This is a genomic window from Arthrobacter sp. MYb224, assembly GCF_002975455.1.
Taxonomy (GTDB): domain Bacteria; phylum Actinomycetota; class Actinomycetes; order Actinomycetales; family Micrococcaceae; genus Glutamicibacter.
In genome coordinates this window covers 339688-397358 of sequence record NZ_PCPU01000004.1, presented here as the reverse complement: position 1 = coordinate 397358, position 57671 = coordinate 339688, and the positions used below count along the sequence as shown (strand labels likewise).

The 57671-nt window shown below is 62.5% G+C and carries 49 protein-coding genes and 1 pseudogene (2 of these 50 only partly in view); 30 read left to right on the top strand and 20 right to left on the bottom strand.

From position 1 onward, the window contains the following. The 3 genes in view from CQ017_RS10410 to CQ017_RS10400 are tightly spaced (at most 58 nt apart) and all read right to left on the bottom strand, a layout consistent with a single transcriptional unit that may run on beyond the window. Window positions 1-506 carry the 5' portion of a demethylmenaquinone methyltransferase gene (locus CQ017_RS10410; protein WP_105553638.1) on the bottom strand. The gene continues 196 nt to the left of window position 1, outside the view, so only the first 506 of its 702 coding nucleotides appear in the window; the start codon lies at window positions 504-506; the stop codon falls past the left edge of the window. A 58-nt stretch (window positions 507-564) separates the two neighbouring features. Beyond that, complete coding sequence (locus CQ017_RS10405; RefSeq protein WP_105553637.1) at window positions 565-1536, bottom strand: SRPBCC family protein; 972 nt, start codon at window positions 1534-1536, stop codon at window positions 565-567. 11 nt (window positions 1537-1547) lie between these two features. Further along, complete coding sequence (locus CQ017_RS10400) at window positions 1548-1886, bottom strand: helix-turn-helix domain-containing protein (protein WP_105553636.1); 339 nt, start codon at window positions 1884-1886, stop codon at window positions 1548-1550. A 237-nt stretch (window positions 1887-2123) separates the two neighbouring features. Between CQ017_RS10400 and CQ017_RS10395 the strand changes: the two genes are divergently transcribed. Then, window positions 2124-3344, top strand: coding sequence for a GAF domain-containing protein (locus tag CQ017_RS10395; RefSeq protein ID WP_146112471.1), 1221 nt, complete (start codon window positions 2124-2126; stop codon window positions 3342-3344). 9 nt (window positions 3345-3353) lie between these two features. On the opposite strand, the gene CQ017_RS10390 is transcribed toward CQ017_RS10395, so the two are convergent. Further along, window positions 3354-4265: a LysR family transcriptional regulator gene (locus CQ017_RS10390; protein WP_105553634.1), complete on the bottom strand. Its 912-nt coding sequence runs from the start codon at window positions 4263-4265 to the stop codon at window positions 3354-3356. 84 nt (window positions 4266-4349) lie between these two features. On the opposite strand from CQ017_RS10390, the gene CQ017_RS10385 reads away from it, so the two are divergent. The 6 genes from CQ017_RS10385 (at window position 4350) to CQ017_RS18485 (ending at window position 9083) form a co-directional block, all read left to right on the top strand. Further along, window positions 4350-5261 (top strand): DMT family transporter, encoded by a 912-nt coding sequence (locus CQ017_RS10385; protein WP_258133585.1) that lies wholly within the window; start codon window positions 4350-4352, stop codon window positions 5259-5261. Window positions 5262-5388: 127 nt separating this feature from the next. Further along, window positions 5389-6912 carry an aldehyde dehydrogenase gene (gene adh, locus CQ017_RS10380; protein WP_105553633.1) on the top strand — a complete coding sequence of 508 codons (1524 nt, stop codon included), beginning with the start codon at window positions 5389-5391 and terminating at the stop codon, window positions 6910-6912. Window positions 6913-7062: 150 nt separating this feature from the next. Further along, window positions 7063-8091 (top strand): alcohol dehydrogenase AdhP, encoded by a 1029-nt coding sequence (gene adhP / locus CQ017_RS10375; protein ID WP_105553632.1) that lies wholly within the window; start codon window positions 7063-7065, stop codon window positions 8089-8091. A 108-nt stretch (window positions 8092-8199) separates the two neighbouring features. Beyond that, window positions 8200-8613: a DUF779 domain-containing protein gene (locus CQ017_RS10370; RefSeq protein ID WP_105553631.1), complete on the top strand. Its 414-nt coding sequence runs from the start codon at window positions 8200-8202 to the stop codon at window positions 8611-8613. A gap of 9 nt (window positions 8614-8622) precedes the next feature. Continuing rightward, a complete protein-coding gene (locus CQ017_RS18490; protein WP_308727259.1) occupies window positions 8623-8826 on the top strand; it encodes a pyrimidine dimer DNA glycosylase/endonuclease V in 204 nt (67 codons plus the stop codon). A 41-nt stretch (window positions 8827-8867) separates the two neighbouring features. Beyond that, a complete protein-coding gene (locus tag CQ017_RS18485) occupies window positions 8868-9083 on the top strand; it encodes a hypothetical protein (protein ID WP_308727258.1) in 216 nt (71 codons plus the stop codon). A gap of 840 nt (window positions 9084-9923) precedes the next feature. Here CQ017_RS18485 and CQ017_RS10355 read toward each other — a convergent pair. Beyond that, window positions 9924-11501 (bottom strand): BCCT family transporter, encoded by a 1578-nt coding sequence (locus tag CQ017_RS10355; RefSeq protein ID WP_105553688.1) that lies wholly within the window; start codon window positions 11499-11501, stop codon window positions 9924-9926. Window positions 11502-12005: 504 nt separating this feature from the next. Here CQ017_RS10355 and CQ017_RS10350 point away from each other — a divergent pair. The 8 genes and pseudogenes from CQ017_RS10350 (at window position 12006) to CQ017_RS10315 (ending at window position 18313) form a co-directional block, all read left to right on the top strand. Beyond that, window positions 12006-12497: an LLM class flavin-dependent oxidoreductase gene (locus CQ017_RS10350; RefSeq protein WP_258133584.1), complete on the top strand. Its 492-nt coding sequence runs from the start codon at window positions 12006-12008 to the stop codon at window positions 12495-12497. 504 nt (window positions 12498-13001) lie between these two features. Further along, window positions 13002-13304 carry an urease subunit gamma gene (locus CQ017_RS10345; protein WP_105553629.1) on the top strand — a complete coding sequence of 101 codons (303 nt, stop codon included), beginning with the start codon at window positions 13002-13004 and terminating at the stop codon, window positions 13302-13304. A gap of 14 nt (window positions 13305-13318) precedes the next feature. Continuing rightward, window positions 13319-13621, top strand: a pseudogene (locus CQ017_RS18390) (urease subunit beta); the annotation flags it as partial. Window positions 13622-13869: 248 nt separating this feature from the next. After that, entirely contained in the window at window positions 13870-15582 is a 1713-nt protein-coding gene (gene ureC / locus CQ017_RS10335; protein WP_105553627.1) for an urease subunit alpha, read from the top strand. Between the two features lie 35 nt (window positions 15583-15617). Next, on the top strand, window positions 15618-16091 hold the full coding sequence (ureE, locus tag CQ017_RS10330; protein ID WP_105553626.1) for an urease accessory protein UreE: 474 nt from the start codon (window positions 15618-15620) through the stop codon (window positions 16089-16091). Further along, window positions 16072-16767, top strand: coding sequence for an urease accessory protein UreF (locus CQ017_RS10325; protein ID WP_105553625.1), 696 nt, complete (start codon window positions 16072-16074; stop codon window positions 16765-16767). Before ureE ends, CQ017_RS10325 begins: the two co-directional genes overlap by 20 nt. A 47-nt stretch (window positions 16768-16814) precedes the next feature. Next, window positions 16815-17426 (top strand): urease accessory protein UreG, encoded by a 612-nt coding sequence (gene ureG / locus CQ017_RS10320; protein WP_105553624.1) that lies wholly within the window; start codon window positions 16815-16817, stop codon window positions 17424-17426. Then, window positions 17426-18313, top strand: a complete 888-nt coding sequence (locus CQ017_RS10315; RefSeq protein WP_258133583.1) for an urease accessory protein UreD — start codon at window positions 17426-17428, stop codon at window positions 18311-18313. The genes ureG and CQ017_RS10315 overlap by 1 nt, the downstream gene beginning before the upstream one ends. A gap of 12 nt (window positions 18314-18325) precedes the next feature. Here CQ017_RS10315 and CQ017_RS10310 read toward each other — a convergent pair whose 3' ends face one another. The 5 genes from CQ017_RS10310 to CQ017_RS10290 all read right to left on the bottom strand — a co-directional run bounded on the left by CQ017_RS10310 (window position 18326) and on the right by CQ017_RS10290 (window position 24355). After that, window positions 18326-19309 (bottom strand): diaminopimelate dehydrogenase, encoded by a 984-nt coding sequence (locus CQ017_RS10310; RefSeq protein WP_105553623.1) that lies wholly within the window; start codon window positions 19307-19309, stop codon window positions 18326-18328. A gap of 199 nt (window positions 19310-19508) precedes the next feature. Continuing rightward, window positions 19509-20225: an ATP-binding cassette domain-containing protein gene (locus CQ017_RS10305; RefSeq protein ID WP_105553622.1), complete on the bottom strand. Its 717-nt coding sequence runs from the start codon at window positions 20223-20225 to the stop codon at window positions 19509-19511. Beyond that, complete coding sequence (locus tag CQ017_RS10300; RefSeq protein WP_105553621.1) at window positions 20222-21775, bottom strand: ABC transporter permease subunit; 1554 nt, start codon at window positions 21773-21775, stop codon at window positions 20222-20224. Before CQ017_RS10300 ends, CQ017_RS10305 begins: the two co-directional genes overlap by 4 nt. Further along, window positions 21768-22790: an ABC transporter permease gene (locus CQ017_RS10295; RefSeq protein WP_258133582.1), complete on the bottom strand. Its 1023-nt coding sequence runs from the start codon at window positions 22788-22790 to the stop codon at window positions 21768-21770. Before CQ017_RS10295 ends, CQ017_RS10300 begins: the two co-directional genes overlap by 8 nt. Continuing rightward, window positions 22772-24355: an ABC transporter substrate-binding protein gene (locus CQ017_RS10290; RefSeq protein WP_258133581.1), complete on the bottom strand. Its 1584-nt coding sequence runs from the start codon at window positions 24353-24355 to the stop codon at window positions 22772-22774. Before CQ017_RS10290 ends, CQ017_RS10295 begins: the two co-directional genes overlap by 19 nt. Window positions 24356-24507: 152 nt before the next feature. Between CQ017_RS10290 and CQ017_RS10285 the strand changes: the two genes are divergently transcribed. Further along, window positions 24508-24867: a helix-turn-helix transcriptional regulator gene (locus CQ017_RS10285; protein ID WP_105553619.1), complete on the top strand. Its 360-nt coding sequence runs from the start codon at window positions 24508-24510 to the stop codon at window positions 24865-24867. A gap of 52 nt (window positions 24868-24919) precedes the next feature. Here CQ017_RS10285 and CQ017_RS10280 read toward each other — a convergent pair whose 3' ends face one another. After that, window positions 24920-25585, bottom strand: a complete 666-nt coding sequence (locus CQ017_RS10280; RefSeq protein WP_105553618.1) for a GntR family transcriptional regulator — start codon at window positions 25583-25585, stop codon at window positions 24920-24922. Between the two features lie 127 nt (window positions 25586-25712). Between CQ017_RS10280 and CQ017_RS10275 the strand changes: the two genes are divergently transcribed. Next, entirely contained in the window at window positions 25713-28547 is a 2835-nt protein-coding gene (locus CQ017_RS10275) for an FAD-binding and (Fe-S)-binding domain-containing protein (RefSeq protein ID WP_105553617.1), read from the top strand. On the opposite strand, the gene CQ017_RS10270 is transcribed toward CQ017_RS10275, so the two are convergent. Beyond that, a complete protein-coding gene (locus tag CQ017_RS10270; protein ID WP_105553616.1) occupies window positions 28544-29740 on the bottom strand; it encodes a CynX/NimT family MFS transporter in 1197 nt (398 codons plus the stop codon). The genes CQ017_RS10275 and CQ017_RS10270 overlap by 4 nt on opposite strands. A 1077-nt stretch (window positions 29741-30817) precedes the next feature. On the opposite strand from CQ017_RS10270, the gene CQ017_RS10265 reads away from it, so the two are divergent. Then, on the top strand, window positions 30818-31618 hold the full coding sequence (locus tag CQ017_RS10265) for a carbon-nitrogen hydrolase family protein (RefSeq protein WP_105553615.1): 801 nt from the start codon (window positions 30818-30820) through the stop codon (window positions 31616-31618). Here the strand turns inward: CQ017_RS10265 and CQ017_RS10260 are convergent. Beyond that, complete coding sequence (locus CQ017_RS10260) at window positions 31615-33225, bottom strand: PucR family transcriptional regulator (RefSeq protein ID WP_181150532.1); 1611 nt, start codon at window positions 33223-33225, stop codon at window positions 31615-31617. The genes CQ017_RS10265 and CQ017_RS10260 overlap by 4 nt on opposite strands. 97 nt (window positions 33226-33322) lie before the next feature. Between CQ017_RS10260 and CQ017_RS10255 the strand changes: the two genes are divergently transcribed. The 4 genes from CQ017_RS10255 (at window position 33323) to CQ017_RS10240 (ending at window position 39611) form a co-directional block, all read left to right on the top strand. Beyond that, complete coding sequence (locus CQ017_RS10255) at window positions 33323-34804, top strand: amino acid permease (protein WP_105553613.1); 1482 nt, start codon at window positions 33323-33325, stop codon at window positions 34802-34804. A gap of 126 nt (window positions 34805-34930) precedes the next feature. Further along, the gene (locus CQ017_RS10250; protein WP_105553685.1) at window positions 34931-36601 is read left to right on the top strand and encodes an NAD(P)/FAD-dependent oxidoreductase; all 1671 of its coding nucleotides are present in this window, start codon (window positions 34931-34933) and stop codon (window positions 36599-36601) included. A gap of 230 nt (window positions 36602-36831) precedes the next feature. Next, window positions 36832-38484, top strand: coding sequence for a thiamine pyrophosphate-binding protein (locus CQ017_RS10245; RefSeq protein WP_105553612.1), 1653 nt, complete (start codon window positions 36832-36834; stop codon window positions 38482-38484). A 92-nt stretch (window positions 38485-38576) separates the two neighbouring features. Continuing rightward, window positions 38577-39611, top strand: coding sequence for an endonuclease/exonuclease/phosphatase family protein (locus tag CQ017_RS10240; protein WP_105553611.1), 1035 nt, complete (start codon window positions 38577-38579; stop codon window positions 39609-39611). Here the strand turns inward: CQ017_RS10240 and CQ017_RS10235 are convergent. Next, window positions 39608-40918: a D-arabinono-1,4-lactone oxidase gene (locus CQ017_RS10235; protein ID WP_105553610.1), complete on the bottom strand. Its 1311-nt coding sequence runs from the start codon at window positions 40916-40918 to the stop codon at window positions 39608-39610. The genes CQ017_RS10240 and CQ017_RS10235 overlap by 4 nt on opposite strands. After that, the gene (locus CQ017_RS10230; RefSeq protein ID WP_105553609.1) at window positions 40915-42105 is read right to left on the bottom strand and encodes an alanine racemase; all 1191 of its coding nucleotides are present in this window, start codon (window positions 42103-42105) and stop codon (window positions 40915-40917) included. The genes CQ017_RS10235 and CQ017_RS10230 overlap by 4 nt, the downstream gene beginning before the upstream one ends. 132 nt (window positions 42106-42237) lie before the next feature. Here CQ017_RS10230 and CQ017_RS10225 point away from each other — a divergent pair, with 132 nt between their 5' ends. After that, a complete protein-coding gene (locus tag CQ017_RS10225) occupies window positions 42238-43017 on the top strand; it encodes a hypothetical protein (RefSeq protein WP_105553608.1) in 780 nt (259 codons plus the stop codon). A gap of 88 nt (window positions 43018-43105) precedes the next feature. On the opposite strand, the gene CQ017_RS10220 is transcribed toward CQ017_RS10225, so the two are convergent. The 4 genes from CQ017_RS10220 to CQ017_RS10205 all read right to left on the bottom strand — a co-directional run bounded on the left by CQ017_RS10220 (window position 43106) and on the right by CQ017_RS10205 (window position 47968). Next, entirely contained in the window at window positions 43106-44320 is a 1215-nt protein-coding gene (locus CQ017_RS10220) for an MFS transporter (protein WP_181150531.1), read from the bottom strand. Between the two features lie 46 nt (window positions 44321-44366). Beyond that, window positions 44367-44963, bottom strand: a complete 597-nt coding sequence (locus CQ017_RS10215; RefSeq protein WP_105553606.1) for a TetR/AcrR family transcriptional regulator — start codon at window positions 44961-44963, stop codon at window positions 44367-44369. A 132-nt stretch (window positions 44964-45095) separates the two neighbouring features. Further along, window positions 45096-46580, bottom strand: a complete 1485-nt coding sequence (locus CQ017_RS10210) for a mannitol dehydrogenase family protein (protein WP_105553605.1) — start codon at window positions 46578-46580, stop codon at window positions 45096-45098. A 50-nt stretch (window positions 46581-46630) separates the two neighbouring features. Further along, window positions 46631-47968, bottom strand: coding sequence for an MFS transporter (locus CQ017_RS10205; RefSeq protein ID WP_105553604.1), 1338 nt, complete (start codon window positions 47966-47968; stop codon window positions 46631-46633). Window positions 47969-48150: 182 nt separating this feature from the next. On the opposite strand from CQ017_RS10205, the gene CQ017_RS10200 reads away from it, so the two are divergent. Both CQ017_RS10200 and xylB read left to right on the top strand, forming a co-directional pair. After that, entirely contained in the window at window positions 48151-48942 is a 792-nt protein-coding gene (locus tag CQ017_RS10200) for a DeoR/GlpR family DNA-binding transcription regulator (protein WP_105553603.1), read from the top strand. A gap of 2 nt (window positions 48943-48944) precedes the next feature. Then, window positions 48945-50333, top strand: coding sequence for a xylulokinase (gene xylB, locus CQ017_RS10195; RefSeq protein ID WP_105553602.1), 1389 nt, complete (start codon window positions 48945-48947; stop codon window positions 50331-50333). Here the strand turns inward: xylB and CQ017_RS10190 are convergent. Further along, a complete protein-coding gene (locus CQ017_RS10190; protein ID WP_105553601.1) occupies window positions 50330-51580 on the bottom strand; it encodes a benzoate/H(+) symporter BenE family transporter in 1251 nt (416 codons plus the stop codon). The genes xylB and CQ017_RS10190 overlap by 4 nt on opposite strands. A gap of 242 nt (window positions 51581-51822) precedes the next feature. Here CQ017_RS10190 and benA point away from each other — a divergent pair, with 242 nt between their 5' ends. From benA to CQ017_RS10165, 5 genes are all read left to right on the top strand, one after another. After that, window positions 51823-53181 (top strand): benzoate 1,2-dioxygenase large subunit, encoded by a 1359-nt coding sequence (gene benA / locus CQ017_RS10185; RefSeq protein WP_105553600.1) that lies wholly within the window; start codon window positions 51823-51825, stop codon window positions 53179-53181. 18 nt (window positions 53182-53199) lie between these two features. Then, entirely contained in the window at window positions 53200-53730 is a 531-nt protein-coding gene (gene benB / locus CQ017_RS10180; RefSeq protein WP_105553599.1) for a benzoate 1,2-dioxygenase small subunit, read from the top strand. 98 nt (window positions 53731-53828) lie between these two features. Then, window positions 53829-55376: a benzoate 1,2-dioxygenase electron transfer component BenC gene (benC, locus tag CQ017_RS10175; protein ID WP_258133580.1), complete on the top strand. Its 1548-nt coding sequence runs from the start codon at window positions 53829-53831 to the stop codon at window positions 55374-55376. Beyond that, complete coding sequence (locus CQ017_RS10170) at window positions 55376-56215, top strand: 1,6-dihydroxycyclohexa-2,4-diene-1-carboxylate dehydrogenase (protein ID WP_105553597.1); 840 nt, start codon at window positions 55376-55378, stop codon at window positions 56213-56215. Before benC ends, CQ017_RS10170 begins: the two co-directional genes overlap by 1 nt. Before the next feature lie 190 nt (window positions 56216-56405). Continuing rightward, window positions 56406-57671, top strand: the 5' portion of a protein-coding gene (locus CQ017_RS10165) for an aromatic acid/H+ symport family MFS transporter (protein ID WP_258133579.1). 102 nt of this gene lie beyond the right edge of the window; only the first 1266 of its 1368 coding nucleotides appear in the window; the start codon lies at window positions 56406-56408; its stop codon lies off the right edge, out of view.

Sequence of the window (57671 nt, the reverse complement as noted above, 5' to 3'; positions counted from 1 at the left end):
AACTGCTGGTAGGCCACCTTGATCGGAGTGACGGTGGGGGTGGAGAACTCGGCCACCACGATGCGCCCGCCGGGCTTGGTTACGCGGTGCATCTCGGACAGGGCCTTCTCGGTGTCCGAGATATTGCGCAGACCGTAGGAGATGGTCACCGCGTCGAAGGAGTTGTCCTCGAATGGCAGGTCGGTGCCGTCGCCGTAGACGAACTCAAGCTCCGGGTAGCGCTTGCGCCCCTCGGCCAGCATGCCCTCGGACATGTCGCAGGCGGTCACCGTGGCTCCGGCCTTGGCCAGCGGCATCGACGAGGTGCCGGTGCCGGCTGCCAGGTCCAGGATGCGCTCGCCGGATTTGGGCGCGATCGCCTCGGTGGTGATCTTGCGCCAGTAATTCACGATGCCGCCGGTCATCAGGGTATTGAGTAGATCGTAGCGAGGGGCTACATTATCGAACATCTCCTGGACCTGGTTGGCCTGCTTATCCAGGCCCGCGCGCACATTGTGGGAAGTCATGCTTCCAAGTGTTTCATATTCGAGGATGCCCGAGCGCCGGATGTGGGGCGAATCGCGTTCAGAGCAGAGATTCTAGCCGCGCGTAGCTTGCCTCCATCCCGTCGGTCATTCCGGTAGCCAGCACCATGTCACGCGTCTGGGCATCGGGATAGGTGATCACAATCGACAGCAGTGTCCCCTCGCTGCTTTCGGCGAATGTCGACTCGTTGATAGTCGGCGGATAGTCGGTGTCGATCATTTGTTCGGTGGTCCGCTCGTACGACTTGGGAAGTAGTTCGAGCAGCTCGCCGGTGAATCCAAAGCCCTGTCCCTCGGTGCCGGTCTCCGGCTCCCACCGGTAGCGGTAGGTTCCGCCAACGGACTCGGGCAGCACGCATTCGGTCATCTTCCAGCCGTCGGGACCAAGCAGCCAGCGCTTCATAAGCGCCGCGTCATGGTGTGCCTGCCAAACCTGATCGCGGGTTCCGCGAATGATGCGGCTAACGCGAATTTGGGTATCCGAAAGAATCTGGGCTTCGGTGGTGAACGTTCGGGCATAGTTGCGCAGATCTATCAGCACCTGTTCGATCTGGCTCATGGCCGAACGGGTCCCGTCGATCATGCCCATGTCGACTTCTTGTTCCAGGTCTGCCGCGGAATCGAAATTCGCCGTAATGGTCAGCTTGGTGCCGTCTGGCTGCGGATCAAAGCTGAAGACCATACGGGTGGTCGGTAGCTCGGCGTTGGGCGTGCCGTCGGCATTTGCAAAACCGTCGGTGACTTCGAAGAACTTCTGGTCGACGATTTCATTCCATTCCCAGTAGCCGTGGAACTCCTCTCCTTCGGGCGAGGTCATGTGGTAGTGGGTGCGGCCGCCTGGTGCGGCATCGTGACGGGTGAAAGTTGCCGGGTATTCGACCGGTCCCCAGAACTTCTCGATCTGGCGCGGATCGAGGTAGGCATCCCAGAGCCGGGATACCTTGACCGGGAATTCGGCGTGGACCGTGAGAGTGAGGGATTCTGCGTCTTTGACAACTGATGTGACGGGCATGAGATTACTCCTTAGGGAGTCTCGTCGGCGAGGAAGTCATCGAGCCGGCTTATGCGCTGGCGCCAGATGTCCTCGAGGGATGAGAGTAGTTCCTGCGCGTGCCGGATGGTGTCCGGCTGCCCGCGAACTATGCGCTCGCGGCCACGTGCGATCTTGCTGACCAGACCGGCGGCTTCCAGCGCGGCCACGTGCTTTTGCACGGCGGCAAAAGACATGTCGTAGCTGGCAGCCAGTTCGGAGATGCTGACCTCGGCGTGCAGGGTTCGCCTCACGATGTCTCTTCGTGTGGCATCTGCCAAGGCGCGGAAAACCTTGTTTGACTGCTCTTCGCTCAACTCATATACAACCATTTGGTTGTACGATACTCGGATGCTCGGGGAAGGTAAAGAGCGGCGGGCAAAAAAGTGGAAATTCAACCAAAATTCAGGGTACTTATCGACTATGGATAACGTTATTTCTAGATGATTTGTCGCCTTGATTTTACGTCCCTCGATGCAATAAGCGGCAGGCTCTACTAAAGCTTTCGGAGTTCGCCTAAACTGGTTGGAATTGCAAAAGCGATCCATTCATCCGGGTAGGGGAGGCATATGAGCGGGCCCGCCATAAATTGGACTGACGCGTCGCGCCAGGCCTTGCAAGCCCGCGAACTCCTAGGCGCCCCCGACACTGGCTTGGGTGATCTTCCGTTGCGGCACGATGTGCGCGAATCCTGGAAGAGGTCATTGGCCCACGCCTCGGCCGTCGAACAGCCCGCCGTGCTGAGCAACGAGCGGTTGCGCCTGGAACGCGAGCGGAGCGAACTGCAGCGCATCTGGCCGGTGTTTGAAAAGCTGCTCGTGCCCGCGGCTACGGACGCCAATCTGCTGGTCGCCTTGGCCGATGCTGGTGGGACCTTGCTGTGGGTTGCCGGCAGCAATGGTGCACTGAGCCAGGCCGAAGGGGTCGGTTTCATGGCGGGTGCCGACTGGGCCGAGAGGTCTGTGGGGACTTCCGCCCCCGGAATGGCGCTGGCCACCGGGTCCGGGTCGCAGGTATCGGGCGCTGAGCACCTGTATGAGCGGGCGCAGCAGTACAGCTGCTCGGCGGTCCCGATTCGGAACCCGCGCACCGGACAGGTAATTGGCGCGATCGACCTGACCGGCGGCCCGGATGCGATCGCCACGCATTCGATGCCGTTGCTGCAAGCGGCCGTCATGGCCGCCGAAACCCAGCTGCTCCTGCCGGGAGTCGGGGTCGTGGCGGACCCCGACTATCTGGATCTGGGCCGCTGCGATGGGGTGTATCTGGGATCGTTGCCCATTTCACTGCGGCATGCCGAAATTCTGACGCTGCTGGCTCAGCACCGTGATGGCATGAATACCGCCCGGCTGGTGGAGGAGCTTTTCGAGCGGCCCGATGCGGCGGCCGAAGGCACGGTGCGCGCCGAAATGGTCAGGTTGCGCAAGGTCCTGGCCGAACTTCCCGGACGGACGCTGACCTCCCGGCCCTACCGGCTGCAGTGGGCTCTGCAAACGACCTTGGGCCGCCTGTGGGATGCGCTGGAGCTAGGGGACCTGGAAGCGGCGTTGCAATTGTATTCGCCCGGACTATTGGTTCGCTCGCAGGCCCCGGGGGTCCTGATGCTGCGTCATCGGACCGAGGCGGCGTTGCGGGAAATGGCGCTGGACCGGGGTCGGCCGCAGCAGCTGTTGAATCTTGGCCGGCAATTGGCCGATGCCGACCTTTTGCGTGCGGCCTTGCGCGAATTGCCAGCCGATTCGCCGGCGCGTTCGCTGATTGTTGCAGAGGTCCAAGAGCTGGAGGCGTAGGCGCTTCCATTATCCGTGCTGCCGTCCCTGGCGAATCTTCTCCAGCACCAGCGCGAGGGCCGGCCAGGCGCCACGCCCGGTGCGAGTCCGGGCGAAGGCGCGCAGTCGCAGGTCGGGGTTCTGCAGCGGCAGAATCGTGATCCCATCCCGCCCTGGCCGGTTTTCCGGTAGCAGTCCCACGCCTAGCCCGGCCAGGATCAGGTCTTCGACCAGATCCAGGCTGTCGGCCTGGTGGCGCATGGCCGGGGTGAATCCGGCCATCGAGGACAGTAGCCGCAGGACCGACTCGTCGGCGACGTTGCGCGAATTCCCGATCCAGTCGCGGTCGCGGAAAGCTGCCAGCACCGCGGGGGCATCAGGGGCCCCGCCGCCGGTGGCCAGCCGCACGGCGTCGGCGGTGGGCACTCCCAGCCCCCAGGGAGTGCTCCACAGCTGAAGCGTGTCCACCCCGGGTCCGGCATCGTCCGGGGCCAGATTGTAGTCGTAGGTCAGGGCCAGGTCGATCTCGTCCACCGCCAGCCGGGCCAGGGCCTCGGCGGGCTCGTGCTCCAGCACCACGATCCTCACCGCGGGGTGCTCTAGCGCCAGCTCCTCGAAAATGGGCATCAGCGTGGTGCGGATCGCGGTGGCGAATCCCGCGACCCGCAGGGTGCCCGAGGGAGCGGCTTCCGGATCCAGATCCAGTTTCGCTGCGTCGACCGCGCCAAGGATGCTCTGCGCGTGCTCGGCCAGCCGGCGGCCGGCGGGGGTGAGCCGGACGCCGCGCCCGTCGGGTTCCAGCAACCTGGCGCCGGTCTCCTTGGACAGCTGCGCGATCTGCTGGGAGACGGTCGAGGTGGTGGTTCCGAGCACATCGGCGACGGCCCGCATCGAGCCCATACGGGCCAGCTCGTACAGGTATTGCAGGCGGCGGGTATCCATAGGTTCCATTGTGCAGGATTCATTGACAATATGTTGATGATTCTCGCGTGGACATGGATGACTTTTCTCGGCTCTACTGGAGCCATGAACTCAACTGCCGCGAACACTTCCAACTCCGCCGGGGCCGGCTCGCTGATGGCCTTTGCCGCGATGGGCTGCGTGCAGCTAGGCCTTGCCGCATCGATTGGACTTGCTGGAACTCTGGGCTCCGAGGGCGTCGCCTGGCTGCGCCTAGCCTGGGCCGCCGTCATCCTGGTGGCCATTGCCCGTCCCTGGCGCCTGCGCTACTCCCGAGCAACACTGGGGATTTGCGCCCTGCTGGGGTTGGCCACCGCGGGTATGACGCTGGCGTTCATGAAGGCGGTGGAGACGATCCCGCTGGGTACCGCTAGCGCGCTGGAGTTCATGGGTCCGCTGTCTGTCGCCATCATCCAGGGCCGGGGCCGCGGACGCTGGTGGGCGCTAGTCGCGGCCGCCGGAGTGCTCGGGCTGACCGAACCGTGGCAGGGGTCCGCGGATCTGGCGGGCGTGCTTTTCGCGCTGGTCGGCGCAGCTTGCTGGGCCCTCTACGTCCTGCTCACGCAGCGCGCCGGGGATGCGGTGGACGGCATTGGCGCCCTGGCCATCTCGATGCCCATCGCGGCCATTGCCGCCACGGTGGTGGTGGGCCCGGAGGTGATCGGCCGGATGGACCTGCCGGTGCTGGCCATCGGGCTTGGGCTCGGGCTGCTGCTGCCGGTCATCCCTTTCAGCCTCGAGCTGCTGGCACTGCGCCGACTGACTGCCTCGGCGTTCGGGACCCTGATGTGCCTTGAACCTGCCATCGCCATGGTCGTCGGGTTGCTCTTCTTGCAGCAGATCCCGAGTCCGGCGGCCATTGCGGGCATCGTGCTGGTCATCTTGGCCGGCGTCGGCGCCACGCGCACCGGGCGGCGCGATCCGACTGCAGGCCCGCCAGCGGCGGTGGACTCCCCGTCTCCGGTCATGCCGCACTGAACTTCCTCAGCGACGGCGTGGGGCATGCAACCTAACCGCAACCTTTGAGTGACTAGAGTCACATTCATGGCCAGATGGCGGAAACATTCCGCCACCGCACGGATGATGACGAAGGAGTCGTGAAGCAATGAGCGTCTACGCAAACCCGAACACCGATGGGGCACTAGTCAATTTCAAATCGCGCTACGAGAACTATATTGGTGGTGAGTGGGTTGCCCCGGTCAAGGGCATGTATTTCGAAAACGTCACCCCCATTACCGGAAAGTCCTTCTGCGAAGTTGCCCGTTCAACCGCCGAGGACATCGAACTAGCACTGGACGCCGCCCATGCGGCCGCACCAGCCTGGGGAAAGAGCAGCCCGGCGGCCCGCGCGGTCATTCTGAATAAGATTGCGGATCGCATCGAGGACAACCTCGAGATGCTTGCCGTCGCCGAGACCTGGGATAACGGCAAGGCGGTGCGTGAAACCCTGAATGCAGACCTCCCGCTGGCGGTAGACCACTTCCGCTACTTCGCCGGTGCGATCCGCGCCCAAGAGGGTTCGCTGTCGCAGCTGGATGAGGACACCACCGCCTATCACTTCCATGAACCGCTGGGCGTGGTCGGTCAGATCATCCCGTGGAACTTCCCAATTCTGATGGCGGTCTGGAAGCTGGCTCCAGCGCTAGCCGCCGGCAACGCGGTAGTCCTCAAGCCCGCCGAACAAACCCCCGCCTCGATTCTGGTGCTCGCCGAACTCATCGGTGACCTGCTGCCTGCCGGTGTGCTGAACATCGTCAACGGTTTCGGCGTAGAGTGCGGCAAGCCGTTGGCGAGCAACAAGCGCATTCGCAAGATCGCGTTCACCGGCGAAACCACCACCGGCCGGCTGATCATGCAGTATGCCTCCGAGAACCTGATCCCGGTCACCTTGGAGCTCGGCGGAAAGTCCCCGAACATCTTCTTCGAGGACGTCGCGGCCAAGGATGATGCGTTCTACGACAAGGCGCAAGAAGGGTTCACGCTTTTCGCGTTGAACCAGGGCGAGGTCTGCACCTCCCCATCGCGAGCACTCGTCCAGGAAAGCATCTACGGCGAGTTCATGGAAAAGGTCATCGCCCGCACCGAAGCCATCAAGCAGGGCAACCCGCTGGACACCGAGGTCATGATGGGGGCGCAGGCCTCCAACGACCAGCTGGAGAAGATCCTCTCCTACCTGGATATTGGCAAGGCCGAAGGCGCGAAGCTGCTGACCGGTGGTGCCCGGGCGGAACTCGGCGGTGACCTGGAAGGCGGCTACTACGTGCAGCCGACCATCTTCGAGGGCCAGAACAAGATGCGCATCTTCCAGGAAGAGATCTTCGGGCCGGTCGTAGCGGTGACGAAATTCAGCGACTACGACGACGCGCTGAGCATCGCCAACGACACCCTCTACGGTCTGGGCTCCGGCGTCTGGAGCCGCAACGGCAACACCGCCTACCGTGCGGGCCGCGATATCCAAGCGGGACGTGTCTGGGTAAACCAGTACCACGCCTACCCGGCGCACTCGGCCTTCGGTGGCTACAAATCCTCCGGTATCGGTCGAGAGAACCACCTGATGATGCTGGACCACTACCAGCAGACCAAGAACCTGCTCGTCTCCTACTCGGAGAACAAGCTCGGCTTCTTCTAAGCCGGCAAACCGCCGCCGGCTACGCTAGAAAATTCAAGAGACCCCGAAGGCGTGGGGTCACCTAGGTGCTCGCCCGGGGCACGATTGGACTCATTCCCGGACATGCACGTGTGCTCCCACGCCTCCAAAGCCATGCAAAGGAAAAATTACATGACTACGATGAAAGCCGCAACCGTTGAAGGCTTCGGAGAAGAGCTCCTGATCAAGGACGCGCCGATTCCCGAGCCCGGCCCAGGGCAGGCCCTGGTGAAGCTTATTGCCTCCGGTGTTTGCCACACTGACCTGCACGCGGCGGAAGGCGATTGGCCGGTCAAGCCGAAGCTTCCGCTGATCCCCGGCCACGAAGGTGTGGGAACAGTTGAAAAGATCGGCGAAGGCGTCACCGAGGTAGCGGTTGGAGACCTGGTTGGAAATGCCTGGCTGGCCAGCGCTTGCGGTAGCTGCGAGTTCTGCCGTACCGGCTGGGAGACCCTGTGCGAGTCCCAAGTCAACGGAGGCTACTCGCTGGATGGTTCCTTTGGCCAGTACATGCTAGTCGACGCTAAATTCGCCGCGCAGATTCCGGAAGGATCCGACCCGCATGAGATCGCACCGGTGCTATGCGCTGGAGTGACCGTGTACAAAGGGCTGAAGATGACCGGGGTGCGCCCGGGCCAATGGGTCGCAATTTCCGGCATCGGAGGCTTGGGCCACATCGCCGTGCAGTACGCGGTTGCCATGGGAATGCGTGTGGTTGCCATTGATGTGGCAGACGAGAAACTCGCGCTGGCGACCAAGCATGGCGCGGAAATCACGGTCAACGCGTTCGCGCAGGAACCTGCCGACGTCATCCAGGAAAAGATCGGTGGAACTCACGGTGTGCTGGTTACCGCAGTGCACCCGGCAGCCTTTGGGCAGGCTATCGGCATGACCAGGCGCGGTGGAACGATCGTATTCAACGGTTTGCCTGCCGGTGATTTTCCCGCACCAATCTTCGACATTGTGCTCAAAGGCTTGACCATCCGTGGATCAATTGTTGGCACCCGCCAGGACATGATCGAGGCTCTGGAATTCTATGCGGATGGCAAAATCAAACCGACATTCCACACCCGGAAACTCGATGATATCAATGCGGTCTTTGACGAGATGCGTCACGCCAAAATCGATGGACGAGTGGTCATAGACTACCTGGAGAAATAGTAGGACACTGGCCCTAACGGGTTTGCCGCAAGGACCGTTGCCCGGGTTCAACGAACCATCGTTGCATCCGGGCAGCGGTAATTAACCGCTATCGCAAAGGAGCACTCCATGAGCACCGTCACCGAATCCCGGGCTGCGATCATTGGGGAAGAATTTTCCCGCGTCGCCTTTACCGACGAGACCCTGGAATTGCTGCGCAAACTCTGGAATATCCATGGACCATTGATGTTCCACCAATCTGGTGGTTGCTGCGACGGTTCATCGCCTATGTGCTATCCGGCAGGCGATTTCAAAACCGGCAATGCGGACATCCTGCTCGGGGTGCTGGAGCTAAAGGACGCGACGGGAGAAGAATTGGGGCAGATCGACTTTTGGATGTCCAAGGAACAATTCGAATACTGGAAGCACACCAAGCTCACCGTGGATGTGGTCGACGGGCGGGGATCGGGCTTTTCCGTGGAGGCTCCGGAAGGCAAACGTTTCCTCATCCGCAGCGAAATCATCGAGTTCCCCACGGCGTAGGATCATTGAATGCGCCTCTGGTCCCTACATCCCGAACTGCTCGATGCCAAGGGCCTTGTCGCATGCTGGCGTGAAACACTGCTGGCCCAGAAAACTCTCGCCGGGCAGACCGCCGGCTATGTAAATCACCCGCAATTGGTCCGCTTCCGGGCGTCGGGCGCCCCGTTGCGGATGGTGGGGCATACCTGCAGGGGCTCCACGATGAATCGTTGAAGCGCGGGTACCGGTTTGACCAGACGAAAATTCTGCACTCCGTGCCAGCAGGGAGCAGCGGTCAACTGGCTGTCACCAGCGGCCAATTGAATTTCGAGTACTGCCACCTGCTGCGCAAGCTGGAGATTCGTGCCCCAGAAAGCGCCAGCGCACTGATGGCGCGGGAGGTCGGCGGGCTGCCGCCTCATCCGCTATTTCGTGTGGTGCCCGGTCCGGTCGAAGCGTGGGAAAAAGACGTTCACGCCGCAGACGAGTAGACCGTTCAAGATTCGGTGCCCGGCCTCGATAGGCAATTGCGTGAATACTGAATCTTCAGGGCCTGCTTGGTGCAGGGCACGATCCAACGGACCGTTACTGTGCGGTACCGCTAGATCTTGGGCAAGGCTTGCAGCCAAACCGAGATGCGCTCCAACTGCGCTGAGTCAAGCAGCAGCACGATCTCTAACCCGTCGTTTGCCGGCCGAAGCAGGACTGCGGAACCGGCGGGGAGCCCGGCTTGGGCCGATAGCGCTTTATCGGCTATGGAGCCTTTGGCGACGCCTGAGACCATGCAGAGGAAAAGTTCGGTATCGCTGCCATTCCAGGATTCAGCAATTGAATTTTTCCTATCGAAAAACCGTTGCAGATCATCTCGGTGGAACCACCCGGCGCCCAATTCGAATCTAATTTCCGCAACAGTAGCCAAGGAGCGGGACTTGAATCCTGCAGGCGCACTCGTAGCGCGCAGGACGAATCCCGGCCCTTCCAGCTGCGGGACTAGGGCTAAGCCAGGCTGAATTTTCTCCGGATCAACGGATTTCTTACGTCCAAACCAAGCCAAGCGGAATTCCTTTACCTCAGGTGCCGGGCCAGGTAGCCGACCTTTGAACCCAACCTTTGAACCCAACCTTTGAACCCAACCTTTGAACCCAACCTTAGTTCAGTCCTTCGGCAGGTCCGCAAAAACACTTGAATCTGATTAGTGGCAGCATAAAGCAAGGCCGCCACAGCAGCGTCGCGCATTTCTGCGTGAGCCACTGTGGCGTAGATGCCTAAGGATTGGGCCGTTGGGCTGCGGCGCGAGTATTAGTTCGTGCGCAACTCGGCGACTATCGATCCTATGATTTAACCAAAACCGGGAGACCTGAATCTCTGCGCAGTTCCATCGTGAGCGATATTCCCAGTAGCGCCACGATGATCGTAAATGGCAGCGCCGAAAGCATTGCTGCCTGTTGGAGGGCGGAGAGCCCGCCAACTAGCAACAGCAGCACTGCGCTCAGGCCGGTGAGGATGCCCCAGATGCCCAGAACCGGACGCGTTGGGTTCAAATGCCCATTGCTGGACATCATGCTCAAAACAAATGTGTTTGCGTCTGCGCCGGAGACGAAGAACAGCACGACCAAGATCATGGTCACCACGGAGGTGAGCTCTACCAGTGGAAGCTCGGCGAGCATCGCGAAGAACGCGGAGTTGAGATTCTCCGAGGTTTGCGCCGCGATCGGAGCACCATCCATCTCGAACTTGATTGCGCTTGCGCCGAAGATGGTGAACCATGCAAAGAACACCAAACTTGGAATGCCCAGAACGCCTGCGACGAACTGACGAATGGTGCGGCCCTTGGATATCTTGGCAAGGAATACTCCGACAAATGCGCCCCAGCTAAGCCACCAGGCCATCATGAAGTACGTCCACCACTGCATCCACTGAAGGTCATCAGGCGTAGTCGGAGTGATTAGTGAAACCTGGAAGAAATCATTGAAGTACTGGCCTACGGAGCGGAAGAAAATATTTCCGATAAAGCTGGTGGGGCCGAAGATCAAGACGAATAGTGCCAGCAGTACCGACAATGACATCGTGATCTGGCTGATGTACTTGATGCCGCGATTGACCCCGGAAAGTGCAGACAAGGTGAACAGGACGGTGATGACCGCGATAATGACAATTTGCACGCCGACACCTGTGGCAAGACCGAATACTCGGTTCAGGCCCTCTTCGATTTGCGCAGCGCCCAGACCCAATGAAGTCGTGGTGCCGAACAGCGTCGCCAGAATGGCAAACACGTCAATCAGCTTGCCGAACCAGCCGTCCACGAGGCGTCCGAGAACCGGTCGCAACATCGGTGAGACGAGCCCCGGGCGGCCCTTCCGGTGCGTGGAGTAGCCGATTGCCAAGCCGAAGACGCCGAAGACCGCCCAAGCATGCGGGCCCCAGTCAAAGAAGCTGAACTGCAGTGCGCGAACTGCCGCGTTCAGGGTGCCAGGGTCTTCCAGACCGTGTGGCGGGGCCATGAAGTGCGAGATCGGTTCTGCTACGCCGTAGCTGATCAGACCGATGCCCATCACGGCGGACAAGATCATTGCCAGCCAAGCCCAGGTGGAGTATTCGGGGCGTGAATCCTCGCTGCCCAGCCGGATGCCGCCGTAGCGGCTCGTTCCTAGGAAGATCATGAGTCCGATGCATCCTAGGGTCACCACCAGGTAGCTCCAACCGACGGTGCGCGTGACCCAGTCCATGCTGGAGGTCATCAGCGCGCCAAGGCTTTCCGGTGAAAGGCTAGCCCAAAGCAGGATCCCCACCAGCAGAATCATGGCGGTATAGAAAACGCTGCCTACACGCGGTTTCTCGCCGAGGGCGTTGTCTAGGTTCTTGGCCGAGGAGACATTGCTGGACTCCTCCGCCAGGGTTTTTTCGACCATGTTTTTCTCCGCTTCGATGTTCTGGCATCGCATGACACGGTGCCTAGGAGGTCGGCTGATTGACGGGTGCTAGAGCGTCTCTAGATTTGCGCCGTCGTAGAATCGACCGGCCTAGTAGGCCATCGGTTCGATGTTGGAAACTTCTGCGTGACGAACGCGGCGCACGAAAATGGTGAGAGTTCTGATCTGGAAGAGTTCGCGATTTTCCGCCACAATCATTGCGATTGGGGAGTTGTTCAACGGGCTTCAGCCAGAATCTTCTTGCCAAACGATATCAGCGAAGTTGTCAACCGAATTAGAAAAGAAGGATGAAACAGGTGTCTATCTGCTCACGTGAAGGGGCACAGTTGGCTAAGTGAACAGAGGCGAACTACGCAGAGCAGGTAGAAGAAATCTGATGTACTCACACCATAGCCAGCGGGGCTCAAAGGGATTGAAGAGTAATCAGAGATGGCCAAAGCCTTAGGTTTTCCGCTTTCAGCTCTAGTTCCCAGGAATAAGCCGGTGCAGCGCGACCTGCCTGTATGGGTTGCCGCGCGCAGCCCGGAATCCCATGACTTTGCCGTGGCCAACGGCTGCAACGTGATGGTCACTCCGCTGATGAAGGGCGACGAAGAAGTCCAGTCCCTGGTGGAGAAGTACGAAACCGCGATTGCCGACCACCCGGAAATTGCACAGCGTCCGGAGATCATGGTCCTGCGCCACACCTATGTTCACGCCGAAGACGAGCCGGAGGGCCGGCGTGCGGACACCGAAGGCGTGCAGAAGTTCTACCGCACCTTCGACGCGTGGTTTGGAAACAAGCAGGAACCGGTAGATGGGTTCATGGAGCCAAGCCCCATCACAAGTCCGCAACGATCGGCACCCCTGCCGAAGTTGTCGAGCGCTTGCGCCGCTATGAGGTGCTGGGAGTCACCGAGTTCAGCTTCTGGAACGACAACACGCTCAGCCATGCCGAAAAGAAGCGCTCGCTCGAGTTGTTCATCGAGCAGGTAATGCCGCACTTTGCGCAGGTTGAGGCGTTGCAAAAGTAGCAAGTGATCCGCGCCCGAGCCGGGAATCGACATCAACAGTCGAATCCCGGCTTTTGGCGCGCCGCAGGCAAATGCATCCATCCAAAAAGAATGCGGTACCACCCCGCGCCTCGGTTGCCCATACCACCAGCAAATCTGGACTGCAGCTGAATAACCATGCTTATTCACCTTCCCACGGCCAGAATTATTTATACCCGCGCCCGATACCCCAAAGGACGGCAAAGATCTGGCGCTGAAATGGTGTTGATTTTTCACTCTAATTGAAACTTGACATGGCGGTTAGTGCTGATTGCGACAAACGTTGGTGCAATCTAGGCAGGGCGACATCTTTCCCGAATTCTGGTGCTCCGAGCGCTTCGAGTTTGCTCTGCTATCCTTGCCTTAAATGCAGGTCGCAAACCTGGCCTAGAACAAATCCGACGGCATGAAATTAACGTCAATTTGTTAATTATTTGGAAGGGAACTGATGCATTTAACTCCCCGCGAGCAAGAGAAACTAATGATCGTCGTCGCGGCCGATCTGGCCCGCCGCCGGCAAGAACGCGGTTTGAAGCTCAACCACCCCGAAGCGGTGGCCATCATTACCTACGAACTTATCGAGGGAGCGCGCGACGGACGAACCGTTGCCGATCTGATGAGCTACGGTACAACGATCCTGACCCGCGAAGATGTCATGGACGGAATCTCAGAGATGATCCACGACGTCCAGGTCGAGGCAACGTTCCCCGACGGGACCAAGCTGGTCACCGTCCACAATCCGATTCGTTAAGTACAGGAGTAGAGATGAAACCGGGAGAGTACATACTTGCCGATGACCCAATCGTCTGTAATGCGAGTCAACAGACCCGAATCCTGAACCTGGTCAATCGCGGGGACCGGCCGGTCCAGGTCGGCTCGCACTTCCACTTTGCAGAAGCCAACCCGCGGCTGGATTTTGACCGAGTCGCGGCCCGCGGATTCCGCCTGGACATCCCTGCGGGAACCGCCGTGCGCTTTGAACCAGGGGATGCACGCACCGTGCACCTGGTGGAATACGCCGGCGCACGCGAAGTCCACGGCTTCCAGGACCGGGTGAACGGACCGCTGGGACGCACCGTCCCGGTTGTCGAAACCGACGCTATTGGTGGTTCCGCGGGTATCGACCCGATCGTCGAGGCCGATCTGGTCGAGGATTACGATATCGATCTGCCCAACAAGAGCGAAGAAACAATTGGTTTCCACACCACCTTCGGCGTGGACCCGGTGGACGAGAGCTTGCCGCCCAAGCCGCATAAGGTCCGGCAGGCCGAGAAATCGCAGACGCCAGGCCCGGACGAAGAGCAGGAGAGCTAAAGATGAGCTTCGAACTCAGCCGCAAGCAATATGCGGAAATGTACGGGCCTACCACCGGCGACGCCATCCGCCTGGCAGACACCGAACTTATCCTTGAAATTGAAAAGGACTACACCACCTACGGCGAGGAAGTCGTCTTCGGCGGCGGCAAGGTCATCCGCGACGGCATGGGTCAAAACGGACGGTTGACCCGTGACCAGGATGTGCCCGATACGGTGATCACCAACGTCGTTGTGCTGGACTACACCGGCATCTACAAGGCGGATGTGGCCCTGCGCGATGGGCATATCTTCAAGATCGGCAAGGCCGGCAACCCGGATATTTCCGATGGCGTGGACATCGTCATCGGCGCGGCCACCGACATCATCGCCGGCGAGCACAAGATCCTCACCGCCGGGGCCATCGATACCCATATCCACTTCGTCTCCCCGGACCAGGTTCCGGTGGCCTTATCCGCCGGCACCACCACGCTCATCGGTGGCGGAGCGGGCCCCTCGGACGCTTCCAAGGCCACCACGGTTACCCCCGGACCTTGGCATATCTCCCGGATGCTGCAGGCGGTGGAGAACCTGCCGATCAACATCGGTTTGCTCGGCAAGGGCCACGCCAGCGACCGTGCGCCGCTCGCCGAACAGGTACGCGCCGGGGTGATCGGGTTGAAGATCCACGAGGACTGGGGCGCCACCACCTCATCCATCGACAACTCGCTGAAGGTTGCCGACGAATTCGACGTGCAGGTGGCCATCCATGCCGATACGCTCAACGAATGCGGCTTCGTGGAAGACACCATCGCGGCCATTGCCGGACGGGTGATCCACACCTTCCACACCGAAGGCGCCGGCGGCGGCCACGCCCCGGACATCATCCGCATGGCGGGGCTGCCCAACGTGCTTCCGGCATCCACCAACCCGACGCTTCCCTACACCAACAACACGGTGGACGAGCACCTGGACATGCTGATGGTCGCGCACCACCTGAATGCCGATATTCCCGAGGATGTGGCCTTCGCCGACTCGCGGATCCGCCCGGAGACCATCGCCGCCGAAGACGTGCTGCACGATATGGGCGTTTTCTCGATTACCTCCTCGGATTCCCAGGCCATGGGCCGGGTGGGAGAGGTCGTCTTGCGCACCTGGCAGGTAGCCGACGCGATGAAACGCCAGCGCGGCAAGCTGGAGGGCGACGGCGTGGTGGGGGACAACTTCCGGCTCAAGCGCTACGTCGCGAAGTACACGATCAACCCGGCCATTGCCCACGGCATTGCAGATTCCATCGGCAGCGTCGAGGAAGGCAAATTCGCCGACCTGGTCCTCTGGGATCCGGCATTTTTCGGGGTCAAGCCGGAGATGATCATCAAGGGCGGACAGATCATCCAGTCGGTGATGGGAGATGCGAACGGGTCCATCCCCACCCCGCAGCCGCGCACCATGCGGATGAACTTCGGTGCCTTGGGCACCGCGGTGCAGGCATCATCGATCACCTTCCTGTCCAAGGCGGCCATCGACGAGGGCGTGCCCGAGCGGTTGCGCCTGCGCAAGGTGATCCGCGCCTGCCAAGGAATCCGCGAGCTGTCCAAGTCGGATCTGAAATATAACAGCGGGACCCCGGAGATCCTGGTTGACCCGCAGACCTACCAGGTCACCGTGGACGGTGAGCTGGCCACCTGCGAACCTTCAGAGGTTCTGCCGATGGCTCAGCGCTATTTCCTGTTCTAGGCCGTTTGCGGCCCGGCAAATTCTAGAGGAGAACTATGATCATTGAACAACTTGTGGGCAATGTCCACGAGCTGCCGGCCGAGCGGTACGCCGGCCGGCACCACGAAAAGGTGGTGCTGCCCAGCTCCGCGCTGGTCAAGAGGATTCAACGCGTCACCAGCGACCACAACCGGGAACTGGGGATCCGGCTGGCCCCCGGCCCGGACCTGCGGGACGGGGACATCCTGTACCTTTCGGATACCGAAATGATCACCGTGTCGGTGTTGCCCACCGACGTGCTGGTGATCGCCCCGCGCAGCATCCTGGAAATGGGGCAGGTCGCCCACGCGCTGGGCAACCGCCACCTGCAGGCGCAGTTCTTCGGCGAAGAATCCGAATACGCGGCGCAGGTGATGGTGGTCCAGTACGACCACACCGTGTCCGACTTCCTGGAGCACCAGCAAACCCCGTACAACCGGCAAGAACGCGTGATGCCGGTACCGTTCCGCCATGCCGAACACACCCACTAGCGCATCGCACCTGCTGACCCTGATGCAGCTTTCCGACTCGGCATTGCCCACCGGGGCATTCAGCCACTCCTTCGGGATGGAAAGCTATCTGGCGGACGGAGGGGTGCATGACGAGGAGAGCTTCGCCAAGTGGGTGGAGCTGTTCCTCACCCAATCGCTGAGCTACACCGACGGGCTGGTGGTGCGCCTGGCCCACGAGGCGATGAGCCCGGAGCGGATCATGGAGTTGGACGCGATGATCCACGCCGCGGCATTGCCGCGGCAGCTGCGCGAAGCCGCCGTCAAAATGGGCAAGCGGATGCTCGCGGTGGCCAGCGTCGTCTCTCCGAGCGAGGAACTCGAAGGCTATGTGCAGGCGGTTGAATCCGGGCGCTGCGCCGGGCATCCGGGGATCGCCTTCGCGCTCGGTGCCCGCGCGGCCGGAGCCCCGGTGGCGGACACCGTGAACAGCTATCTGTTCTCCACCGTCACGAGCCTGACGCAGAACGCCATCCGCGCGATCCCGCTGGGCCAGAATGCGGGCCAACGGGTACTGCGCGCCATGCACGAACCGGTGACGCGCTCCGTGGCGAAGATCTTCAGCCTTGATGACGGAGACCTGGGCGCCGCGATCCCTGGCCTGGAGATCGCGCAAATGCGACATGAGCACCTGCGCGCCCGCATGTTCATGTCTTAGTACACCGGCCGCCGATTGGCGGCCCCAATAATTTGAGGAGCACAACAATGGAACCAATCCGCATTGGCGTCGGAGGCCCGGTCGGGGCCGGCAAAACCCAGCTCATCGAGCGCATCACCCGCGCGCTGGATGGCGAGATCTCCATGGCCGCCATCACCAACGACATCTACACCATCGAGGACGCCAAGATCCTGGCCGCCAACGGGGTGCTGCCGCTGGATCGGATCGTCGGGATCGAGACCGGAGGCTGCCCGCACACCGCCATCCGCGAGGATACCTCGATGAACTCTGCGGCCATCGAGGAGCTGAAGGCCAAGCACCCCGATCTGCAGATCATCTTCGTGGAATCCGGGGGAGACAACCTCTCGGCCACATTCTCTCCGGAGCTGGTGGATTTCTCCATCTACATCATCGACGTGGCCCAGGGCGAGAAGATCCCGCGCAAGGCCGGGCAGGGCATGATCAAATCCGACCTGTTCATCATCAACAAGACCGATCTGGCCCCATACGTCGGAGCCGATTTGTCGGTGATGGAGTCGGACTCCAAGCAGTTCCGCGCGGACAAGCCATTTTGCTTCACGAACCTGAAAACCGATGAAGGCCTGGAGCAGGTTATTGGCTGGTTGCGCCGCGACGTGCTGATGACGGATCTGGGCTAGTGGCCGCTCCCACCGCGCGCCGCGCGTCGGCGCTGGCTCCCACTCCGTTCACCGGCCGGCTGGTCGGGGAGCTGCGGCTGCGCATCGGCCGGCGTTCGGGCAAGGACATCGCCACCGCGCAGTACCATCAGGGTGCCTTGCGGGTGCTGCGTCCGCACTACCTGGATGACAGCGCGCAGGTCTGCTACACCATCGTGAACCCCGGCGGCGGGTACCTGGGGGCCGATCGCTACGGCATCGAGGTGGAGGTGGAAGCCGGCAGCAGCCTGCTGCTGACCACGCAGTCGGCCACCAAGGTCTACCGCACCCCGCAGGGCGAGGCCAGCCAGGAGATGCTGGTGCGCTTGGGATCCGGTGCGGTACTTGAATACCTGCCCGACCAGCTGATCGCCTACCGGGATGCCAGCTACCGCCAGGAACTGGTGGTGGATATGGCGGCCGATGCCTCGTTGGTGCAGTTCGAGATCCTCACCCCGGGGTGGAGCCCGGACGGCACGCTCTTCCGCTATGACCAGTTGCGGCTTCGCACGCAGGTGCGGGTGGAGGGGAAGCTGGCGGTGCTGGACAACCTCTGGGTGCAGCCGGGGGAACAGTCGCTCGACTCGCAGCTCTACCTCCAGCAAGCTACCCACGTGGGCATGCTGTTGGCGGTGGATGCGCGCATCGACGCGGCGCTGGTGGAGCAACTGCGCGAGGTCGCCTACCGGATTGCCGGGCAGCAGCGCCAAGCGGTGCACGTGGGCGTCTCGCAGACGCCCACCGCCGGGGTGGCCGTGCGCACGCTTGGCACCTCGACCGAGTCCGCCACCGCGGTGATGCTGGGCATCGTCAACGAGCTGCGTGCGCGCTTGCGCGGCCAGGGGCCGGTGAACCTGCGCAAGTACTAGCGCAGGTTGGGTTTAGAGCATGTCCGCGCGCAGCTGTGCCGCGGAGCGTGGCGAAAGCAGCCCCGGGGCCACATCGAAGACGGTCTGCGCGCCGGTGGTACCGGCGCGGTTCATGCGGTGCACCGCGCGGGCATAGGCCACCAGCACGCTGGAGGTGAACTCCGGGTTGGAGCCGAGCGCCAGCGAGTACTCGATAACCTGCTTCTGCGCGTCGCTGGTAGTGCCCGAACGGATCACGAATCCGCCGTGCGGCATGTCCGAGTGCTCGGCCGCCAGCTGCTGCGCGTCGATGAAGTGCACGGTGGTGTCATACTGGTCGAAATAGTGCTCCATGCTCACGATTGCCTGGCGCACGGTGTTCTCATCTGCGCCGTCTTCAAGGACCACGAAGCATTCGCGCTGGTGCTTCTCGCGGGTGCTCAGGCTCGGGCGCAGCCCGGCGCGCACCTGCTCGATCGCCTCGGGGCTGGGGATGGTGTACTGCACGCCGGCGGCGACTCCGGGCACGCGGCGCACCGCGTCGGAATGTCCCTGGCTCAGCCCGCGGCCCCAGAAGGTGTAGGTTTCCCCGTCCGGCAGCAGGGCTTCGCCATAGACCCGGTTGATGGAGAACATGCCCGGATCCCAACCGGCGGAGATGAGCGCGGTCTTGCCCGCGGCCTTCGCCGGAGCGTCCACGGACTCGTAGTACTCCGGGATGCGCGCGTGGGTGTCGAAGCTGTCCACGGTGTTGAACAGCGCCGCCAGCCGCGGGCCCTGTTCGGGCAAGTCGGATTTGGAACCGCCGCAGAGGATCAGCACGTCGATATCGTCGACGTGCTCGGCCAAGACGTCAACCGAGTAGCGCGCGGCTGGCTGGGCCAGTTCGAGGCTCTGCGGGTCGCGGCGGCTGTAGACACCGACCAGTTCCATATCCTGGTTCTTGGAAATTGCGGCCTGCACGCCGCGGCCGAGGTTGCCATAGCCGGCTATGCCAATACGGATTTTCGAAGACATTAGAATCACAGTCCCTTGATCTGGCTTGAGAGCCGCGGTCATTGGCCGGCAGGAGGTGGCTCACTGGCCGGAGAAGAAGTGGCGAAAGGCGCCGGTGGCCAAGCGCCACCACTTGGGATTATTCCAAAGAAGCAAGCGGAACCCTAAACACCGGACTCGCAGGCTAAATAGTGGGTCAAAGAGACCGATTGGCGCCGCTTCACACGAGGTCTGGTGCTCCCGGTGCTTTCCGGGCAGCGGCTAAAGGTGGCATAAATGAGCCGGGGAAGTCCAGTACCCGGTCGCAAATCGCGTGCAGGCCGACGGCGTCGTGCGAGGCCAGCAGCACCGCCGAACCTGCCGCCGCCTGCGCCGTGAGCAGCCGCAAGATCGTTGCCTTGGTCTGCTCATCGAGTTGCGCGGTCGGTTCGTCGCACACCAGGACCCAAGGGTCCAGGCTCAGCGCGCGCGCCAGCAGCACCCGCTGGAGCTGGCCATCGGAAACCTCCGCCGCGCGGCGTTGCAGCAATCCCGGGTCGAGCTCGACGCGCAGGCATAGCCGGTGCAATTGGTCGCGGTAGCGTTCGGGGCGGACCTTGATCGCGCCGTCGGCGAAGGCCAGCGGGGCCGCCAACAGGGCACCTAGACGTTGTCGGGGATCGGTGGCCGCGCGCGGGGACTGGGGCACGATGCCAATTTTGGTGCGGATTTCCAGCGGCGCCGGGCGGCGCGGGTCCACCGGTTGCCCGGCGACCACTACCCGCCCGCTGGCGGGGGACTTCAGCAACGCCGCAATGTTGAGCATGGTGCTTTTCCCGGCCCCGGAGTCCCCTCGGATACCCACTACTTCGCCCCGCTCGATTCGCAGATTCACCCCGCGAAGCAGCTGCGGCGCACTCGGATATCCAGAGCAGACGTCGACTAATTCCAGGCTCATTGGATCTTCTCCTGCCGCGTTTCTATGCTGCGCGCCACGCGGCCGTCTTGCACCACGCTCACCTCGTCCGCCAGCTCGGCGGCAAGTTCCAGATCATGGGTGACCATGACAACGGTGCGGCCCGCACGGGCCAGACCCTGCAGCACCTCGCCAAGCTGCTGCCGGCTCGCCGGGTCCAAGGCCGAGGTCGGTTCGTCGAGGAGAATCAGTTGCGCGTCGCCGAGCAATGCCAAGCCAAGCAGCACGCGTTGGGCCTGGCCGCCGGAGAGCTCATGCGGAAAGCGCATGCGCAATTGCGCATCCAGTCCGACCCGTTCCAAGGCCTGGCCCACCGCCTTGGCGGAGCTGCCGCGGCGCTGCCGGCGCAATTCGCGTCGCATCGTGGCGCCCACGGTGCGCACCGGATTGAGCGCGGTGGCCGCGGACCCCGGAACGAAGGCCAACCGCCCGCCGGTGGCATGAGGCGTGGTTCCCAACTGCAGCCGTGCCCCATGCAGAAACAGGGAACCGGTGGCCTGCAGCGCAGGCGGAAGCACCCCTGCCATGGCTCGCAGCAGCATGGTTTTGCCGACGCCGGAAGGCCCGAGGATGACGTTGACGCGTCCGGTTTTTGCCTGGTAGTTCAGCTCGTGCAGGATCTCGGTGCGCACCCCGGCCTTGGACTCGGACCAGAGCCGCAGGTCCCGGACCTCAATGGCGGGCTGGTTCGCTGCGGTGGGTGCGGATCCCCCGGAAGCGTTCTGCGGTGCCGGCCGCCGAGTCCGGGATCGCGAAACCGATTCGTGGGCCAGTGCGGAGAGCGCCGCGCTGAGCAGCACCAGCAAGCCCGCGGGGATCACCAGCAGCCACCAGGCTCCGGAGAGCACCCCGCCGCGGGCGTCTTCCAGGATGAGCCCCAAGGACGCCGCCTGCGGGGGCAGTCCCACGCCCAGGAAGGACAATGCCGATTCATGCCAGATGGCATGGGGCAGCTGCAGCACCAAGGCGATGGCAGCCTGGGGAGCTACCGCGGGGATCAGGTGATTTACCCAGATCGCCAGGGGCCGCGCGCCAGCCGCCCGGGACAGCGCCACATACTGTGATTCGCGTTCGCTGATTAAACGCGAACGGACAATGCGCGCGACCTGCGTCCAGTGCGTCAGCGCGATCGCGGCGACGATAGCCCACCACCGCCCGGGCCACATGGACAACACCACCACGCTCAGCAGCAGGTGCGGCACCGCGTTCAAGGTGTCCACCAGACGCATGGCGATCCGGTCGACGATTCCCCCTGCGTAGGCGGCCAGCACGCCGACTCCCACACCGATGAGCGTGGATGCGGCAGCGGAGGCCGCTGCCAGCAGCAGTGAGAGCCGCAGCGCCTGCGCCGAACGCACCCACAGGTCCCGTCCCAGCTGATCGGTGCCGAACAGGTGATCGAGGCCTGGCGGATGAAAGACGGCGCTGAGGTCTGCGCGGTGAACCGCCTGCGGGTTCAGCCACGGCACGCACACCGCATAGAGCACCAGCGCGCCAACTATGAGTCCGGCGGAAAGCTGTCGTCTAGACATCGCGCACCCGCGGATCCGCCAGGACGTAACCGGCGTCGGCCAACGCGTTGCCGGCAAAAACCATCAGGCAGGAACAAGCGGTGACGGCCGCGAGCAGGGCAAAATCTCCCGCCACCGCTGCATCGATGACGGCCGAGGCGATGCCCGGCCAGGCGAATACGCTCTCCACGAGGAGCGCCCCGGTGACTAGCTCGCCCAACCTGCTGCCCACCACGGTCAAAAAAGGCAGGGCCGCAACCGGCAATACCTCGTGGCGCAGGATCTGCGCTTCGGATACCCCGCGCCCACGCGCGGCGAGTATCGCATCCGATTCGAGGACCTCGAACATTGAGCTGCGCAGGTTCAGCAGCAGCCAGGGCAGGAGGCTCACGGCCAGGACCATCGCCGGAAGGATCAGATGCACCAGCATGGTGCCGGCGGTCGGGGCCGCTCCGGCCGAGGAGACCCCGCCGGCGGGCATGCCCAATCCCAACGCAAAGATTGCGATGGCGATCAAGGCCAGGACGAAGGGTGGCAGCGCCTGGGCAGACTGCGCGAAGAGCACCACCGCCCGGTCCAGGACGCCCGCTCGGTGCCGTGCGGCCAGCCAGGCCAGCAGCAGAGAAGCCACGACCGCGAGCAGCAAACCGGTCAGGGTTAGCAGCGCGGTATAGGGCAACCGTTCAAGCAGTACCTCGCGCACCGGTTGCGCATAGAGCCGGGAGAATCCCCAGTCGCCGTGCACGGCGTCTACTGCCCAGCGCCACCACATGAGGAACCAAGGGGTGTCCAGCCCCAGCTGTTCGTTCAGCGCTTCGCGCTGGGTGGCATCGGTGCGTACGTAGCGCGAGCCGAGATAGTTGGCTAACGGGTTGAAAGGAGCAACAGAGGCCAGCCAGAACACCAGGGCGGTGATGCCCGCGGTGACCGGCAGGGCCAGGAGCAACCGGCGCACGAGGATGCCTGAGGCGGTGCGCACCCGTAGCCGTTGGCCACCTGGCTGCCCGCGGCGCCGTGTCATTGCTTGCGGGTCCATTCATGGATTTTTGCCCAAGGGCCCCAGGTGGTTCCGTGGTCGTGGGGTTCCAGGAGCAGCGAGGAGGTATTCCAGTGTTCGCTGACGTCGCTGCGCTGCACGTAGGTGTGGTCCAGGAAGGCGAGCAGGAGCATGGAAGGCTGCTGAACGTAGCGCTGCTGAACCTTCCGGTAGGCCGCGGACCGCGCGTCCGGGTCCAGATTGGTGCGTCCGATATGCAGCTGTTCGTCCATCTCCGAGTCGGCATACCGGCTGGGGTTGTCATAGTAGGCCCCGGCTTCCGGGTAGGAGGAATGGAGCATTTTATAGAGTTGGGTATCAACGTCGTAGGGGTCGTCGCCACCGCCGAGCATGATGGCATCTTGGGTGCTGCGTGGCTCGGCCTCGTCAAAGGTCGCTGCCCGAACATCCACCGTGATGCCGAATTCGGCTAGTTGCGCTGCCACAGCCAGGGAGAGGTCGCGGCGCAAGGTGTCTCCCGGGTTGTACAGCACGGTGAATGCCGCCTCGGCCCCGTCCTTGCTGCGAACCCCGTGCTCCGACTCGACCCAACCGGACTTGTCGAGCAAGGCGGCGGCGCGTTCCGGGTCATGCGCGAAGGTCGCCTTCGCCGCATAATTCCGGCCGTATTCGGGGGAAACGAAGGTATATGCCGGCCGGCCGCTGCCATCGAGCACGGCGTCGATCAGCTGCTCGCGGTCGACCGCGAGGTTCAGCGCCAGCCGTACCTCGGGCTCTGAGGTGAACGGATGCTCCGCGGGCAGGGAGATGCCGCGCCAGTCCGCCGAGGTAGCGGTGAGCACCTCGTAGCCTGCGCGGCCGGCAAAGCTGTGGGCCAGCCGCGGAGGCAGCACCGTGCCGGTGAATCCTCCCGTGGCCAATCGTTGGCTCCGGGCGTTGTCATCGGGCGCCGCCTCGTAGATCACCGGGGAGGCCTGGACCGGACCGGTGCGGTAATTCGGATTGGCGGTGAGCACCAGCTGCGCAGAGGAGAAATTCTCCACGACATACGGCCCGGTGCCAACCGGCGTGCGGCTGAGTGCCGATTCGGCGACCGGTTTTGCCGGGTCGACGAGATCTGCCGGGGCGATGCCGATCAGCAGCGAGGTCTTGAAGGACACCTGCGCTTCCTTGAGCTTAAAGCGCACGGTATGTTCGTTGGGCGCGGAGACGGACTCCAGATTCTCCAAGCTGCCGGCAAGGGGCGAGGCGGTTCGCGGATCGAGGATCGCCTTGTAGCTGGCCACGACGTCTTGGGCGTCGAAGGTGGTGCCGTCGCTGAACTTGATGTCTTGGCTTAGCGAGATATCCCAAACCAGAGAGTCGGCGGAAATTTTTGGTTCTTTGGCCGCCAAGAGGGGCACGAGATTCGGAAGCTGATCCTGTTCGCCTTCGAGGGTGAACAGCGACTCGTTGATTTTCCCTAGGCCGTAGCTGTCGAAGCCGGCCAGCGGATTCAGGGTTTCTGGCAGCGCCGCGGTGAGCAGGGAGATGGGTTGCTCATCAGCAGCCTGTCCGCTGGCAGGCTGGCAGCCGGCGGTGAATAAGATCAGCGGAAGCGTCAAGAAGGCGATAACGCGGCTGCGGCTGTTTGGCGTACGCAGGGAGGATCCTTTCGCTACTCTAGGGTTGGGGGGGATATGTTCACAGGATACATGTGTCCAGCCGAACAGGTGTCACGCCGCGGGGACCGAAATTCGGGGGAGGAAGCGAATAGATGGAAAGCAAGCGCAGCCAGATCGCTGCCGATGCGGTCAACGATGCCCAACGACGCATTTCCCAGTGGGCAGAGGTGTTTTCCCTCTGCGCCGATCCGACCCGAATAAAAATACTCTTCGCCATTCATGCAGCCCCGGATTCCTCGGTGAGTCAGCTCGCTGCGGCGGCGGGGCTCAGCGCGAATACCGTCACCCAGGCCTTGGCGACACTGCAGCGGGCGCAGGTAGTTCAATCCACGCCTGACGGGCGTTTCCGGCGCTGGCGGCTAGTTCACGCAGGAGTTCACCAACTCCTGCACCAGATGGATGCGCCGCATTCCGAATTGCACCCCGAACACCTGCCGCCGCAAGCCGAATAAGCACTCGCATCGGCGTCCTCCGGCGGCGCTCGCCGGAAAGGCGGCCAGGCACTTACTTGGCGGTCTGCTGGATATGGTCCAGATGCGCCTCGAGCTTGTTGCTGGCGCGGCTGAGGTGATCGGCCAAGGTGCTGGCGGCCCCCTGCGCGTCATGGGCCTCGATCTGCTTCAGGAGCTTTTGATGCTCCGCGGCTATATCTTTGGTGCTTAGCAGCGTGGCATCCTGCACGTGCGTCATGCACAACCGAATCTCGTCACTGAGCTGGGCATAGCTTGCGCTGGTGCGTTGTGAGCCCAAGGCATTGACCAGCGCAGAATGGAATCTGACATCGGGTTCCACGATCTGCACCGGTGAGGCATTGGATAGCGCGGTGATTTGCGCGTTGGCCTCATATGCTGCCGGTGGAACATGCCCGGTAGTTGCAAGCAGTCGCACCGCTTCGGCTTCGATGATTGCGCGCGTCCGGTAGATGTCTCGGGCGTCGGCCGAATTCAGCACGGTGACCCGGGCGCTCTGATGCGCGTTGCGGGTCAAGAGCCCGCTGGCCACCAAGTTTTCGAGTGCCGCCTTCGCGGTGGGTCTCGCCACGGTGTAATGCGCGGCGACGTCCACCTCGCTCAGCGCAGTGCCGGGGGTCAGTTCGCCAGCGAAAATTCTGCTCCGCAGATCATTGATGATCGCCTGGACTACCGAGACGACACCGAGCCTTGCGGGCATGGAATTCCTTTCAAGAAACTTGCTGACCCCTCGAGTATCCCACGAAAGGCACTAACATAGCATGTGTACTTGTTAGACAATTTTCTTATTCGGTAGGCTGGGCCTACCAACCGCACAGGAGCGCATCATGGCATTGAGCACGCCGGCACTCGGCGAAACCAAGGTTTCGCCGAGCATCCTTGACTTGGTCGCCGAGCCCGACCGCGTCAAAACCACGTCAATCGACCGGGTGGCATACGCCTCCGACGCTTCGCACTACCTCTACACCCCGCAGGCGGTGATCATCGCCAAGGACGCAGTCGAGGTTTCGCAGCTTCTTGCGGCCAGCATGCGCGCCGGTCAGCCGGTAACGCTTCGCTCCGGCGGCACCTCGCTCGCCGGCCAGGCGAGCGGTGACGGGTTGATGCTCGACGTGCGTCGAAACTTCCGCGGCATCACGGTGCTTGATCAGGGCAAGCGCGTGCGTGTGCAGCCCGGCGCGACGGTGCGTCAGGTCAATGCGCGGCTCTCGGCATACGGCTTCAAGCTTGGGCCAGACCCGGCCAGCGAGGCGGCCTGCACCATTGGCGGCGTGATCGCCAACAACTCGTCGGGCATGGCATGCGGTACCGAGTTCAACACCTACCGCACGCTGGAATCGATGACCTTTGTGCTTCCCAGCGGCACCATGATCGACACCGCTGCCCCGGATGCCGATGCCAAACTGGCCGCTGCCGAGCCGGAACTTGTCGCCACCCTCGAGCGCTTGCGGGACCGCGTGCGCGGAAATAAGGATTCCGTGGCGCTGATCGAAAAGCACTTTGCCCTGAAGAACACCATGGGCTACGGCATCAATTCCTTCTTGGACCACCAGACGCCGGCGGATCTGCTCGCGCACCTGATTATCGGCTCCGAGGGCACCTTGGCTTTTGTCGCCGAGGCGGTCTTCCGGACCGTGCCGATTCGCAAGCTCGCGATCGCCACCCTGGCGGTCTTTGATTCCTTGGATCTGGCAACTCGCGCGCTACCGGATTTGCTGGACTCGGGCGCGGCGACTCTGGAGCTCATGGACTCCACCTCGCTGCGCGTGGGCCAGAGCCTGCCCGGGGTGCCCGAGGCAATTATGGGCTTCGAAGTCAACGCCCAAGCAGCCCTGCTCGTGGAGTACCATGCGGACTCGGACGAGGAGCTTGCCGGGCTGCAAGGTGATGGGCAGCGCCTGCTGGACGCGGCGTCGCTTCGCGCCCCGGCCATGCTTTCGGCCGACGCGGTGAACCGCCAGGCCGCGTGGAAGTTCCGCAAGGGACTCTATGCGTCGGTGGCTGGCGCACGCGTTTCGGGAACAACCGCGTTGCTCGAAGATGTTGCGGTGCCCGTTGCCTCGTTGGCCGAAACCTGCGGAAGCCTGCAGGAGCTCTTCGACGAGTACGAGTATGAAGATTCGGTGATCTTCGGCCACGCCAAGGATGGAAATATCCACTTCATGCTCACCGACCGCTTCGAGGGCGAGAGCGCGTTGAACCGCTACAACGCCTTTAACGACAAGATGGTCGACCTGGTGCTCTCCAAGGGCGGCAACCTGAAGGCCGAGCACGGCACCGGGCGCGCCATGGCACCCTTCGTCCGACGCCAGTACGGCGATGAGCTCTACGAAGTCATGGTTCAGCTCAAGGCTGCCTGCGACCCACGGCTGATGCTCAACCCGGGGGTCATCATCGATGAAGACCACGCAGCCCACATCCGCAACATCAAGCTGAACGAGACCATCGAGGTTGAAGCCGACCGCTGCGTTGAGTGCGGTTACTGCGAGCCCGTCTGCCCATCCAAGGACCTGACGCTGACCCCACGCCAGCGCATCGCAGTGCGCCGCGCGATCGCCAAGGCCGAGGCCGAAGGCAACCAGGAGCTCGCCGCAGAGCTCGAGCGCGACTTCGCATACTCCGCGGTGGAGACCTGCGCGGTGGACGGCATGTGCGTCACCGCCTGCCCGGTGCAGATCAATACCGGCCTGCTGGTCAAGCGTCTGCGCCGCGAGGATGCGAACCCGGCGATGGCGGCCGGGTTCAAGGCCTCGGCCAAGGGCTGGGGCGCGGCAACTCGCGTCGGCTCGGTGGCGTTGAGCGTCGCAGACAAGTTCCCGGCGTCGCTGGTCCGTGGCGCCACCGACGTGGCCCGCAAGGTCGTGGGCAACGACACCATGCCGCGCTATGACGCAGATCTGCCGGCCGGCGGCAAGGCGCGCAAGCCGCTGACGGGAAATCTTGGTGCCGCGGGTACCGAGCCAAGCGCCATCTACCTGCCTGCCTGCGTGAACTCGATGTTCGGCCCTGGCGGCGAAGGGCAGGGGGTGGCTCCGGCCTTCGAACAGCTGCTGCAGCAGGCAGGCATTTCGGTGCTGGTTCCGGAAGGCATCGAATCGATGTGCTGCGGTACCCCATGGAGCTCGAAGGGCTACGAGGACGGGCATGCGGTGATGGCCCAACGCGTGCTCGATCAAGTCCACGCCGCCCAGCCGGCGTTTAGGCTACCGGTAATTTCCGATGCAACCAGCTGCACCGAGGGCTTCGCGCATACCTTGGAAGAGCACGGCTTTGAGGTAGTCGACCTGCTGGCCTTCACCTCGCGGCACCTGCTGGACAAGCTCCCGCAAGCCAAGCGGATCGATTCGCTGACCCTGCACCCCACCTGTTCGTCAACGCAGATGGGCCTGAACGGTGATCTGCAGCAGGTCGCCGAAGCGGTCGCGGAAACCGTGCACGTTCCGGTGAATTGGGGTTGCTGCGCCTTTGCCGGAGACCGCGGCATGCTGCACCCGGAGCTAACCGCCTCGGCCACCGCACGCGAAGCCGCCGAGGTGCGCGAGCTGGACGCCAGCGCCCACGCCTCGTGCAACCGCACCTGCGAGCTGGGCATGAGCCGGGCTACCGGCAAGGACTACCGCCATGTAATTGAACTGCTGGCGCAAGGCACCGGGACCGCTTAGCCGCGCGCGACGAGGCGGACCGCGGACAAGGTGCCGATGGCGAAGACCAGGGTTGCGGCCAGCACCAGAGCCAGCGGTGCGTCCCAGCCCCCGGTGGTGGTATTGAGCCACCCGGCCAACGGCGGAGCGATGGTAGCCGCGACATAGCCTCCGCCCTGGATTCGAGCGGAGGCGGAGGCCGCCTGCGCATTTGTGCTGGTTATCCGCGGGATAAGCGAGAAGATCGCGGTGAACCCTCCACCCTGGGCGACTCCGCCGATCACCGAGAATGCAATGTAGGCCTCTGGTGCGGCCAGCAATCCCAAGGGCAGTGCAATCCAGCAGATGGCTACGACGAGCGCCGGAACCCAGGGGCCGGTGCGGGCGGCCAGCAGCGGAACGCCCAAGGCGCCCACCACCGCGGCGATCTGGAACAGCGAAGCGCTAGCGGCCGAGGAAGCAAGGGAAAGCCCCGCGGTTTCGGCCAGCAGCAACGGAAGCCAGGTGGTGGTCGCGTAGTAGGCGGCGGATTGGCCGCAGAAACCGAAGACCAGCAGGGCGGTCACCTTGCGGTTGCGGGATCTCGCGGCAACCAGCATCGCGGCGTCGGCTTCGGTCGTGGGCCGTTTGGGAGCAGGCTCGTCCGGCAACTCGGCGGACGTGGCGCCCGCGCGGCGCATCCGGAGAAGCAGCAGCCAGAAAACCAGCCCCAAGGCGGTGACAACCGTCCATCCGGCGATCGCGATGCGCCAGCCGAAAGCGGCCGCGAGCGGGGCGGTCCCGAGCAAGGTCACCATGGAACCGACATTCATGGCCGCGGAATACACGCCCGTCGCCACCGGGGCCCGCCGCCACGGCACGTCGCGGCGAATGATGACCGGAACTACGATGTTTCCCAAGGTTATCGCCGCGCCGATCAGCACCGTGCCAGCCAGCAGGAGCGGGGCAGAGCCCAGCGAGCGGATTATCGTCCCGACCAGCACGCCGACCAAGCACAAGATGACGGTGGCCTCGGCGCCGAAACGGCGTATGGTGCCGGTTGCCAGAGGCGTCGCGATGGCGAAAAGTAAAACCGGCAGACCCGTGAGCAATCCGGCTCCGGCGGCGCTGAGCCCGGTGTCGGATTGGATGTCGGCCATGACCGCGGTGGGTGAGATGATCGGCGCACGCAGGCTCAGCGCCAAAATGGCGATTCCGGCGATGACCCAGAGCAAGGCCCAATTCTTCTTGGCTGGGTTGCGATGCGTGGCGATCTCCTTAAGTACACGAGTCGGGGCTCACCTCAAACCCTAGAGCAGAAACGCTAGTGGGTCGGTTATTCCTAAATATGACGCAACAACACGAGGCCCCTTCTGCCCGCAGAGATCGCCCTCTGCCATCCGTGGTAACACAAGAGTTCGGCGCCAGCGGCAAATAGGTCGAGCGCCTTCGCAGATTTCGAAGGCGCTCGAGTATTCGACCCTCGCGGGAGGAAACAGAAAGCTTCTGTGGCTACCCAGCATTTGCCCCCAAAATAATGCAGATGCTGGGGCGCTGGCCACCTATGCGAGAATGGGCTGGAGACGACGTTAATCGATCTACCAGAACTAACGACACCGCAACAACTTGAAACTTCTAGCTACAACGATTTTAGCCAGCTAGCCGCTGCATCGGCAAGCGAAATGGTGGCGTTCGTACGAATCTGAGCAAGGTGAACAAGTGTGAAAAACCTGTATGATCAGGTCAAATAACACATTCTTGTTTTGGAATATATATAGAGGCATATCGGCCCGGGCTCACTCAGGGTGAAATGTCTTCCACGAAATGATCAAAGCTGACGGCCGGCTCCTACAATTAATTCACTAGGCGGAACAAATTACCGTGCGAAAACGAGGACCGTCGATGCGCCGGATTTCAAGGGGAAGCCCTGAAATCTGCGTTCGCCCTTGGCTGGCGTCGCAGGCGACTTGCGGCAATTGCGTCCTGACCGCAATGCGGGCCGGTCGGAGCAATCCGGCGCTGGTTCGATACGCGGCACGAGTCCCGGTCATTTGCTTGCCGGGTGCCACGAAATACTGCTCTGGCTGCATGTAAATTCGGGTTGCCATTTGCGGCAAACCGCCTGAAGCGGTGGGCAATCTTGGAAAATTCCCTGGTTCGAAAGGCTCCCCAAGTGGCATCAGCCCGCTCCATGGGCATGAATGGCGGTTCAAATTATCCTGAATACCACCTTCTCGGTGCTATTCACCCCTGCGATTCCTCGGTGGCCAGCACGTAGTCTGTAATCACATACGGAGACTAGGGAGAATCGAATGCGGATCGCGGTACTGCAAGCCGAGGCAACGGTGCTGAATATTGAGTCCAACCTCGCCTTGCTTGAGGATGCCGCGGCCCGCGCCTCCTCCGGAGGAGCAAGTATCCTGCTAACCCCGGAGCTTTTCACCGTGGGCTATGCACCCAAGTTGCTCCGTGCCGGCCTTGAAGAATCGGTGCTTCCTTCGGTGGTTGAACGGCTTGCGCAGATCGCGGCGAAGCACAAGATTGCGCTGCTTTATTCGTTGCCGCAGCGCGGCGACACCGGATGGCACATCACCTCGACCTTCGTTGATGATTCCGGGAAGATGCTGGCGAACTACGTGAAGGTGCACTTATTCGGCACTGAAGAACTGCAAGCTTTTGTTCCGGGATCTTTGGCAGCCACGGTGCTCGACTACCGCGGGATACGGCTTGGGCTGGCCATCTGCTTCGACATCGAGTTCCCGGAAGTGGTCCGCGAAGCAGCCGTCCGCGGCGTTCAGCTCTTGCTGGTGCCCACTGCCTTGGGGGTGGGCTATGAGCGGGTGTGCACCACCTTGGTGCCCGCAAGGGCCATGGAAAACCAGTTGTATGTGGCTTACGCAAACCACACCGGAACGCAGAATGGATTTGCCCTGGCCGGGACCAGCGTCATTGCAGGACCGGACGGTGAGCTGCTGGCCGGTGGCGGGACCGAACCGGAGCTGCTCTTTGCTGATATCAAGCCGCGGCATATTGCCGAGGCGCAAGCCCGGGTCCCGTATTTGAACGCCTCGAGACCTGACCTGTACCGACAGTGGGCTCAGGAGCGCCCCTAACTGGTCTTGATAAACGACAACGCCAGCAGCAGCTCCATCCGAATCGTGGCCTCGGTGAGGTCCACGTGCAGCAGTTCGCCAATCGTGCCGATATGCCGACGCACCGAGTTCCGGTGCAAGCTGACGGTGCTGGCCGTCAGATCCCACGAGCCATTGGCGCCCAACCACGCCCGCAGTACCGCCAAATACAGATCTCGACGCGCAGCCGGGAGGGCCAAGACCCCGGCAAGCCGCTGCTCTGCCAACTGCATGCTCGCTTCCTGCGGAAGCAGCGACGCGAAGGTGCGCGGCAATTGTGCCGCGTCCAGGCTCCGGCGTTCTTCGAGAATTCGAGGGAGCAGGGCCTTGGCCTGGATCGCCAGATCCCCAAGTGAAGAACCAGCTCGCTCGTCCACCGCTGCTGGGTGGCTGAATGCGGCCAGGTAACCTGCGTCTTCGAGCCGTTTGAACAGGTGCGGGTTCGGGGCCGCTTGCGTAAGTGCCAGGAGCTGTTCGCCGGAGGAGGACACCAGCCTTGTTTCCAGCAAGGAACGCAATGTGGTGATGTGGTGGGCGAAATTGGATTCGGGATCCGGACTCTGCTGGGCGATGGCGGCCACACGGATCTGGCGTTGCGCACCACCGGTGCTCTGGATCAGCAGTCGCAGCTGCTGCTCATCGAGTGCGCTACGCGATCCCAGCAGCAGGCTGCTTGCAAGCTGCGTCGGGGCGAACGAACCTGAGACCTTCTGCCTAGCCACGACTTCCAGCAATCCGAGCGCGGTAGCCACCAGATTATGCTCCACGGCCGTGGGGGTCTGCGCAAAGCTTGCCTGCAGGACGCCCAGCAACGCCGCCTGGCGGCGCCCGGGGGCCACCGCGCGAATCGGGAATCCAAGATGCGTGCCCGTCGAGTCCTGAAGCAGCGCAAATTGTTGGCTGCCGTCGGACTGTGTGGCCTGCTCGTACAGCAGTTCAGTTACTTCGGAGGAGAGCGTGGGGCCGTCCGGAGCGCAGGCAGAATAGCGCAGCCGCAGGGTGCTGCCGAAGAGGCGGACCGTGCACTGGGCACGCTGCGAAAGCGTCGCCACGAGCTGCTGTTCGGGGTTTCGATCCGAGACGCAGCGGATGAGCGCACGGTTCGCTTCCGCATTATTGCGCAGCAGGGCCGCACCGTCGGCTTCCAGGAGCTTGGAAAAGGCGATGCCCACCGCGGCGAAGGGAAGGCTGGCCGGTATCTCCCACAGCGTCAGATTAAAGCGCTTGCAGGCTCGAATTACCGTTTTCGGGATCTCGGTGAAATAGGGTTCCAATCCGAAACCCAGGGCGCTGACCTTCGCTTCGGAAAGCCGGTGAATGAACTCATCCACCTTCTGCTGGTCTTCTTCGACGCCGACTAGGGGAAATCCGCTGGTGAGAATCAATTCGTTATCCAGCAGATAATCGGTTGGGTCATCCATATCGCTGGGTTCGACCCAGCGCAGGGGGAGATCCCCGGAATCGTGGACCACTCTCACCTCGCCCGGCAGCTGGCGGAGGAAACGGCCCATGCTCATCGTATTTCCGGGGAGCGCCGTGAAGTTTCGAGTCGATCCAGGCGCTTGCCCATTAGGTGCATTTTGTCCCATGTTCAATAATATTAGTTCAAAAACGCCTCCCCTGAGATGTGACTCACAGCCATAGGGTTGAGTTCGACAGAAAATTTCTCCCCAGTGAGGTTTCAGCATGAACAGCACCCTCGAAACGATTGATCGGCCAAGCACTGCCCTCGGGCCGCAGCTGCGCCGACGCAAGTCGATCAGCAGCATGCTTCGGGAAGCGGAGACGAATTCGGGACATGGCCAGCTGCGCCGTTCGCTCGGCGTGGTCCAACTGACCATGATCAGCATCGGTGCGACCATGGGTACCGGCATACTGGTGATCCTCGGTGCCACCGTGCCGATCGCCGGCCCGGCCATCTGGATCTCCTTCGTGATTGCCGGCGTGACGGCTCTGCTCTCGGCGGTCTCCTACGCCGAGATGGCGGGCATGGTCCCGGTGGCCGGATCGAGCTATTCGTATTCCTATGCGACCATGGGCGAAGGCATCGCCTGGATCTGCGGATGGTGCCTCGTGCTCGAATACGCGGTCTCGGTAGCCGCGGTGGCAGTCGGCGCCGGTGAATACGTGAACGAGACGCTGCGGGCCTTCGGCCTGGAACTGCCCACCGCGCTGGCTGGCGGACCGGCCGAGGGCGGCGTGGCAAACCTGCCTGCACTGATCGTCGTGGTGCTGGCGACGCTGCTGCTGGTGCGCGGCGCCAAGGAATCCGCCTGGGTCAACACGGTGGTTGTCATCATCAAGGCCAGCATCCTGCTGCTCTTCTGCGCGGTGGCATTCAGTGCGTTCAACGCAGGAAATTTCGAACCGCTCCTGCCGATGGGCGCCGCCGGAGTGACCGCGGCCGCTTCGACGGTGTTCTTCTCCTACATCGGATTCGATGCGGCGTCCACGGCCGGAGAGGAAGCGGTAAATCCCAAACGCGACATGCCGCGCGCCATCCTGTGGTCCATGCTGATCGTCACCATCACCTATGTGCTGGTAGCCGTCTCCGCTATTGGCGCACGCGAATGGAACTGGTTCGAGGGAACCGAAGCGGCGCTCGTGCAGATCATCGGTGAAGTAACCGGCCAGCCTTGGCTAGTGCTGCTCTTCGCGGTCGCCGCGGTGCTGGCCATAGCCTCCGTGGTGCTCACGGTGCTCTACGGGCAAACCAGGATTCTGCTGTCGATGTCCCGTGACGGACTGATTCCCAAGACCTTCGGCGAGATCTCTTCGCGTACCGGAACGCCGGTCCGCGGAACCCTCATTACCGGCTTCCTGGTCGCGGCCACCGCCGGCTTCATTCCCCTCGGTGCGCTGGCGGATGCCACCAGTATCGGTACGCTCTTCGCCTTTGCGCTGGTGGGCGTCTCGGTGATGTATCTGCGTCGCAGGCAGCCGCTGGCGCCGCGGACCTTCCGGGTGCCCTTCTACCCGCTAACCCCGATCCTCGGCGTTGCCGCCTGCGTGTTCCTGATGAGCCAGCTCGGACCTGACACCTGGTTCGTCTTCGGCATCTGGATGCTTGCAGGCATCGGCATCTACCTGGGCTACGGGCGCAGCCGCTCCCGGCTGGGCCAATTATCCAAGAAAGAATACATCGCCAGCCACATCGGCGAACAGTAGCAATTTTCCCTATACTCCAACTAATGGCACGAACCAAAGGAAACGCAGGACACTCCCATGAGCACTTTTGAGACCGCAGCTACCTCATCTTCCGGCACCGCGCCACAGACCGATGGCAGCATCAATATGCTCAATCCGGACTTTCCGTTCGGCTACGACCTCTTTCTGGCGCACCCCGACGGCCTGGGAAGCGTGCCGGCGGAGCTCTACGGCACCGAGGTGGCCGTCATTGGCGCCGGATTGTCGGGTTTGGTCACCGCGTATGAGCTGATGAAGATGGAGCTCAAGCCAGTGATCTTCGAAGCGGACGAAATTGGAGGCCGGCTGCGCACCGCCAGTTTCCAGGCAGCACCGCAGATCACCTGCGACCTTGGAGGGATGCGCTTCCCGGTGTCCAGCAAGGCGCTGTTCCACTACATCGACGAGCTGGGTCTGGAAACCTTCGATTTCCCGAACCCGCTGGCGGAGCCAACCGGTTCAACCGTCATAGAGCTCAAGGGCCAGAAGATCTATGTGGAAGACCCGGACGACCTGCCGGTCTTCTACCGTGAAGTGGCCGAGGCGTGGAAGCGTGCCCTGCAGGATGATGCCCAGTTCGAGCAGATGCAGCAGGCCATCAAAGCCCGCGATACCGCAAAGATCAAAAGCATCTGGAATGATCTGCTCGACGAATATGACGAGGAAAGCTTCTATGGATTCATCGCGAATTCCCGGGCCTTCAAGGAAGCCGGCTTTGAGCACCGCGAGGCCTTCGGCCAAGTCGGCTTCGGCTCCGGTGGCTGGGATACCGACTTTCCGAACTCCATCCTGGAAATTCTTCGTGTGGTGTACACGGATGCCGATGACAACCACCGGGGTCTGAGCGGCGGCGCCGCGAAACTCCCGCATGCCCTGTGGAACCACGGGCCACAGGAGCTGGCCCACTGGCCTGCGGGCACCTCGCTGGCCTCGCTGCATGGTGGCGCGCCGCGCGGGGCCGTGGCCGAGATTCGGCGCTCGCAACGGAAGGGTTTCGGCGGCGCCCAAGCGATCGAGGTGACCGAGCGCTTCGGCAGCAGCCGCACCTTCGGCGCGGTGGTCTCCACGGTGCAGTCCTGGCTGCTGTCCACCGGTATCAAAACCGAAGAGGGGCTATTCCCGGCAGAACTGTGGACCGCTATCGAGCGGAGCCATTATATGCAGTCATCCAAGACCTTCGTCATGGTAGATCGTCCGTTCTGGAAGGACCGCGATCCAGTCACCGGCGAGTACCTGATGTCCATGACGCTCACCGACCGGTTGAATCGTGCCACCTACCTCTTGGATAACGGCGAGGGCCAGCCGGCGGTCATTTTGCTCTCCTACACCTGGAATGACGACGCGCTGAAGTGGCTGTCGCTGCCTGCCGAACGCCGCATGGAACTCATGCTTCATTCGCTGGAGAAGATCTACCCGAAGCTGGACATCCGAAGCCACATCGTGGGTCAACCGATTACGGTTTCATGGGAGGCAGACCCGAACTTCATGGGTGCATTCAAGGCAAACCTGCCCGGGCACTACCGGTACCAGGAACGCCTGTATACGCACTTCGACCAGCGGGAGCTGCCCGCCGAACACCGCGGGATCTTCCTGGCTGGTGATGACGTGTCGTGGACTGCGGGGTGGGCCGAGGGCGCGGTGACCACAGGGCTGAACGCCGTTTGGGGTGTGCTCCAGCACCTCGGCGGCCAGGATGCCGCGCAAAATCCTGGCCCGGGCCAGTTCCTTGACGAGCTGGGGCCGATGAAGCTGAAAGACGCGGACGAACTGGTTTCCTGATTCGAGCGCCCGGGGATGAATCGTCCCCGGGCGCTCGGTGTCCCACCTCGTGGCAACGCCCGGCTCCAGCTAGCGCAATCGGTGTGGCATGGCCTATGCTGATTCCTGTCAGGAGCCGCCTCATAAGGCTCCGGCGCTCTCAAAAGGGGCGATACCCGTTGCCGAAAGCAACTGGTAACGGCAGACATATATGGAATTTTCTTTAGTTTTCTTCAGGAAAAGAGTCCATTATGTCCAGCGTTTCAGCTGCCATCGCCCATGCCCTTAAGCCGATTGCTCCACAGATCTTTGGTCTGATGGGCAACGGCAACGCACACTTCCTCGATGCCGCCGTTCGCGCAGGCTTTAGCTACACCGCCGTGCGCCACGAGTCCGCAACGGTGTCCGCCGCCGATGCCTACTTCAGGATTTCAAACCGCCTCGCTATCGCCTCGACCACGTACGGCGCAGGTTATACCAACGCCGTCACCGCCTTGGCCGAGGCTGCGGCGGCGCGCACTCCATTGCTGCTAGTCACCGGCGATGCGCCGACGACCGGTTTGCGCGGTTGGGACGTTGACCAGGCCGCCATCGACTCCGGTGTGCGGGCCGTGCGCTACGAGGTGGACCGGCACACCCCGGGCGCAACGGCTCTCGCCGCGGCCGCCCACGCGCTGCGCGAACAGATCCCGGTGGTTCTGTCCATCCCCTACGACCTCGCTGCGGCCCCAAGCCTCGAAGTTGAACTGCCCGAGTTCAACAGCTTCCGCAGTGTTCCTCCGGCGCCTGAACTCAATGCAACTCAACTACGGGCCATCACCGACCTGCTTTTGGCCGCCAAACGCCCGCACATCCTCTATGGTCGTGGAGCCATCGACGCGGCAGCGGGTATTGCCGAACTTGCCGAACGGCTAGGAGCCACCACCTCGGGAACCCTGCTGGCCCGCGACCTGTTGGACTACCCGTACGATCTGGGAATCACCGGTGGCTTCGCCACCGAACGAAACGCCGAAATCATCGAACAGGCCGATACCGTGCTGGTGCTCGGGGCCGGACTTAATCAGTTCACCATGCGCTTCGGGGAGCTGGTCAACGTCGGAGCACAGGTAGTGCAGATCGATCTTGCGGCCAGCGCCACGAGTCCGCGAGTGGATTACTTCGCCACCGGAGACGTCGCCGCCGCGGTTAAAGGTCTCCTGGGCACCGTGGGCGCCCAAGATTCGGGATGGGCCGGCTCGATAAACCTGGGCTCGGTCCGCGACCGCCCGCGGGGGGAGGAGCGCGCCGCGGACGGTCTGCTCGATCCGCGTCGAGTGGCCAGCGAACTGGAAGAGATCTTGCCCCAGAACCGGGTGCTGGTTCAGGACGGCGGGCACTTCATCGGTTGGGGGCCCATGTACTGGTCAACCTCCGGGGCGCGATCGCTGACCTGCGTAGGCACCGCTTATCAGTCCATTGGCTTAGGCATTGCATCCATGGTCGGCGCGGGGGCAGCGGCCGAAGGCCGCACCGTAGTGCTAGCCGCCGGAGACGGCGGATTCCTGATGGGCCTAGCCGATCTCGAATCGATCGTGCGCACCATCAGCAGCGGAGTCATCGTGATCTACAACGACTCAGCCTACGGAGCGGAGGTCCACCAATACGGATCCATTGGCCTGCACGAGGATCCAATGCTCATCCCAACGGTCGACTTCGCGGCACTCGCCACCGCGGTGGGCGCAACGGGCATTCGCATCGACTCGCTGGCCGATTTTTCCAAGGTTCGGCAGTGGGTAGATCAAGGGGCGAAGGGAATATGTCTGGTGGATGCGCGGATCTCACCGAACGTTCGGGCACCATATATGGAAGAAATACTGGTCGCGAACGCGCGGGCCGCCGCGGCGCAGGCATCACAATCCGATTAAGATGCTGGATTATGAGTGCTGATTCGGCGTAGGGTTGCAGAGTGCGCAAAGTCTTAGTAGGAACGGCAAGCCTAGGTTTGGGAGCACTATTAATGTTCCCCGCCACGGGCGCCATCGCCGCCCCTTGGGACGCGCAAGACCCCAACCCCGCGCCGAGCCAGGGGCTGTCTGAAACATCGTTGCGTGTCGCCACGCTAGCCACCGAGATGACCCGGGATGTTCCGGGGCAGCTCTCCGCAGACCTCATGCAGGGAGACGACCGCGAAGCCGCGCAGGCAGCGGACAGCATCACCGCAGCCAATGCCGACTTCGTGGTGCTTACCGGGATGGATGCGGATGAACAAGCCGTGCAGGCGTTCCAGGACCATTACCTGAATAATCCAGAGGACTCCCGGCGGGACGTTGAATACGACTACGTTTACCTAGGCACGGGCAACAAAGGTAAACCAAGCGGCGCGGATCTCAACGGGGACCGGATTGTCGGCGGCCCCGAAGACGCTTGGGGGCAGGGCAACTTCGAAGGCCAAGGCGCCGTCGTTGTCCTTTCCAAATATCAGATAGACCAAGAATCAGTCACCGGAATTTCGGAGCTGAAATGGTCAGCCGTGCCGGGGAGCAGGCTCGATGATTCTGGATTGAGCGGCGCACTGGCGGCTTCAATTCCCGTGATGAGCAGCGGACTTTGGGATATTCCGATCGAGTACCGCGGCAAGCACGTACATGTGCTCGCCGTGCAAACGGACGACGCTTCCGGTGGCTATTCCTTTGCCGAAGCTCGCCAACTCGACCAGTTGCGGGTTATCTCCGATTACCTCGACGGCGAAAAATACCTGCAGGGTGACCAGGGGGTAAAAACCCGTGGAGTCGGAAAAAGCCCATATGTCTTAGCCGGTTCCCTGGGCCAGCAGCCATCCTCGTTGGCCGCGCGGGATGCGCTGCTGCATCAAGCCGACCATCCCGAGGCGCTCAGCGATTCGGGAAATTATCTCCTCCCAAGTAGTGCCTGGCAGGTCCTTGGCCAAGGGCATATCGGCGACCGAGCACCGCTCCAGGCGCAAACCATCGACGGCCCGCCCCAAATCAACGATCCGGCTCCCGCCCTGATCTGGACCGATATTCAGTTCTAAACTTCTTCCACCAACAGCCGCCGCAGGTGCTCGTTGAGGAACAACCCCTGCGGGTCCACCGTGGACCGCATCGCCTGGAAATCGGCGAAACGCGGGTATAGCGCGGACAGCTGCGAAGCACCCAAGGAATGCTCTTTGCCCCAGTGCGGCCGCCCTCCATGCCTGCGCAGAATTCGTTCGGCCGCAGGGAAGTATTCAGGCACGTTATCGCGGACGTAGCGATGCACCGCGAGATAGACAGTCGGCCGCCCGCTGGCGATTCCCAGCCAGGTGTCATCGGCCGCCGCGGTGCGAACTTCTATCGGGAACACCACTGGTGCCGGGGCCTTGGCCAAATAGGCTCGGAACTCGGCGAACGCGGTGCCGAAGCTTTCCAGGGGCAGGGCATATTCCATTTCGGTGAAGCGCACACGTCGCGGCGAGGTGAAAACTCGATACCATTGACCGGTGTGCTTGCGCTCGGAGAGCGCCGCGGCAGCCAGCCGATTTAATCGCGGAATCAACTGCGGACGCAGCGCGCCGAGGGTACAGATCGCCTGGAGCGCACCGTTCGATAGCAATTCGTCATTGAGCCACGTCGATACCTTGCCCGGCGCGTTCGGTGCGCTGATGCCTGCCGGCAGGCGAGTATTGGCTTTGACAAGAGCCCTGCTAGTGCCGGAGAACCAGAAGAACTCCAGATGATCTGTTGACCTTGACCGTTCGATAAAACTCTTCGAGATCTGGTCAATGTCTTCCACGCGCTCCACCGCGCTGAGCATGAATTCCGGGACGCAGCGGAGTCTGACATGGGTGATCACCCCGAGCGCACCGAGACTTACCCGGGCAGCCTGAAAAAGATCCGCATTCTCGGTGGGAGAGGCGCGCATCTCGGTTCCGTCGGCCAGCGTGATGCGTAGCCCGCTGACCATTCCGCTAAATCCGGTGAACGCCAGCCCGGTCCCGTGAGTCGAGGTGCTGATCGCACCGGCAAGCGATTGCCGATCGATGTCTCCCATATTGGCCAGTGCCAAATTGTAGGGTCTAAGCAGCCTGGGAATCTGCCACAACCGAGTGCCCGACCGGAAGGTCACCTCGTGGGTGAGCGCATCGACCTCTTCGATTCCTTGGAAGCCATCGAGATTTAGCAGTACGCCCGAAGTCTGGACCAGCGGAGTGAATGAATGCCCAGCGCCCATGGCGCGCACCGTGTGCCCCTCTTTCGCGGCCTTCGCGAAGACCCCGGGAAGCTGGGCGGGGTCGGTGATGCTCTGCCACCGTGCCGGTGTTGCGCTGACGGTCCGCGAAAAATTGGCGAAACGCTTCACAAAAATGCCTTGCCCTCACCACGATAGGTCGGCCAATCTTCGACGATCTGCCCGTTTGAGTACACGGCCAGACGATTGAGCCGTTCGGCCGGCTCACCTGCCTTGGCGTGGCGCAGCCATACGGTGTCGCCGATTTTGAGCTTGCTTGCTGTGGCGCCGCGCAGCGGGGTTTGCACCTCGCCGGCTGCTTCCAAGGGAAGGTACTTGAGTCGTTTTGGCCAGGCGATCTGTGGCAGGCGGCTCTTTCCCGACGGACCCGAAGCGATCCAGCCGCCGCCGAGGATGGTGACGATGTCGGGTTCGGGACGGCGGACCACGCTGAATCCGAGGAATAGAGCTGGGGTAGGGCGGAAAGATTTGTAGGCATCGAACAATGCCGGGGCGAAGAGTCCTGATCCGGCCGAAACTTCGCTCACCCCAGACTCCTGCACGCTGGTCTCGATAGAACCGGTGCCGCCGGCGTTGACAAATCTCAACGGGGCCACCGCGTTGACTAGCTGAACAGTTTCGTTGCGACGCTCGGCTAGCTCGGCGGCACTGCGTTTGCGCATGGTCCGCGCGAGCAGCGCCTTCAGCCCGAATCCTCCGTCCGGCACCGAGGCGATCTGAGACTCGTAGCCCATCAGCCCCTCAACCTTGAAGCCGCCGCGTCTGAGCACTAGGCGTGCCAGCTCGGCCACGTCTTCCGGATCATGCAGTGGCGAACGGGCGGCGCCCAACCGCAATGATGGAGAGGGGTAGTAGGCCGCATCAAGTTCCAGTGCAACTTTCAATTCCAGATGCCCCGGCGCAACCTTGTCGATGAGGTCCAATTGCGCCACGTCATCGATCATCACCGTGATCTGGTCGCGCGCCTGCTCGCTGCTGGCCCACCGGCTGATTGCGCCCGGGTCTGTTTGCGGGTAGGCGACTACTAGGTCTTTTAGCCCGTGGCTCGCCAGCCACAGCGCCTCGGCGAGGGTGAAGCACAGGACGCCGCTAAACCCAGGTTGCGCTAAGACTCGTTCAAGCGCCCAACGTACTCGTAGGGACTTGGATGCCACCCGAATGGGAATGTTCCCGGCTCTTTCGCGCAGAGCGATCGCATTCCGGTCGAAGGCTTCTAAATCGAGTAAACCGACCGGGCGTTCACGCATTCCGGCCTTTTCCAGTGCCTGGTTATAGCGCTTGGCCTGTGCATTCTTCATAGGCCAACTCTTGCACCGCGGGACGGGCGTTTCAAGGAAAAGTTCGATTCTGGTGGGGTATTGATAATTCGCGGCAAGAATCCGGCATTTTCCCGGGAACTATCAGGCTGGAGCTACTAGTCTGGGAATATCATGAGCAAAGATCCCATTTCGATGACATTCATAGACTCGAGCGGCAAACCTCGTTCGGCCGTCCAAGACGCCATCATGCGGGGCGTCGGTGTGCAGCGGCCGCTAGTCCTTGCATATCTCAAGCGATTGCGCGCGAAACATCCCCAGGCATCTGCGGCCGAACTGGCCAAGATCGTTGAACGCGATTATTTGGTCGTGGTCACCGGCTCTGGAGCGGCCGTCGGAGGTACCGCAGCGGTACCGGCGGTAGGTACCGCCGTAGCGCTGGGGCTCTCATTGGCCGCCACGATCGGGTTCCTGGAAGCCTCTGCGCTTTATGCGCAGTCCTTGGCCGAGCTTCATGGCATTGCCATTGACGACCCGGACCGATCGCGCCTGCTGGTTATGGGTGTGTTGATGGGCGAAGAAGGCAGCTCGATGATTTCGGCACTGACCAGTCAGGCGGCCGGCCGCGGCTCCGGACCGGTGAAGGGCTGGGCAAGATCCTTTGGCTCGAACAAGTCAACGAGCCTGATGGCCACGGCGCAGAAGAGCTTGCAGAAGAAGTTCATTCGCAAGATCGTTGGCACCCAAGGAGCCAGCATGCTTGGCCGGCTGGTGCCTTTCGGCATCGGAGCAGTCATTGGCGGGGCCGGCAACCGCTACCTGGCCAAGCGGGTTATCGAAAACGCGGCCGTGGCCTTCGAGGGAATCGACACCGTGGCGCCAAGCCAGCTTGAGCTGGATGACCCGGATATTATCGACACCGATATTGTGGAGAAACCGCGGAAGCGTAAATAGTCCGAAACTGAAAAACAACCGCAGGATGTTTCACATGAAACATCCTGCGGTTGTTTTTCTTTCTGCGGCGGAAGCTGCTGGGCGGCGGCTATTGCGAGGTAGCTGCCGGTTTGCCCTTCCGGGAAGTTCCGGCGATCAATGCCAGGGCAATGACAGAGAGCAGGACAACAAGTCCGGCGTAGCCGTAGGTGACGTTCTTCAATCCGTGGATTGGGATCAGCAGTCCACCGATCAATGTTGGCAGGCCGAAGGCTAGGTAGCTCACCAGATATACCGAGGAGAGCGTGCCGCCGCGTTGCAGCGCGGGAACGTGCTCCACGATGGTCCGAAGCCCACCTTGGAAGGCGCCGCCCAAGCCGATGCCGCCGATGATGCTGGAAATGAAATAGATCGCCGTGTTTTCCGTGTAAACAGCTAGTACGAGCCCGCCCGATCCAACGATCAGCGAGATGCATCCAAGGGTCATGACCTTCAAGGCGTCGAACCGGAAGGTGACGGCGCCGAGCACCGCACTCGCGCCGGTCAGCGCAAAGATGGCTAAACCGCTCAGGGTTGGTGCTTGAATATTCATCAGCGTTTTGGTGATGCTCGCGCCCAATCCCAGATACATTCCAACCAGCGCCCAGCTGGCGAGCAATGCGCCGACTGCGACGAGGAATTCGCGGCGCACCTCCTTGGGGATCATCACCGAGGGGATGAGCGAACGCAATACACCGTGACGGCGTGGGTGGCGCTCCTTGAGCAAGCTCGCCGGAATCAGCGCCAGGATCAACAATGCGGCGACCGCCAGATAAGGGATCTGGAAGGGGTATGGTGCGAACTGCACGAGAATGCCACTGAGCAGGGCGCCGAGGCCGATTGCCGCAGGTGGCACGGAGCCGTTGAGCATGGCGACGGTCCGGTGGCGCGAGGCGGGGGAGTAATCGAGCAAGGCTGCGCCCAGGGTGCCGAACCCGAGGCCCGAGGCAATGCCCTGCAAGATCCGGGCGATCAGCAGTGCATTCAGCGAATCAGCGAATGCCATGACGAGCATCGAAGCCGCGGCGATCAGCAACGCGCTAAAGGCGACGGGACGGCGTCCAATATGATCGGACAGTGCCCCGCAGGTCAGCAGGGTGATCAGCAAACCGCAGATATATACGGCGAAGACGCTGCTGACTTCAAGGGAAGAAAGTCCCCATTGCTCGGAGTACAGCGGGAAGATCGGTGACGGCGTGCCGGAGTGCGCTGCGATGAGGCAAAGGCCAATGAGTGCGGTGCTGAAGCCGAGCTTGTCGGCGACGTAATTGTTGGCGTGTGCCACGAGATCTCTTCTGTGTTGTAGCGAATGGGGCGTGTTCGTGATGCATCTAGGGCTGGTCAGCCAATAATCCGCGCACGGACCAGCGGACGGTTTCTTCAATGGAGGCCAGATCAACGCTTTCACTCTCGCGCATCAGCCGGAACACCGCTGCGCCGAAGGCCACGTCCATGGCAACGTCGATATCCAGGCCTTCGGCCAACTGGCCCGAAGCGAGTGCGCGCGCAAAGAGGGGTTTGAGAGTTTTGCGCCGCGGAGCTAGATAAAACTGCTCGAAATACGCGGCACCGTGCGGTTCCAGGGAGCAGGCGGCCAGCAGCTGAAAGAATACGCGCCCGCTTTGCACGCTGTGGAAGGTCAGCGATTCGACCGTGCAGTCGATGAGATTCGCCAAGGGGTCTCCATCGGTGGGGATCTTCAGCGCTTGGGCGGCAACACGTCCGAAAGCTTCGGCAACGATTGCATTCTTGGTGGGCCAGTGCTTGTACAGCGTCGCGGTGCTGACACCTGAATGCTCGGCGATGCGCTCAATCGAAATCCCGCGGAAGCCCGCGTCGCGGAGTAGTTCATTGGTGGAGTCCAAGACCTTATGATGGGTTGCCACGCTGCGTGGGCGGGTACTAACCGGCAAAATTCCATCATTCATGGCGATTCCTAAACTAAAGTGTCACTTTACTTTAGCAACGTTCATTTGGTTTCAAGGATCGCAGGTACAAAAAGTCCGAGCGGCTCCTTGCAAAAGGAGCCGCTCGGCAAGGCGGGATTCTGTCCAGGCGATCTAACGGGCGGCGCTCTGCGCCATAACCCGTTCCAGGGTGGCAATCGATCCCTGGGAATGCAGGGATTCGAGGGTCTCCAGATATGGCTTGGTGAACCGTTCATCGTTGATGATGTCGCCAAACAGGTCCCGCTGGCGCAGGAATGCCAAGGGGTCTTCGCTGTGCTTCGCCGCGGCGGCGGAGACTTCCTGAGCCAGACGGTCAACGATCTGGATCGGCTCGCCCATTTCATCGGTGCCCTCGGCATAGCGTGCCCAGCTGGCCACGATGGCGGCCGAAAGGCGCACGTCGCGATCGGCGGCGAGGTTTTCGCGGACCACCGGCATGAGCCACTTGGGGATGCGATCCGAGGAGTCCGCGCAAAGCCGCGCAATCGTGTCGGCCACGTGCTCGTTGCGGTACCGCTCGATCAGCTTGTCCTGATAGGCGGCCAGGTCCACGCCGGGCAAGGCCGCCAGCGTAGGCTGCGCCTCGGTGCGCATGTAGCGCAGCAAGAATTGGGCGAAGAGCTCATTGCGTGCCGCATCATGCACCGCGCGGTATCCGGCCAGATGGCCGAAATAGCACAGGCCCTGATGGGTGGCATTGAGCAGACGCAACTTCATCAGTTCAAAAGGCACCACATCTGCAACTACCTGGACTCCGACCTGCTCGAATTCCGGGCGGCCAGATACGAACTTGTCCTCCAGCGCCCACTGCACGAAGTCTTCGCACACTACCGGCCAGGCATCTTCGATGCCATAGCGCTCGGTCACGTCGCGCCGATCAGCGTCCGTGGTGACCGGGGTGATGCGGTCGACCATCGAGTTGGGAAACGGAACATTTGCCTGCACCCAGGTGCCGAATTCTGCATCCAGCGCGGTGGCGAAGGCGCCAAACATCTTATGCGCCACCTCGCCGTTGCCTTGGATGTTGTCACAACTCATGACGGTAAAAGGCGCGAGACCACGTTCGCGGCGAAGCTTCAGCCCCGCACTGATCAGGCCGAAGGTGGTTTTCGGGTTTTCCGGATCGGCCAGATCCGCGGCGATGGCGCGGTTCTGCAGGTCGAATTCCCCGGTGACCGGGTTGACGTTGTATCCGCCCTCGGTGACGGTCAGTGACACGATGCGGATCGCCGGATCTGCCAGCTTCTCGATAGCCGCACGGGTGTCATCCGGAGCGTACAGGTAATCGACAATTGAACCGATGACCCGCACCTCACGGCTGCCGTCCGGATTCTTGACTACCAGGGTATATAGTCCGTCGCTGTCGCTGAGCGTATCGCGCATGTGCGTGTCCGAGGGCATGATTCCCATGCCGCAGATACCCCAGTCGAGGGCTCGGCCCTGGTTCATGAGCCGATCGAGATACATGGCCTGATGGGCGCGGTGGAATCCGCCGACGCCGAAGTGGACGATTCCAGCGGAAACCTTGCTGCGGTCATAGGCCGGTACCTGTACCTCTGGCGGGATTTCTGCCAGCGTCTGATTAGAGAGTTTCATGAATTCGCAGTCTCCTTATGGGGGAAATGTCAGTTGCTCAAGCGGTCGCCTTAGGCGACGCGCTGCGGGGCGGGGGTGGGAACGCCGTTGAATCCGGGTTGGGTTCCGCGCAGCAAGTGCGACATCAGCGCCGCGACCAAGTACAGCGCGGCGAACAGATACACCATTCCTGCGGCGCCCAGGGTGGTGTAGAGCAAGGCGACCAGCAACGGTCCGGCGAAGACCGCGGCACCGATGCCAAGGTTGTAGGAAGCCATCGCGGCTCCTGGATGCTCCGGCGCCAGCGAGACGGCGATGGCCGAAAGCGGCACGAACCCGGCCAAGCCGATGCCGAAGACCGCGCCGATCAGCAAGGCCAGCAGATAAGCGTGTTCGATCCCGTTGTCGACCGCCCAAGCGGGCACCAGATAGAGCCCCGCCATGGACAGCGCACAGAGCACCGCGCCGAACCAGACCACGGTCTTTGACCAGCCCAGCTTGTCGCCCAGGGCCCCGAAGAAGAGGTTGAAGGGAATATTCACCGCGTAGATCACCGTGGTCAGGATCAAGAACTGGCCTACGCTCCAGCCGAAGCGATCCACGAACAAGGCAGGGAAGAAGACCGCCATGCCATAGGTGGGCACCGAATTGATGGTGCGGGTGAGCATCACCATCAACGCCTTGCGGTCGCTCACCAACAGGCGAAGCCCGAAGCTCATGGTCTTCCACACCTGCTCCGGGTTATCCACCAGCGGGGCGCGCCCGGTTTTCTCCTTGACGCCGAGCAACGCCACCGCGGCACCGAGGACCACCAGTGCCAGCGAGATCCAAAGGGTCTGGTAATAGTTCAGCCCGAAGATTTCCAACGAGGCGGTCGCGGTCAGCGCGCCGAGCGTGGGCAGGCCGGCGCTGAAGGCCACGTAGAACCAGCCGATGGCAACCGCGAGGCGCTTGGCGTTGGCGGTTGCGGAGATCCAGACGAGGAAGCCGTAGGCGAAGAAGGGGTAGCCGAAGCCGCGCAGTCCGTAGGCGATGAAGACCAGCACCACGTTGGAGGAGTTCAGCGCGACGAGCAGGAAGAACAGCTCGAAGGCCACCCAGATTCCGGCGCCAATGAGCATCACCTTGCGCGGGCCCCACAGGTCCGAGAGCGAGGCGGAAAGGAATGCGGCAATGGCCACCGCGACACCGTAGATGGTGATCAGGGTTCCGGCCAGCGGAATGGAGAAGCCGTGTTCGCCGGTCAGGTAGGGCGTGAGGATATTGGTTTCCACGCCGTCGCCGATCATGAACAGGGTCAGGCCGATGAAACCCCATAAAAGCGGGCGCGGAAGTCCCATGCGGTCTAGCAGCCCGGTGCCGCCCCTGGCTGTTGGGGGTGCACTTGGGTTCGAGGGTTCCGAGATCATGGCGCTCCTTTGCGTGGGGCATTGCTGCCGCTCGTGATTTCACTAACCTAACACCAAATAAACAAATTCAACAGGTTTTCTGTTAAATATTGTTTGGATCATGATGTTTTGAGAGTGCGAGCACAGCATCTATCATCGGAGGTGTGAGAAATGATGAACTTGCCGAACGGAGATCCGCAGTGATGCGATCCAGTGGGCTGCCTCCGGAGAGCCGCCGCGACGAGCTGACCAGCTACGTCAATCAGGTCCACACCGCGCGCGTGGAAGCTATGGCCGACGCCTTCGGGGTCAGCGCCATGACCATCCATCGTGACCTGGACGTCCTCGCGGGCGAGGGGCGCCTCGAACGCATCCGCGGCGGCGCACGAGCGATCACCGCGCGGCTGGCCGAACGCGACGTGCGGCTGCGCCGCCATCTCAACGCGCGCACCAAGCAACGGCTCGCCCGCACCGCAGCCGAGCTCATCGAGCCCGGCACGGTCATTGCCCTGGACGACTCCACCACCGTCGGCGAGCTGGGGCCGCATCTGGAAAGCCGCCGGCCCTCCACGGTCATTACCCACTCGCTGGCACTGATGAACACCGTGTCGGCCCAGTCGTCCATCGCCTTGGTGGGGTTGGGCGGCCAATACTATGCAGAAACCGATTCATTCCTCGGCTCGGTGGTAGTCGAGCAGGCTCAACGGCTCACCGCAGATGCGGTGTTCGTCTCGACCACCGCGGTCAAAAATCAGGCATTGCTGCACCCGGATGCCGAAGCGGCGCTGACCAAACGCGCCTTGCTGAAAACCGGTGGCCGGAAAATTTTGATCGTTGACTCAAGCAAATTTGAGGGCACCGGGCTCTATCACGTGATGGGATTGGACGAATTCGATGACATCGTCATCGATGACCAGCTAGCTCCCGAGCTCTTGGCCCTGCTGAAGTCGCTAAACCTCAATATCCACCTCGCCGCTAGCTCACCGAAGGATTAGCCATGCCATCGACCTATGTCTTGGGAATCGACTCGTCGACTCAATCGTGCAAAGCGCTGCTCGTTGATGCGCAGACCGGTGAGGTCAAAGCCTCCGGGCGCGCGCCCCACCCTGGCGGGACCCAGGTCGATCCGGCCAAGTGGATTGAGGCCCTTGAAGCCAGCACCGAAGGGCTGCTCGAGCGGGCGTCCGCGCTCTCGATCGCCGGCCAGCAGCACGGCATGGTTGCCCTGGATGAGCATGGCGCTCCGGTGCGCGCCGCCATGCTGTGGAATGACATCTCCTCCGCCGGGCAGGCGCGGAACCTGATCGGCGAGCTTGGCGGAGAGCAGCGGTGCGCGCAACTTGTAGGCAGCGTGATGGTCGCATCGCTGACCGCCTCGAAACTGCGTTGGCTGCGCGAAAACGAGCCGGAAAATGCGAACCGCACCACCCGGGTTCTGCTGCCGCACGACTACCTGACCTGGCATCTAGGCGGCCGCAAGGAAGCGACCACCGACCACGGAGACGCCTCGGGCACCGGATACTACTCGACCGCGCAGCGTCGTTTCCTGCCCGAGGTGGCGCGCCGGGCACTGGGCAAGCCGGTGGCATTGCCGCGGCTCGCGGCGGCAAATGAAATAGTCGGCGAAACTTCTGCGGGCCTCAAAATTGCGGCCGGCACCGGAGACAACATGGCCGCCTCGCTGGGACTGGATCTGCAGCCCGGGGACGTGTGCGTCTCCATGGGAACCTCGGGGGTAGCCTCCGCGGTGGTGGATCACAGCGTTCACGATGGCACCGGGATGGTGAGCGGGTTTGTGGATGCCACAAATAGGTACCTGCCGCTGGCCTGCACCCTCAACGGCGCTCCGGTACTCGATTTTGGTGCCCGGCTGCTCGGTGTGGGCCAAAAAGAATTCTCTGACCTTGCGCTGGCCGCGGAGCCCGGCTCCGGGGGAGCGGTGCTGCTTCCGTACTTCGGCGGAGAACGCACCCCGAACCGGCCCGACTCGACGGGATTGATGCATGGCCTGCGTACCACGACCACCCGTGAACAGATCGCCCGTGCCTACGTTGAAGGATTGCTGTGCTCCATGAAGGACGCGGTCGCTGCCCTCGAAGAAGCCACCGGCATAGCAACCCGGCGAATCCTGCTGATCGGCGGTGGCGCGCAGTCCGAAGCGGTGCGCCGCATCGCGCCGCAGATCTTTGGCGTCGCGGTAGATGTTCCGCAGACTGCCGAATATGTGGCGTTGGGTGCCGCGCGGCAGGCCGCCTGGGCGCTGAGCGGAGAAAAAGAACCACCGGTCTGGAACGTCGCGGCGTCCACCCGCTATCAGGGTGAACCGCGCCCCGAGATCTATGCGCGCTATGTGGATACCCGGGATGCAACCGCGGGGTGGAACTAACCGGAGGCCACGGCCGCATTTGGGCCCTTTGCGGCGTAGGCCGGGCGTCGTTTGTGCAGCGCCAGGAAGCACAGGGTGCCTCCTGCGATACCCCAGAAGGGCGAGACGATGCCCAGCGGCGCCACCCCGGACGCGGTGATGATCAGGGTGCAGACCGCGGCCTCCGCCGCTCCGCTGGCCGGGCCGTCAAACATATCCTGCATGGATCCCTGCATGGCCGGAAGCAGGGCCACGCCCGCGACAGCGATGACCAGCTCGGCCGGGACCGCCGCAAAAAGCTGCAAAAAAGTCTGGCTGAACAGCCCGAAGAAGATGAAAAACGCACCGCAAGAAATGCCCGCGACGTAGCGTCGCGCCGGATCCCGGTGGGCTTGGGCGGAGGTGCAGATCCCTGCGGTAATTGCTGCAAGGTTGATCGCATGCGAGCCGAAGGGTGCGAAAAGGATGCTCGCAAGCGAGCCCCCGCTGAGCAGGAGCCGATCATTTGGCCGGTAATTGCTGCTGCGAAGCATGGTCAGGCCCGGACCGTTTTGTCCTGCCATGGTCACGATCAGCAGCGGAAGGGAAATGCCCATGATGGCGGAGAGCGAAAATGCCGGAACCGTGAATACCGGAGAGGTGAGCATGAACGATAGCGGTGCGTTCGAAATCTGGCCAGAACCTGCCGCAAGCGCGATGCCGGCGCAGAGCGCTACCGGGACCGCATAGCCCGGCGACCAGCGGCGGGCCAAGAAGTAGGCGGCCACTAGGCCGCCGGCGATCAGCGGTGAATCAAGGACCGCCTGAACCACCTCCATCACAAAGGGCAGCAGCACCCCGGCGAGAACCGCGGCCAAGACCGGTTTTGGCACGCGGGCCAGCAGCCATCCCAGCAACCCGCTGAGGCTCAAGAGCAGCCCAAGCAGCCCGGCAACGATATACGCGCCGATGGCTTCGGAATAGCTGTAGTCGCCGAGGACCGTCAGCAAGAGGGCGGCTCCCGGCACGGACCATGCGACGATAATTGGTTGGCGAGTGAACAGGCTGAGCAGCAAGCCGGTGATTCCGCTGCCGACCGAGACCGCCCATACCCAGGAACTGCTCTGCGCCTCGCTGAGCCCGGCGCGCTGTGCTGCTTGCAGTATCACCAGCATCGGGCCGGCGTACGACACGGCCATGGCGATGAATCCGGCGCAAATTGCGGAGAAGGAAATGTCATTTCCGAGCCTGCGCAACCCACGCGGTTGGACCGCTTTTTCTTCTGGCATGACCTGGCTCCCGTTTCGCTGACCGCAACGTCTGCCCACGTTACGCAGGTCACAGGTGAACGGCAAATACTTAAAATACCGCCATTGATATGCAAAAACTCATGGTTCCGATGCCTAGGCTAAGCCTAGGCAGATGCCTAGTGTGACGGCGCGCACAGCCTGACAGGATTGAGTTCTTGAATGGCCGCCTCGAGCGGTTGCGCCCTCCCGGGCCCCATATGAAGGATGGAGCAAAGCACATCATGACCGAGACTTTGAACGCCGTATCAGAGGTGCTCGACAACGCGCTTGTCGACAGCCCAGAGACCGGCGTATACCGTACCAACCGAAACATTTTCACCGACGAAGAAGTTTTCGAGCTGGAAATGAAGCACATCTGGGAGGGCAACTGGGTTTACCTGGCCCACGAATCCCAGATCCCCAACATTGGTGACTACTTCACCACCAACATCGGCCGTCAGCCGATCATCATTTCGCGCAATAAGCAGGATGAGCTGAACGCCATCATCAACGCGTGCAGCCACCGCGGCGCGATGCTCTGCCGCCGCAAGACCGATAACCGCACCACCTTCACTTGCCCGTTCCACGGTTGGACCTTCAACAACTCGGGCAAGCTGCTCAAGGTCAAGGATTCCCGTGGCGCCGGCTACCCGGAGCAGTTCAACAAGGACGGCTCGCACGATCTGACCAAGGTCGCCCGTTTCGAGAACTACCGCGGCTTCCTCTTCGGCTCGCTGAACGCCGACGTCCTACCCCTTCAAGAGCACCTGGGCGAAGCGGCGAAGATCATCGACATGATCGTGGACCAGTCCGAGGAAGGCCTCGAGGTGCTGCGCGGCTCCTCCACCTACACCTACGACGGCAACTGGAAGCTGCAGGCGGAAAACGGCGCCGACGGCTACCATGTTTCGGCGACCCACTGGAACTACGCCGCCACCCAGGCCCGGCGCAGCGCCGGCGAATCGACCAACGACACCAAGACCATGGATGCCGGCGGCTGGGACAAGCAGGAAGGCGGCTTCTACTCATTCGACAACGGCCACCTGCTGCTGTGGACCGAATGGCTGGACGCCGCAAACCGTCCGCTGGCCGAGAAGCGCGATGAGCTGGTCGCCAAATACGGCGAGGCCAAGGCCGACTGGATGATCGGTGTCTCGCGCAACCTCTGCCTGTACCCGAACGTGTACCTGATGGACCAGTTCTCCTCGCAGATCCGCGTGTTCCGCCCGGTGGCCGTGGACAAGACCGAGGTCACCATCTACTGCATCGCACCCAAGGGCGAGTCCGACACCGCACGCGCCAACCGCATCCGCCAGTACGAGGACTTCTTCAACGCCTCGGGCATGGCCACCCCGGATGACCTGGAAGAATTCCGCTCCTGCCAGAAGACCTACATGGCCACCGCGGCCAAGTGGAACGACATGAGCCGCGGCTCGGCGCACCAGATCACCGGCGCCGACGAGAACGCGAAGAAGATCGGCCTGGAGCCCATCGCCTCCGGTGCGCGCACCGAGGACGAGGGCCTGTACCCGATCCAGCATGGCTACTGGCTGGACACCATGCGCAAGGCGCTGGCCGCCGAACTCGAAACCAAGAACTAAGGCCGAAGGGAAAGCCACATGAGCACCATTGCATTGACCGAGGCCAAAACCAGCAACGGCACCGTCACCACCGGGGACGTCGAGCAGTTCCTCTACCAGGAAGCCCGCTTCCTGGATGACCGCGACTTCGACCGCTGGATCGACTGCTACCACCCGGAGGCGACCTTCTGGATGCCGGCATGGGCCGATGACGACAAGCTCACCGAGGACCCGCAGCGCGAGATCTCGCTGATCTACTACGCAAACCGCGGTGGCCTGGAAGACCGCGTCTTCCGCATCAAGACCGACCGCTCCTCGGCCACCAGCCTGCCGGAACCGCGCACCGGGCACAACATCACCAACGTGGAGATCGTTGCCGTGGATGGCGACAAGGTTGAGGTCCGCTTCAACTGGTTCACGCTGTACTACCGCTACCAGAACGTCGACACCTACTTCGGCAACTCCTTCTACACCATCGACTACTCCGGCACCCAGCCGGTGATCACCGCGAAGAAGGTAGTGCTGAAGAACGACTTCATCCACCACGTGGTGGATATCTACCACATCTAATTCGGCCGCATTAGCCAAGCCGACCTGCGCTGCGCCGGGCGTCAGCCCGGCGCAGCGCAGCAAAGAACTTACTGCTGCCCCACCAGCACAATTTTGAAATGAGCACCCTTATGACTTACCAGGTCGCCTTAGCTTTTGAAGACGGGATCACCCGCTTCATTAAAGTAGGCCCCCGCGAAACCGTCGCCGATGCCTCCTACAAGGCCCGGATCAACATCCCCCTTGACTGCCGCGACGGCGCCTGCGGCACCTGCAAGTCCTTCTGCGAATCGGGCAAATTCGACGGCGGCGACTACATCGAGGAAGCGCTGACCGACGACGAAGCCGAAAAGGGATTCTGCCTGCCCTGCCAGATGGTCCCCGAATCCGACCTCGTGCTGCAGATCCCGACCACCTCGGATGTGGCCAAGACCGCCGCGACCGTCTTCGAGTCGACGCTGACCGAGATCCGCCGCATCTCCGAGACCACCTACGCCTTCAGCCTAGAGGTCGACAAGCGCGAAGAGTTGTCCTTCCTGCCCGGCCAGTACGTGAACATCGAGGTTCCCGGATCCGGCGGCCAGACCCGCTCGTACTCCTTCAGCTCGGGACCAGAGGTCCAGACCGTCTCCTTCCTGATCCGCATCACCGACGGCGGGCTAATGTCCACCTACATGCGCGATACCGCGCAGGTCGGGGACCGGCTCACCTTCACCGGCCCGATGGGCAGCTTCTTCCTGCGCGAACCCAAGCGCCAGTCCCTGCTGCTGGCCGGCGGCACCGGGCTGGCCCCGCTGCTGTCCATCCTGGAAAAGCTGGTCGGCATGGAAAACCCGCACCCGGTCCACCTGATCTACGGCGTGAACACCGATACCGATCTGGTCGAGCTGGACGTGCTCGAAGCCTATACCTCGCGTATCGCGGGCTTCAGCTTCGATACCGTGGTCGGCGACCCGAACAGCGCCGCGGAAAAGAAGGGTTATGTCACCAACCACTTCGAGCCGCAGCACCTGGCCGAGGGCGACGTGGACATCTACCTCTGCGGTCCGCCACCGATGGTTGAGGGCGTGCGCCGCCACCTGGACGGCGAAGGAATCAAGCCGCAGAACTTCTACTTCGAGAAGTTCGCCCTGGCCGTCGTGCCGGAGGCCGCACCGGCAGCGGAAGCCGCGGCGCCGGTGGCCGAGGCCGCCGAGGCGCCAGCAGCCGGCTACGAAATCGGCGAGGAGCACGCAACCTTCGGCGCCCAGTTCGATGCCCGCATGGCCCTTGAACTGGCAATTGTGGAACTGACCATGGGCAAGCTGACCGACGGCCAGCTAGGTGAATTCAAGGTCCTCGCGGAGCTTGCGGGCAAGACCCTGGACGGCGAAAAGTTCGTCAACGCCGCCGAATTCACCGTCACCAACGACGCCTTCCACGAGTTCCTGTTCACCTGCGTCGGCAACGAGCACCTGCTCCAGGCCTACACCCGCCTGGAGGTTCCGGCGCTCATGGCAAAGGTGCTGCGCCAGGAGCACTGGATCGACGGTGCGGTGGACGCCGACCACTTCGCCATCGTCGCGGCCTTCGAGCAGCAGGACATCGCGGCGGCCCGGGCGGCGATCATCTCGCACAACGAGCACGCCAAGGCCACCATGGCCGCGGCCTCGCAGGAACAAAGCTAATGAGCGCGGACAACGCCCCGGCCAACGAGACCGCAGCCGCCGGATACCCCGAGTCCTTCCACCCCGGGCGCTTCGCCGGCCAGGTCGTCATGGTCACCGGCGCTGCCCAGGGCATCGGCTGGTCCGTGGCCCGGCGCATCGCCGCCGAGGGAGGGGAACTGGTTCTGGTTGACCGCGCCGGGCTGATCCACGACGTCGCCGAGGGCTTGCGCGCCCACGGCGCGCATGCGCTGAGCGTGACCGCAGACCTCGAAACCTACGCGGGTGCGCTGGCCGCGGTGACCGCGGCAATGGATGAATTCGGCCGGATCGATGTGCTCATCAACAACGTCGGCGGGACCATCTGGGCCAAGCCGTACGAGCACTACGCGCCGGAAGAAATCAGCAAGGAAATCCAGCGTTCGCTCTTCCCGACCCTGTGGATGTGCCGTGCGGCCTTCGAGGAAATGGTCAAGGCCGGGTCCGGCACCATCGTGAACGTTTCCTCGGTGGCCACCCGCGGGGTGAACCGGGTGCCCTATGCGGCGGCCAAGGGCGGGGTCAAGGCGATCACCTCGGCCCTGGCCATGGAAGGGGCCGCCCACGGAATCCGTGTGGTGGCTACCGCCCCGGGCGGCACCGAAGCCCCTGAGCGGGTAGTCAAGCGCGGCCCGGCGCCCACCGGCGAACAGGAAAAAGCCTGGTACCAGAGCATTGTGGACCAGACGGTCGATTCCACGTTGCTCAAGCGCTACGGAACCCTGGACGAACAGTCCGCGCCGATTGTGTTCTTGGCCTCTGACGAAGCCTCCTACATCACCGGAGCCACCCTGGCGGTGGCCGGCGGAGACCTCGGCTAGCCAACGCGCCAGAAATCAATGATCGCTTGCAGGCGGCGGGATCCCCGCCGCCTGTGTGCCCTCCAAAACCCGCCGCCCGACGATCTTTCGGGCCACGGTTCCCACGCCGCGCCCTCGCGCCGCGGTATTTCCCAGTGCCTCGATACCCGCACGATGACGTGCGCCCGGGCCAATGAAAATGGAGCAACTCGTGAAAACTTCGGAAGCAAGCAGCAACAGGAAACAGCAAAGCACGGTCCGCTGGGTCGTGGCCATCGCCACCATGGCGCTGATCTTCGACGGATATGACCTGGTCGTCTACGGAACCATCGTTCCGCTGCTGCTGGGCGATCCGACGCAGCTCGGAGAGGTCACCCCGACCACCGCCGGCGCGCTGGGCAGCTGGGCTTTGGCCGGCATGATGGTCGGCGCGCTGGTTGCCGGCGCCATCGGCGACTACCTGGGCCGGCGCAAGATCATGATCACCGGAATCATCTGGTTCTCCGTGGCCATGGGCCTGACCGCCCTGACCAACGACGTCACCGCCTTCGGCGCCCTGCGCTTCGCCACCGGAATCGGGGTGGGCGCACTGGTGGCCACCGCCGGCGCGGTGGTCGCCGAGTTCGCCCCCAAGGGCAAGCGCAATTTCTACAACGCGATCGTCTACTCCGGTGTTCCCGTAGGCGGCGTACTGGCCTCCCTGCTGGCCATCATCCTGCTCGACGCCATCGGCTGGCGCGGACTGTTCCTGATCGGCGCGACGCCGTTGCTCTTCCTGCTCCCGATGGCCCTGGTCAAGCTCCCCGAATCCCCCGAATGGCTGATGGCCCGCGGCCGCACCGCGGAAGCCGAACGCGTCTCGATCCGCACCGGTGTCCCGATTCACATGCTGGTACCCGTTGCCGGAAAAGCCGAAGCCGCGCCCGCAGAGAACAAGATCGGGTTCCGTGCGCTGGCCTCCAAGAAGTACGCGTTCCCGACCCTGCTGCTCGGATTCATGAGCTTCACCGGCCTGATGCTGACCTATGGGCTGAACACCTGGTTGCCGCAGATCATGTCGCAGTTCGGCTATGGCAAGGACTTCGCGCTCACCTTCCTGCTGGTCTTCAACGCCGGCGCGATCTTCGGCGGGCTGATCGCCTCCGTTGGCGCCGACCGGTTCGGCGTGAAGCGCACCGTGTTCACCACCTTCTTCCTCGCCGCTCTCGCCATGGTGCTGCTGACCATGCACCTGCCGCTGGGCATCCTGCTGGCGCTGGTTGCCGTGGCCGGCGTCGGAACCATCGGCACCCAGGTGCTGATCTACGGATTTGTGTCTAATTTCTACAACAGCGCCGCCCGCGGCGCCGGGGTGGCCTGGTGCGCCGGGTTCGGCCGTTTGGGCGGCATCTTCGGACCGTTGTTCGGCGGGCTGCTGATGGCGGCAGGTGTGGAAAACCATGTTGCTTTCTATGTCTTCTCCGGGGTTGCTATCGTT

Coding starts and splice junctions, on each gene's coding strand:
- CQ017_RS10405 (WP_105553637.1), bottom strand. CDS start 1,536: ATGCCCGTCACATCAGTTGTCAAAGACGCAGAATCCCTCACTCTCACG.
- CQ017_RS10400 (WP_105553636.1), bottom strand. CDS start 1,886: ATGGTTGTATATGAGTTGAGCGAAGAGCAGTCAAACAAGGTTTTCCGC.
- CQ017_RS10395 (WP_146112471.1), top strand. CDS start 2,124: ATGAGCGGGCCCGCCATAAATTGGACTGACGCGTCGCGCCAGGCCTTG.
- CQ017_RS10390 (WP_105553634.1), bottom strand. CDS start 4,265: ATGGATACCCGCCGCCTGCAATACCTGTACGAGCTGGCCCGTATGGGC.
- CQ017_RS10385 (WP_258133585.1), top strand. CDS start 4,350: ATGAACTCAACTGCCGCGAACACTTCCAACTCCGCCGGGGCCGGCTCG.
- adh (WP_105553633.1), top strand. CDS start 5,389: ATGAGCGTCTACGCAAACCCGAACACCGATGGGGCACTAGTCAATTTC.
- adhP (WP_105553632.1), top strand. CDS start 7,063: ATGACTACGATGAAAGCCGCAACCGTTGAAGGCTTCGGAGAAGAGCTC.
- CQ017_RS10370 (WP_105553631.1), top strand. CDS start 8,200: ATGAGCACCGTCACCGAATCCCGGGCTGCGATCATTGGGGAAGAATTT.
- CQ017_RS18490 (WP_308727259.1), top strand. CDS start 8,623: ATGCGCCTCTGGTCCCTACATCCCGAACTGCTCGATGCCAAGGGCCTT.
- CQ017_RS10355 (WP_105553688.1), bottom strand. CDS start 11,501: ATGGTCGAAAAAACCCTGGCGGAGGAGTCCAGCAATGTCTCCTCGGCC.
- CQ017_RS10345 (WP_105553629.1), top strand. CDS start 13,002: ATGCATTTAACTCCCCGCGAGCAAGAGAAACTAATGATCGTCGTCGCG.
- ureC (WP_105553627.1), top strand. CDS start 13,870: ATGAGCTTCGAACTCAGCCGCAAGCAATATGCGGAAATGTACGGGCCT.
- ureE (WP_105553626.1), top strand. CDS start 15,618: ATGATCATTGAACAACTTGTGGGCAATGTCCACGAGCTGCCGGCCGAG.
- CQ017_RS10325 (WP_105553625.1), top strand. CDS start 16,072: ATGCCGAACACACCCACTAGCGCATCGCACCTGCTGACCCTGATGCAG.
- ureG (WP_105553624.1), top strand. CDS start 16,815: ATGGAACCAATCCGCATTGGCGTCGGAGGCCCGGTCGGGGCCGGCAAA.
- CQ017_RS10310 (WP_105553623.1), bottom strand. CDS start 19,309: ATGTCTTCGAAAATCCGTATTGGCATAGCCGGCTATGGCAACCTCGGC.
- CQ017_RS10305 (WP_105553622.1), bottom strand. CDS start 20,225: ATGAGCCTGGAATTAGTCGACGTCTGCTCTGGATATCCGAGTGCGCCG.
- CQ017_RS10300 (WP_105553621.1), bottom strand. CDS start 21,775: ATGTCTAGACGACAGCTTTCCGCCGGACTCATAGTTGGCGCGCTGGTG.
- CQ017_RS10295 (WP_258133582.1), bottom strand. CDS start 22,790: ATGGACCCGCAAGCAATGACACGGCGCCGCGGGCAGCCAGGTGGCCAA.
- CQ017_RS10285 (WP_105553619.1), top strand. CDS start 24,508: ATGGAAAGCAAGCGCAGCCAGATCGCTGCCGATGCGGTCAACGATGCC.
- CQ017_RS10280 (WP_105553618.1), bottom strand. CDS start 25,585: ATGCCCGCAAGGCTCGGTGTCGTCTCGGTAGTCCAGGCGATCATCAAT.
- CQ017_RS10275 (WP_105553617.1), top strand. CDS start 25,713: ATGGCATTGAGCACGCCGGCACTCGGCGAAACCAAGGTTTCGCCGAGC.
- CQ017_RS10265 (WP_105553615.1), top strand. CDS start 30,818: ATGCGGATCGCGGTACTGCAAGCCGAGGCAACGGTGCTGAATATTGAG.
- CQ017_RS10260 (WP_181150532.1), bottom strand. CDS start 33,225: ATGGGACAAAATGCACCTAATGGGCAAGCGCCTGGATCGACTCGAAAC.
- CQ017_RS10255 (WP_105553613.1), top strand. CDS start 33,323: ATGAACAGCACCCTCGAAACGATTGATCGGCCAAGCACTGCCCTCGGG.
- CQ017_RS10250 (WP_105553685.1), top strand. CDS start 34,931: ATGCTCAATCCGGACTTTCCGTTCGGCTACGACCTCTTTCTGGCGCAC.
- CQ017_RS10245 (WP_105553612.1), top strand. CDS start 36,832: ATGTCCAGCGTTTCAGCTGCCATCGCCCATGCCCTTAAGCCGATTGCT.
- CQ017_RS10240 (WP_105553611.1), top strand. CDS start 38,577: ATGTTCCCCGCCACGGGCGCCATCGCCGCCCCTTGGGACGCGCAAGAC.
- CQ017_RS10230 (WP_105553609.1), bottom strand. CDS start 42,105: ATGAAGAATGCACAGGCCAAGCGCTATAACCAGGCACTGGAAAAGGCC.
- CQ017_RS10225 (WP_105553608.1), top strand. CDS start 42,238: ATGAGCAAAGATCCCATTTCGATGACATTCATAGACTCGAGCGGCAAA.
- CQ017_RS10215 (WP_105553606.1), bottom strand. CDS start 44,963: ATGAATGATGGAATTTTGCCGGTTAGTACCCGCCCACGCAGCGTGGCA.
- CQ017_RS10210 (WP_105553605.1), bottom strand. CDS start 46,580: ATGAAACTCTCTAATCAGACGCTGGCAGAAATCCCGCCAGAGGTACAG.
- CQ017_RS10205 (WP_105553604.1), bottom strand. CDS start 47,968: ATGATCTCGGAACCCTCGAACCCAAGTGCACCCCCAACAGCCAGGGGC.
- CQ017_RS10200 (WP_105553603.1), top strand. CDS start 48,151: ATGCGATCCAGTGGGCTGCCTCCGGAGAGCCGCCGCGACGAGCTGACC.
- xylB (WP_105553602.1), top strand. CDS start 48,945: ATGCCATCGACCTATGTCTTGGGAATCGACTCGTCGACTCAATCGTGC.
- CQ017_RS10190 (WP_105553601.1), bottom strand. CDS start 51,580: ATGCCAGAAGAAAAAGCGGTCCAACCGCGTGGGTTGCGCAGGCTCGGA.
- benA (WP_105553600.1), top strand. CDS start 51,823: ATGACCGAGACTTTGAACGCCGTATCAGAGGTGCTCGACAACGCGCTT.
- benB (WP_105553599.1), top strand. CDS start 53,200: ATGAGCACCATTGCATTGACCGAGGCCAAAACCAGCAACGGCACCGTC.
- benC (WP_258133580.1), top strand. CDS start 53,829: ATGAGCACCCTTATGACTTACCAGGTCGCCTTAGCTTTTGAAGACGGG.
- CQ017_RS10170 (WP_105553597.1), top strand. CDS start 55,376: ATGAGCGCGGACAACGCCCCGGCCAACGAGACCGCAGCCGCCGGATAC.